We start from the raw sequence: 57,096 nt of genomic DNA on the forward strand, positions 1-57,096 counted from the left end.
ATCACCGCGTCGAAGCGGGTTTGGGCGGCGGAGGCTGCGGCTTCGTGGCTTTCGGCTGCGGACGTCGCGCTGGGGAGGTCGAGGGATTGCGTGTACATGCGGGGCTCCGCCGTCTTTTTGAGATGCGATGGAGCGAGTATATCCATTAACCGACCGTCCGGTTGATTAATTTTGCATGCAACTATGTCGATATAGATAGCGTCGCGTTAACCCGGAACCGAGTTTGACCCAATGAAGTCATCCGCATGCAAAAAAGCCCAGCCGAAAACCGGACTGGGCAAAACCACCGGTGATTCGGTGGCGGAGGTCGCTTCACGTTCACGCAAATCGTGCCGAAAAACGCATTTCGAGTTTTATATGCAATCGACCAGAACCGCTCGCGTCGCGGGGGCTTACCGCCGCTTCCTGACGCTCACTGCCCGAAGAACACGCCTTGCGTATCGACCCGCATGCTCGCACGGCCCGATTGCGCCGCCGCACCCGTCGAAGATCCGTATCCTTCTGCCCGCGCCTGCGCCGCACGCATATCGCCGACGCGCATTTCGGCCGCCTGCAGTTTCGCCGGGTACGACGCGTCTTCCGCGACCGGCGAATAACCTGCCTTCTGAAGTTGAACGAGTTCACCACTAAGTTCTGCACGGCCCACTGCCGCGCTGAACTGGGCGAACGATGCGAGCGGTGCGGACATCACCAGGACTGCGACGACTGCGTTGACCCACGATTTCATGATCCGGCTCTCCCCGTTTTCGATAAATCGGCCGACTCGCGGTTCGAGCCATGCCGAATGGACGACGCAGAGTGTGAGTGCACAGCTGCAAGCAATCATTCGTCGTGACGAAGAAGCATCTTTACGGAACTGGTAAGGATCGATCGGCGCGTGGTGGCGCCAACGATGCAGTGGAGCGAAAAGACCGTCGACCAAGCCAGCCGTCACCGTCATCGCGCGGTCAGTTTCGCGCAATGCAATGAAGACTCGCGCAATTATTCCGATATCGACAAAGATCATTCAACGGAAACGAGAATGATCTTCGGCAAGCGCGTCTTTACACTCCGTTCACAAGCTGCTTAAGACGAAACGGGCAGCACGATCAGAAATCCGAATCGGAGGTAGTCATCATGAAGACGTTCATTTCCGCAGTCGCCGTCGCCGCTGCCCTCGCCGTTCCCGCTCTGTCGTTCGCGCAGCAATCGGATGCGCCGCTGAGCCGCGCTCAGGTACGCGCCGAACTGGTCCAACTCGAAAAGGCAGGCTACAACCCGAACATCAGCGACCCGTCTTATCCGTCGAACATCCAGGCAGCGCAAGCCCGCGTGAGCTCGAAGCAGCTTGCGCAAGTGACACCCCAATCGAGCGCCTACGGTTCGGTCGCCAATGGTTCGTCGCAATCCGGCCGCATCACCGGCGTTCAGCCGCGGGCGCTCGGTACCTACTTCGGCCAGTAAGTTCAGATAGCGTCGACAGACGCATCGCATAAGCAGCAATGCAAAGGGCGACATGGTATCGATGTCGCCCTAAGCGTTTTGCGTGCGAAATACATCATGCATGATGGCGTTTTGCACTTTGCATTATCGCTACCGACCTTGCCTGCTCAGACGCTCGATGTCAGTTCGCCGGAATAGTCACGACCGGCGACTTCGCCGTGTCCGTGACTTCCGCAAGCGCCATCAGATTCTGCACGACCGTGAACGCGTATTTCGAATCGAAGTCGCTGCGATCGATCCAGTAGTTGGCCTTGTCGTAGAGCACGCTCACGTACGCATCCTGCGGCGCCTTCTCGCCAACTTTCACGATGATCGTCGGCCGCGTTTCTCCGCCGATCAACCCGATGCCCGGCTTGGTCGCGCCGCTGCCCACCTGCTCGTCAGGAACGGCGATCTGCGCGCCGAGATCGGTGAGGATGCCGAGCACCGAGCGCGTGACCATCGGGATGCGGTTGTGGTCCGACGACTGCCCATAGACGATTTCGTAAGTCTTCATCTTTGGCGAGAGGTGCAGCAGTTTTCTGACGAGCGTGAGATCGTCGACGACAGCCTTGTTCGAACCGCTGCGCGTCGCGCCGAGCGTGATGAATACGCCGCCCTTGTCGGCGCTGTTGCCCTTCGCGGCCTTGTCGGGCTTGCCGCTCTTGTCGTCATCCGCGTTGCGCGTCTCGATGTTCAATTCGCCCGCTAGCTGCAGCCTGCGAAGCGCCTGCAGAAGCAGGAAGAACTCGGGCGATCCAGATGCGTTCGGCCCGCCCAACGCCGTGCCGTTCTGCAAGCCACTGATCGACTGCGCGGTGATGCGCAACAGCAGATCGATCGGAATGCCGCTTTCGGCGAGCGGCAAGACGAGTGTCGGCGAAAGCGGCCGGATATACGCGCTGGCGTAGGCGTCGCCCGTGGTCGGCGTGAACGTGAAAGTCGGATGATTCGAGTAGGAGACGCTGCCCGTTGCCTGCGCGTAGTTCGGCTGCGCGCCGGAGCCGGCGTTGAGCACGACGCCGCCCGTCGTATCGAACGTGTACGCGGCGATGATGCTGCTCACCGTGAGAAACGACGGCGCATCGGCGAAGCGCAAGCCGACAATCGCGGCAAGAATTTCACGCTTCTTCGCATCGCCGAGCGCCCGGGCGTAATCGACCTGATCGGCCTTCAGGCGACCCGGGCCGATGCCAGCGCATCCCGCTGCGAGAAAGGCGACGGAGAGAATTGCGATCGATACGGCTTTCCTTGTCATGGCTTTATATGAGGGTGATGAGGAGGATCGTCGGCACGCAGCCGCGGAACACCCGGGCGGCGTCCGCAAATTTCATACCTTTGGACACGAACGATCCCATCCGGCGCGTTGCGCGCCGTCTCATCAACGACGTGGCGACCCGACGCCTTCGTCAGGCCCCGAGCAACGTCAGATCACGAAGCGCCGTGGTGCGGCGTGTTCGACTGCGCGTGCTCAGCCGGTGCGGATGGCTGAGCGATGTGCCGGCTCGCTTCCTCGTGTTGCGCGACGAGCGCATCGAGCCGGTCCTGCGCGAAGCGCGGACCGTCGTCGCGTGCGAAAGCTGGTGCGGCGAGCGTCGCCGCCGCAAGGACGATGACCGTGGCGAAAGGCGTTCTTTTCATGATTCACCCCGCGATTGAGCGCGGCAAGCCCCGGGCGTCGCCGCTCGACTAGCATCGCACATCGAGGGAAATGCTGCGCGGCGCGGCGCTTTTGTCGTACAAACGCTGGACGGCATGGTCTCGGAATTATTTAGCAACCCGTATCAATAAGTCGCTTTCATTCGCGCGCATGTGATCATTAGAAAAGATGCGGCGGCGTGCGGTCGGTCATGTCGCGCGGCAAGGTCTCGTCGAACTCGAACTCCACACTCGGATAATCCTGCAGACGGCCGCTCACCTCCGCTGCGCGTTCGCTCGTGAACAGCCCGTCGAGATAATCGAACGTCAGCTTGCCGACGAGCGCCTTCAACGCAAGTTCGGCGCTGCGCTTCGGCTCCGTGGCGATATCGCCCGAATCCATGCAGGCGCAGAACTGGCCGTTCTTCGAATCCATTCCGCCGATGTCGATCACCTTGCCGTCGACGTTCTGCGCGAGCACGCGCTGCTCCACCGCAAAGAGCCTGAACGGGCGTTCGAGACTTGCGGGCGGCTCGGAAGGGATTTCCCTGCTTTCACGATCGGCCATGGTGCGTTCTCCGGTTTGCACATTGATCGAGACGGTGCAGCAAAGGCCGCGCCCGCCATCTGTGCATTGCAGCATCGACGCGCCTTTCTGCGCACGTCGCGCCGTCCTACGATGAACCATCGGCCACGCAATCGAAGGAGCTGTCACCGTGAATGGAACCATGAGCGGCAAAATCGCGGTCATCACCGGCGCGAGCCGCGGACTCGGACGCAACGCCGCATTGAAGCTCGCGCAGGCAGGCGCCGGCGTGATCGGCACCTACAACCGCAACGCGGACGCGGCGCGCTCGCTCGTCGATGAGGTCGCGAAATCCGGCGGCAAGGCGGCCATGCTGCCGCTCGACGTCGCGCATTGCGACACCTTTGCCGCTTTCGGCGACGCGCTGTGCAAGACGCTCGAAGATACGTTCGAGCGCGAGAACTTCGACTTTCTCGTGAACAACGCGGGCATCGGCATTCATGCGCTCTTCGCGGAGACGACGCCCGCGCAGTTCGACGAACTCGTCAATATCCAGCTGAAGGGACCGTTCTTTCTGACGCAGACGCTCCTGCCCTATCTGCATGAGGAAGGCGCGATTCTCAATGTGTCGAGCGGACTCACGCGTTTCGCGTTGCCGGGATTCGCGGCCTATGCCGTGATGAAAGGCGGGATCGAGGTGCTCACGCGCTATCTCGCGAAGGAACTCGGGCCGCACGGCATCACGGTGAACACCATCGCGCCGGGCGCGATCGAGACGGATTTCGGGGGCGGCGTCGTGCGCGACGATCACGACACGAACCGGTTCGTCGCGGACAACACGGCGCTCGGGCGCGCGGGTGTGCCGGACGATATCGGCGGCGCGATCGTGGCGATGCTCTCGGACGGCAATCGCTGGATGACGGCGCAGCGCGTCGAGGTATCGGGCGGGATGTTCATCTGACACGAGGAAATGCGCCGCGCGCGGACAAAAAAAACCGGACGCCGAGGCGTCCGGTTTTTTGCATGCCACATGCGTAATGCCTAATGCATCACGCCGCGAAGCATCGCTTAGAAGCGGTGGATGATACCCACGCCCGCTGCGAACATGCTGCGCGATGCCGACGGCGCGCTTTGGAAGCCATCGCCGATTGTCGCGTTGGCGGCCGTCTGACGGTTCGTCGACGTGTTCGACGGAACAGCCAGCGTGTTGCCGTTCGCGCGCTGGAATGCTTCCAGTGCGTACAGGCCCGTGCGCTTCGACAGCGAGTAGTACTGCGAGAGGTTGAACTGGTGGTACGACGCTGCGTCGTTGATGCCGTTCGCCTTGCTGGCCCACGTGTAGCTGTAGCCCGCTGCGAAATCCCATGCCGACGTCGCCTTCCAGTGCAGCACCGTGCCGGCCGTGTTGAACACGGCTTCGTCGGTGAAGCGCGAGTTCACGCCCGGAATGTACTGAACGTTCGTGTACGTGACCGAGATGTCCCACGCGCTGTTGAACTGGTAGCCGCCTGCAACCGCGAAGCGCTGCTGCGCTTGTGCGCGCTGGTAGCCAGCCGTCACCGCCGACACGCCCGGCTGACCCGAACCATCGGTCGCTGCCGTGCTGTTGATCGTCGTCGAGCTGCTGCTGTAGACGCCGCCGCCTTCCGCCGCGTTGTTGATGCGCGAGAACGCCACCGTGCCGCCGATCGGGCCTTGCTGATACTGCAGCGCAGCCGTCCAGGTCGAGCCTTGGTACACGCTGTCAGGCACGCCAGCGAAGGAGTACGAGCCGCTCACCGTCAGGCCGTAGAACTTCGGCGACGTGTAGACGATCGAGTTGTTCGCGCGGTAGATCGTGTCCAAACCGTCCAGATCGCCCGGGTGCGCGCCGAAGTAGCCGGTCAGCCAGTTCGTCGGGCTGTACGGCGAGAGCAGCGTGTAGTACGAGGTGTACTGGCGACCTGCAGTCAACGTACCGTATGCCGGGTTCGTCAGACCGACCCATGCCTGGCGGCCGAACAGCGCGTTGGTGAACTGCGCTTGTCCGCTGTTGATGTCGAAGCCCGATTCCAACTGGAAGATGGCCTTGTTGCCGCCGCCCAGATCTTCGGCGCCCTTCAAACCGAAGCGGCTACCGGCCCAAATGCCCGATCCGGTCTTGATGTTCGAGCGGCCCGGATTCGTCTTGGCCAGGTTGGTCTGGCTGCTTTGATAGACGATCGAATCGTCGACGATACCGTACAGCGTGACGCTGCTTTGCGCGAACGCCGGTGCCGCGGCGGCGAACGCCGTGGCTGCGACGATTGCTGCCTTGGTCATCGTGAAACCCTTCATTTTTTCTCCTCAAGCGGTGGGCAATTTACTTGCATGCGAGTCTTGGAACCGGTGCCGCCGTGGCGACTTCTTATGTTTCAACTCGTAACTTTTATCGCTGGCAAGTGTATGGCTTACAGTCCGAATCCGAAAGAAAGACGCGGTTTTGTGTCGTTTTTTTTCACTGTCTGGTTAACCAGTATTTTCTGGTTCGCAGATATTGGGCAAACGGTCACGAAACTGACAGAAAGCTGACAGCAATGTGGCGCGATGACGGTCCGAGCGGGGCCGAATCGACGGCGCGGCGGCTAGAGATAACGAGGGATTCGACCGCAGTCAGAAAGGACGCGGCTTGACGGGACAAGGCTTGTCCGCTTTCGGAGATACCAGCCAACTGCCATTCTTTGGGGACGGGAAACGCGATAGCCCGAACAGGCTCGCGGAAAATTCGCGTGCGTCGTGCAGGCGACGGTCGACGGCGCTGCATCGGAATAGATCTGACAGTTACCCGACGATGCGCAGACGCGAAATTGACATCGGGCGAACGCGCTGCAAGCTTGCGTCGCCCGACCGGGTCGGCTAGTGCTCGATCTTCGAGCGCAGTTCGCGCGCCGTTTCAAGCAGGCCTTCGTAGCCCGAACGCGCATGCGAGGGCAGATCGGGATCGCCGACGAGCGTGCCGAGCGTCTCGATGATGCTGTACAGAATGCCCTTCGCCGCGCCCGCCGCCATCTTGCCCGCGGCGTAGGACTCGTCGACGTGCGAGATGGCCGCATCGAAATGCTCGACGTCCGGATGCGCCTCGCCGATACCCGATGCGTCGTCGCGCGGCTTGGTCGGGTCGCTGTTCATGATGATGGTCCTCCGTGTGTGGTTTCCGCTCTCTGCTCTCTGTATAGCGCCGCGGCGCGAAGCGTGCAATCGGGTGCGAGCGAGGCACAGCGCCGCACGCCTCAGGATGCGGGCAGTTCCTGCACCGGCTGGATGACGTGCACGCGCCGGGCGTCCCGCGGGCCCCTGCCTGCGCCGTGAGGCACGCCGCGCTCCATCAAAAGCGCGCGCAGCTCGACGATGACCGGGAACACCTCGTGATTGTGGTCCGCGCCCTGCCGGTCGTGCGCCTCCTGCTCGCGCTCGACGATCCAGCGATCCTCCTTGAAGATGCGCTCGGTGAACCACACGAGCAAGGGCCACGCGGCATCGAGCAGGCCGGGGATTTTCGGGCGGCGAATCGACAACAGGCCGAACGTGCGGTTCGTGCGCTGCTCGGCGTCGAGCGGCACGTAGGCGATCCACAGGTCCATCACCATCGTGTCGTCCTTGGTGCGGATCTTGAGCGTCTGATACGGGTACTCGGTGCGGATCGTCATCACGTCCTTCTGGCCGTCGTCGGGCTTCGAGCCGCGCTTTTGCCCGAAGACGAGCGCTTCGCCGATCGGCTGCTTGCCCGCTTCGCGCGCGAACGTGTAATCGACTTCGATCCAGTCCTCGCCGCGCCGTCTGCCGAGCGAGCGCGCGCGCATGCTGCCCATCTGCCGCCGATGCAGGAACTGATGGTTCATGTCCATCAGATTTTCGTGCATGAACGAGTAGTGGCACTTCACCGCGCGGCCGAAGCGGCGCGTCTTGTATGCGCGATCGGTGGCGGAGCCGAGATCGGGAAACTTGGTGGCATCGGCGAGCGCCGGGTCGCCCGTGAACACGAAAACCAGCCCGCCCGCCTCGCGGCACGGATACGCGCGCACGCCGTTGGGCAGGCGTTCGCGTCCGAGATAAGGGATGTCGGTGCAGCGGCCGGTGCAGTCGTAGGTCCAGCCGTGATAGCAGCAACGGATCGATTCCCCGTCGACGACACCCGCCGACAACGGCACCTGCCGATGCGCGCAGCGGTCTTCCAGCGCGAAGACCTTGCCCGAGGCGGTGCGTACGAGCACGATCGGATCGCCCGCGAAACGCACGCCGTGCGCGCGCCCCGCTTTCACCTCGCGCGACCACGCGAGCGGATACCAGTGATCGGGATGAATGTCGACGCGGCGCAGATCCCGCGGCGGCTTGGCGGGTGTATCGGTTGATCCGGCTTCCTGCTCGCCTTGCGGCAACGCTGCGTGCATGTACGACGCCTCCGGTGAAGGGAGATCGGTTTGAACGCCGCGAGCCGCGCGGCGCAATGAACGACCATTCGCAGTCTACACGGCGTCGCTCATTTCGGCGCGCGCCGGATTCTCGCGCTCACGCTTGCTGCCCGAGATGCGCGTGCAGATGATCGATCAACGCGCGCACCTTCGTCGGCAGAAAGCGATTCGGCGGATAAAGCAGCCACACCGGTCCCTGATACGCGCGCGCCTGCATGTCCCAGTCCGCGAGCACGCCCTGCACGCTGCCCGACGCGAGCGCATCGCGGGCGGCGAATTCCGGCAGCGCCGCGATGCCGAGCCCGTCTTCGGCCGCGTCCAGCCGCGCGCCCGCGTGATTCGCGATATAGCGCCCGCGCACCGCGACTGTCACCGTTTCGCCGTTGTTGCTGAAGCGCCAGCGGTTGTCGTCGGCGGTTTCGCCCAGATGGATGCAATCGTGCAGCGCCAGCTCGCGCGGATGCGCCGGCGCGCCACGCTCCCGCAGATAGCCCGCCGACGCGCACAGCAGCCAGCGCACGCGTCCGAGCGGGCGCGCGGCGAGCCCTTGCGGCGGATGGCTCGTCGCGCGGATGACGAGATCGACGTCGCTGTCGAGCGGATCGATATCGTGATCGCTGAAGACGAGCTGAAGATCGACATCCGGATACGCCGCGAGAAACGCCGGCACGAGCGGATGAATCACGGACTTCGCGTAAGCCGTCGGCGCCGACAGCGCGACGCGGCCCTGCGGCTTGCCCGACACCTGCCCCGCCGCATCGACCGCGCCGGACGCCGCCGCGGCCATGTCGCGGCAATGCCGATACACCTGAAGCCCCGACTCGGTAACGCGGATCTTGCGCGTCGAGCGCTCGAGCAGCCGCGTGGCGAGCGCCTCTTCAAGACGCTTGATCTGGCGGCTGACCGTCGACGGCGTGCTGCCCAGTTGCCGCGCCGCGACCGAGAAGTTGCCCGCATCGACGACGCGCGCGAATACGGCCATGTCCGGCATCAGGTCGAAAAGATCGGCGGGATTCATTTGTGCATTCGTGACAAGAAAGCTATGCGACTGAAGCCGATTATCGCGCTGAACGCATCATTCGACAATGACGGCTACTTTCTCACGGAGCCGCTCCATGACCGTCCGACGCCTGCATCCTCTTTCCGATCTCCTGCTCTTCGCCGTCGCGATGTTGTGGGGCAGCAGCTACGGCATCGTCAAGAGCGCGCTCGCGTTCTATCCGGTGCTGGGGCTGCTCGCGCTGCGCTTCGGCATCACGTTCTGTCTGCTCGCCGTCACCCTGCGGCATCTGCGGCACGCGAGCGCGGCGACCCTTCGCGGCGTGCTCGTTCTCGGCTTGCTGCTGCTTTCGATTTTTCTAGCTGAGACGTTCGGCGTGCTCCATACGCGCGCCGCGAACGCCGCGTTTCTGATCAGCTTGTGCGTCGTGCTGACGCCGCTCGTCGAATGGGCGCTGCTCAGGCGACGCCCCGGCGCGGCCGAGTGGCTGGCGGTCGGCGTGTCGTTCGCGGGCGCGTGGCTGCTCGCGAGCGACGGCGCGCTGTCCTTCGACTTCAATGCCGGCGATGGGCTGATCCTCGCCGCCGCCGTGCTGCGCGCGCTGTCCGTTTGCGTGACGAAGCGCGTGTTGCGCGCGGCTCCCCTGCCCGCGCTTACGGTGACGGCGGTGCAGGCGGGCGTGGTCGCATCGGGCAGCGCGGTCATCGCGTTGGTTTTCGCGCCATCGCAATGGCAGTCGCTGCCCGCTCTCGCCGGTCACGGCATGTTCTGGGGATCGGTGCTGTATCTCGTGTGCGCGTGCACCCTTTTCGCCTTCTTCGCGCAGAACTACGCAATCGGCCACAGCAGCCCGACGCGCGTCTCGCTCCTGATGGGCAGCGAGCCCGCGTTCGGCGCGCTCTTCGCGAGCGCGTGGCTCGGCGAACGTGTGTCGATGGCGGGCTGGATCGGCGGCGGGATGATCGTCGCGGCCTCGCTGATGGCGACCGTGTCCTGGCGCGGCATGCTCGCAGTGCGTCCGGGCGAAGCGTGAACGCGGACGTCGTTACGCGGGTTTTTTGAATACCACGCTGAAGTTATTGGCCGGCATCGCGACCGTCTCGACGAACGCGAGGCCGGCCTTCTCGCCAAGCGCCTCGACTGCTTCCATGTCACGCACGCCCCAGCGCGGATCGCGTGCGCGTAGTTGCTGATCGAAGGCTTCGTTGCTCGGGGCGGTATGCGCTCCATTGCGCCGATACGGCCCGTACAGGTACAGTACGCCCCCCGCATAGAGACGCGCGCCCGCGCCGCGAAAGAGCGCCTCGGCCGCTTCCCACGGCGCGATGTGGATCATGTTGATGCACACGATGGCCGCCACGTTCGCGATGCCCCAGTCGTCGTTGCGCACATCGAGCACGAGCGGCGCATTCAGGTTGGCGAGCCCCGAGTGAGCGCGCCATGCGGCGATGGATTCGCGTGCTTCGACATCGGCATCGCTAGGCTGCCAGACGAGGCCCGGCAGTGCAGCCGCGCAGTGCACGGCGTGCTGACCGGTGCCGCTTGCGATCTCCAGCACGACGCCGCTTTGCGGCAGGACGCGCGTGAGGACCGATAGAATCGCATCGCGATTACGTTCGGCGGCGGGCGCGCGGCGGCGCACGGCAATGTCGGGAGGCGGCGGATCGCCGGAGGCGGATGGGGTCGGATTCATTGCGAGAGCGCGTGCGGGCGCTTAACGGTCGATTCGCGACGAGCCTAATGGGACGCACGAAGACGCGTCAAGCGACATAACGGCGAGCCGCCAATGCTGACCGGCATGGCGCGATTCGTGCTGTCCCGAAGCGCGCGGAAAGCGCGGATTGCAAGCAAACCTGTGTATGCTCCCGGTTGATCCCGCGTCCGCTTTCGCATTTTGCATGCATGCGCCGTGCATTCTGAATGCCAGATTGAATGCATTCCGAACGCGTGCAAACCGCCGGCGCAGCATGACATCGAGCGCGCCGATGCATCCCGACAAACTCTGGCCCGCGCACGCGGCGCGATCGAATTGGAGTGAACCATGCAGCACGATCCGAAAGAGCCCCCGACGAAGCAATCCAGCGATGGCCCCGATGACGACATGATCGCGTTCGCGAGCGAGGTCTTCGATGTCGCTCGCCGCGGCGACGCCGCGATGCTCGACGCGCTCCTGACCAAGGGCCTGCCGCCGAATCTGCGCAACGACAAGGGCGACAGCCTCGTGATGCTCGCGAGCTATCACGGTCACGCCGACGCCGTGCGCGTCCTGCTTCAGCACAACGCCGATGCCAACCTGCGCAACGACAATGGCCAGACGCCGATTGCGGGCGCCGCGTTCAAGGGCTTTCGCGAGGTGATCGAAACGCTGCTCGAACATGGCGCGGATGTGGAAGGCGCATCGCCCGACGGGCGCACCGCGCTCATGATCGCGGCGATGTTCAATCGCGTCGAGATCGTCGACTTGCTGATCGCGCGCGGCGCGAACCCGGATGCGCGCGATGCCGGCGGCTTCAGCGCACGCGATGCCGCCGAGAAGATGGGCGCGCCCGACACCGCGGCACGGCTCGCGAACGCATCGAACGGCCATGCGCGGCCATCCGAAGCGTGAAGCGTCGATTGGCACAATGCACTTTGCATGCATGATTCAATCCGCGAACGAACGACGCCTCGCGCGCGTCGAATCGATCTGACAAGCACCGATCCAACAACGAACCAGACAAGCAGGTGACTCGGAACCATGGAGCTTTTGCGATGACAGGCGGTATCTCGCATCGGGGTGATGCGTCGCCGACAGACCTTCACGCGCTTGGGCGCGCATGCCGGGCGGGCCGCGTCTTCAATGCAGCCGCACGTCTGTCGCCGTGCGTGGCCGCGTTCATCGTCGCCATCGCGAGAACGTTGCGCGCGCTGCGCGTCACCGCGAGCCTTCCGGTCATCGCCGCCTTCGCGCTCTCCGCATGCGGGCTGATGCAGCAACAGGTGCCCGCGCCGATCGTCGAACACTCTTATATTCCGGCGCCGGAAGAAGCCGGCTCTGCCGAGCCCGAAGAACCTTTGCCCGCCGTCCAGGCGCCGGAGCCCGCGTCTGCCGTGAAACCCGCGCCGGCGCCGAAACCGAAGCGCCGCATCGTCAAGCCGAAGCCGCCGGAGCCGGCCGTCACGCCACCGCCTGAACCGCCCGAGCCGCCGCCTCCGCCGCAGATCATCTCGACGCGCATCATGCAGCACGATCAGCTGCACGGCCTGCTCGACGCCGAAGTGCAGCGTCCGGACGGCAAGGTCGTCGGCCGTGCGGTGGACATGTACGTCGATGCATCCGCGAAGCCGAAGCTTCTGATGGTCAATCTCGCGGGCTTCCTCGGCGTCGGCGACCGCAAGGTCAACTTCCCGTGGACGGCCTTCCGCTTCACGCCGAATTCGAAGACCGCGCCGATCACCTTCGTGCCGCCACCACCGCCCGCGAAGGGCAAGCCGGCCGAACCGGTGCCGAAGCCGCAGCCCGTTGCGGAGGCGCCCGCGAACTTCATGCAGCTCGTCGATTCGACGGTGACGCAAAGAAGCGGCGCGCGCATCGGACGCGTGGTCGACGTGCTCGTCGACGCTCAGGCGCAGCCTCAGGCGCTGGTGCTCGATCTATCGAGTTCGCTCGCGGGCGACAAGCGGCATGTCGCGGCCAACTGGGGCGACCTGCATGTGTTTTCGCGCAACAAGCAGTGGCTGCTGCAGATGGATTTCAACGACGCGCAACTGAAGGCCGCGCCCACCTACTCGCCCGAGCAGCCGATCAAGATCGTGTCGCCTGTGGTGCCCGCGCCGGCGACGGCTGCGAGCGCGACATCGACTGGCGCGGCGAGCGCGACGGCTTCAGGCGCGACGCCGGCGCAAGCGCCCGCTTCCGGCGCGCGCCTGACGAGATAGCGGATAACGACATCGATAACAGAATCACAACATGGTAATTGCACGCAGTCTGCGCGCGCTCGACTGGCTGAACTTCTTCGTCGCCAACGTGCAGACCGGCTTCGGCCCTTTCATTGCTTCGTATCTTGCGGCCAACAAGTGGACGCAGGGCGAGATCGGCCTGATGCTTTCCGTCGGCACGATCAGCGCGATGGCGAGCCAGTTGCCGGCAGGCGCGCTCGTCGATGCGATGCGCAACAAGAAGTTCGCTGCTCTCTCGGCGATCATCGCGATCATCGTGAGTGCGCTGTTGCTCGCTGCGAGCCCGACGTTCGTGCCGGTTTTTGCGGCCGAAGTGCTGCACGGTTTCGCGAGCTGCATGCTCGTCCCGGCGATGGCGGCGATCTCGCTCGCCCTCGTCTCGCGCGCCGATCTCGGCGACCGGCTCGGCCGCAATGCGCGCTGGGCGTCGATCGGCAGTGCGCTGACAGCGGCGTTGATGGGCGCGTTCGGCGAGTATCTGTCGCTGCGCTCGGTGTTCTTCCTGACGGCCGCGCTCGCGTTGCCGGCGATCGTCGCGCTGCGCATGATTCACTACGATGCGCCGCCCGTCGTGCCGCGCGCACCGCCGGGCAAACCCAAGCTCACGCCTGAGGGCGAGGAACGCGAATCGTTGCGCGAGTTGCTGAAGGACAGGCGTCTTTTGATTTTCGCGGCGTGCGTGGTGCTCTTTCACCTGTCGAACGCGGCGATGCTGAATCTCGCCGCGGGCGAAGTCACGGCGCACATGGGCGACAACGTTCAACTCGTGATTGCGGCGTGCATCATCGTGCCGCAGTTCATCGTCGCGGCGTTGTCGCCTTGGGTCGGACGGCAGGCGCAGAAGTGGGGACGCCGGCCGGTGCTGATTCTCGGGTTCTGCGCGTTGCCTATACGCGCGATTCTGTTCGCGGGCGTGAGCAGCCCGTATCTGCTCGTGCCGGTGCAGATGCTCGATGGCATCAGCGCAGCCGTGTTCGGTGTGATGCTTCCGCTGATTGCGGCGGATGTCGCCGGCAGGCGCGGGCATTACAACCTGACGATCGGGTTTTTTGGGCTGGCTGCGGGCGTCGGGGCGACGCTGTCGACGGCGGCGGCCGGTTTTGCCGCGGATCGCTTCGGCACTGCGATGAGCTTTTTTGGGCTCGCCGGGGCCGGGGCGCTTGCGGTGTTGATGGTGTGGCTTGCTATGCCGGAGACGCGTATCGCGAATGCGGTGAAGGAGGATGAGGCTGAGCCGTCGGTGAAGGTTTGAGGGCTTCGTTTTCTATTGTCTCTTGCTCATGCTTCGCTGAAATCCTGCGTTCGTGTCGGTTTATTAGCGTTGCCCCGGACAGGGGCAACGCCACTAGACCACTACGAACACGGGATCCGGCGAAAACGAAGAAAAACTCACTCAAAAGGCGTCAACCCCTCAAGCAAAGTAGGAATCAACTCACTCACCGTCGGATGAATATGCATCGCCCGCTGCAACGTCGTATAGGGCGCATCCGCATTCATGATGTCGATGAAGGCATGAATGGCCTCATCCCCTTCGATGCCATAAATCGCCGCCCCTAAGAAGCGCTTCGTCCGCGCATCCACGAGCGCCTTCATGAAGCCATCGGTCTCACCGCGCTCCCGAGCGCGCCCCACCCGCGACATCGGCATCGTCGCGATAAGCGCCTCGCGTCCGTCCCTGCGCACGTCTTCCTCGCTCATCCCCACACGCGCGAACGGCGGATCGACGAAAACCGCATAAGCCATGATGCGCGTATCGACGCTGCGCGATTCGCCGTCGAGCAGATTCGAAGCGATGATCTCGTAATCGTTCCACGACGTATGCGTGAACGCGCCGCGCCCGTTCACATCGCCGAGCGCATACACGCCATCGACTTTGGTGCGCAACTGGCCGTCGACATCGATCATGCCGTGCCGGTTCACCGCAATGCCCGCATGCTCCAGACCGAGATCGTCGGTGTTCGGCGTGCGGCCCGTCGCGAACAGCAGATGCGATGCATCGATGACCTCATCGCCACTGACGATACGCACGCCACCTGCCATCGGCTCCACGCGCGACATCTCCGCGCCGAAGCGAAAGTCGATGCCCTCACGCACGAACACGTCCTGCATCGCGCGGGCGACGTCCTCGTCCTCGCGTGTGAGGATCCGCTCGCCGCGCACGAGCAAGGTCACGCGGCTGCCGAAGCGCCGGAACATCTGCCCGAATTCGAGCGCGATATAACTCGCCCCGACAATCACCAGATGCTCCGGCACTTCGGTCAGTTCGAGAATCGTCGAGTTGGTCAGATACGGGACGCGTTCGAGCCCATCGACCTTCGGCACCACCGCGCGCGTTCCCGTGTTGATGATGATGAGATCGGCGTCGATCTCCTGCGTGGAACCGTCGGCCGCCTCGATGGACAGCGCTCGCGGCCCTGTAAAGCGCCCGTGTCCCTTGAAGACCGTGAGATTGTGCGTGCCGCGCAGCCATTTCTCGATGCCCGTGCGGGAGCCGCCGATCACCTCGTCCTTGCGCGCCTTCACACGCGCCATGTCGATGCGGATGTCGCCGCCGATCATCACGCCGTACTGCGCCGCCGTGCGCGCGACATGCGCGGCCCGCGCGCTCGCGACATAAGTCTTGGTCGGCGTGCAACCGACGTTCACGCAGGTGCCGCCAAAAAGATGCCGCTCGATGATGGCCGTGCGCTTGCCGCTTTCCGCGAGCCGCACGGCAAGCGGCGAACCGCCCTGCCCCGTACCGATCACGACTGCGTCGAAGTGCTGTGACATGCTCGTTCTCCCCTGGTTTTTTGCATTCGTAACGCAAAAGACCGTGCGAATGAAGCGGATGAAGAATGCCCATGCGGGAACCGAATGCATCTTACGCGCAAGTCGGCGAACAGGCAGGCGCGCTGCCCGAAGCGCGTGATTCGGATACGGGCACGGCGCGTGCTGCGTCCGAACAGAACGTCCCGCGCATCGCGGCGCGGTCCGCTCAACCATCAGCATATGAAGTCCGAAGGCATTCATGATCGAGACGATGTGGTTTCTCGTCGTCGGCGGCGTGCTCATTTTCATGGGCCTCGCCAGTTCGACGTTCAAGCACCTGCCGGTCAGCACCGCGATGTGCTACCTGGCGATCGGCTTCGCGATGGGTCCCGCGCTCGCCAATCTGCTGACACTCGACCTCGCGACCGAAGCAACGGTCCTCCGGCGCATCACCGAAGTCGCGATGCTCGTGTCGCTATTCGCGATCGGCCTGCGGCTGCGCGTGCCGCCCACCGATCGCATCTGGCTTCTCCCGGTACGCCTGGGCTTCGTCGCCATGATCCTCACCGTCGCCGCGCTCACGCTGTTCGGCGTCTATGTGCTCGGTCTCAGTTGGGGGCCGTCGCTGCTGCTCGCCGCGATGCTCGCGCCGACCGATCCCGTGCTCGCGCATGACGTTCAGGTCGAGACGCCCGGCGACGTCGACCTGCTGCGCTTTTCGCTGACGGGCGAAGGCGGACTCAACGATGGCATCGCGCTGCCCTTCGCGCTGCTCGGCATCGCGGTGTGCCGCTTCGAGGCGTCGCCAAGCGAAGCGTTGCACTGGAACTTCGCATTGCAGGCGATATGGGGCATCGCGGGCGCGCTCGTGAGCGGCTGGCTGCTCGGCGCGCTGTCGGTGCGGCTTGTCGCGTATCTGCGCACGCGCCACGGGCAGGCGCTCGGACCGGAAGGTTTCTTTGCGCTCGGCCTCATCGCGCTGTCGTACGGCGTCGCCGAATTGCTGCACACGTACGCGTTTCTCGCGGTCTTCGCAGCCGGTCTCTCCATGCGCCGCGTCGAGCAAAAAGAAAGCGGCGACAAGTCCCCGCGCCAGGCGGTCGGCAAGATCGATGCGGACGACGTCGGCGCCGCCGCAGCCGATCCCGAACGCGCGCACGCCTTCATGGCCGAGCGCGTGCACGGCTTCACGATCGAACTGGAGCGCATCGCCGAAGTGGCGATCATGCTGATGGTCGGCGCCGTGCTCGCGACGATGTGGCGCGAACTGCTCTCGTGGCGGACCTGCGCGCTCATCGTCGCGCTCTTTCTTGTGCTGCGGCCGGCGGCGGTCGAGGCGTCGCTCATCGGCTCGCAGGCGACGGGCGCGCAAAGACGTCTCATGAGCTGGTTCGGCATACGCGGCGTCGGCTCGTTCTATTATTTGCTCTTTGCACTCGAGCAAGCGCCGCATGACGTGGCCGCGCCGCTCGTGCCGCTCGTCATCGCGACGATCGCTGCGTCTGTCATCGTGCACGGCATCACCGCGACGCCGCTCATGAAGCGATATCAGCGCGCGCGAACCGATATTTAGCGATGCAACTATCATCCAGGACCGACCCGGCGTGAAGCATCTGATTTTCTTCTGCGGTCATGCCGGCACCGGCAAGACGACGCTCGCGAAGCAACTCTTCGCGCCGCTCATGCATGCGACTGGCGAGCCCTTCTGCCTGCTCGACAAGGACACGCTCTACGGTGCATACAGCGCCGCGGCGATCGGCGCGCTCACCGGCGATCCGCACGATCGCGACAGCCCGCTTTTCATAGAACATTTTCGCGATGCGGAGTATCGCTGTCTCATCGATACCGCCGCCGAAAATCTCGCGCTCGGCGTGAGCGTCGTGATCGTCGCGCCGCTGACGCGCGAGGTGCGCAATGGACGCCTTTTCGATCGCGCGTGGCTCGGCATCGATGACGATGTCGCCATAAGCGTCGTCTGGGTGCATGTCGATGAAGATGTGGCGCGCGAACGGATCGTCGCGCGCGGCGATCCGAACGATGCGTACAAGCTTGCGCATTGGGAGGAATATCGCAAGCGCCTCTTCGTCCCCGATGAAGCGCTCGCGCGGACGCTCGTGATGTTCGACAACACGACGCCATCCGGTGAAGCCGGCGGCGAACTGGTCGCGCGCCTCGTCGCTTAAGCCGCCGCGAGCTGGCGTGCCGTCGCGACCGCGTTGGCGCCTTCGTACAGCTTGCCGAAGCGGTTGTTGAGGAACGCGTCGAGCGGCACCTGCTCCTGACGCACGAAGCCGCTCTGCGGCAGCACGCCTTCGCGGAAGAGATCCAGTTCCGCGCAGATCGCGCCGGCGGTCGTGATCTGGATCGCGCTCATCGGCACGCCGCACACATCCTTCGCGAAGATCTTGCGCGTGAACACGTCCTGCACGAGTTGCCCGCGCCGCATGCCCGTCACCGTGACGAAGATCAATACGACGTCCTGTGCCGTCGAAGGCACCGCGCGCTTGAGCATCGTTTTGAGACCGTCGCGATCGGCGGACATACGCAGATCGTCGAGCAGGAACTTCATCAGATTGCGATGCCCCGGATAGCGCACCGATTTGTAGTCGAGCGTCTCGACCTTGCCGGCAAGCGTTTCGCAGAGCGTGCCGAGCCCGCCCGATGTATTGAACGCCTCGTACTCGATGCCATCGAGCGAAAAATGCTCGACGCCTTCGAGCGGCTGCACCCATTGCGTGCGGCCTTCGCGGATCGCCTCGCACGGCTGGCAATACTCGTTGATGAGCCCGTCGATGCTCCATGTAAGGTTGTACTTCAGCGCATTGGTCGGAAACTCGGGCAGCGCGCCGACGCGCATCTTTACTTCGCGCACGTCGTCGAGACGCTTCGCCAGATCGTGCGCGACGATGCCGATGAAGCCCGGCGCAAGACCGCATTGCGGCATGAACGCGAGCTCGGAGTCGTCGGCGATCGCGCGGATCGCGTGCGTCGCGCGCACGTCTTCGGTGAGGTCGAAGTAATGCACGCCCGCCGCTTTAGCCGCCGATGCGACGTTGATCGCGAGGTAATACGGCAGCGCATTGATGAGCGCGTCGAAACCGATCAGCGCCTGACGAAGCGCGGGCGTATCGGCGGAATCGACGCGGCGCGTCGGGATGCCTTGCGCATCGATGAGCGCGAGCGCGTGTTCGTCGCGATCGAAGGCGACGACGTCGAAATCCCCCGTTTCACGCAGCAAATGCGCAATGCTTTGACCGATCAGTCCGGCGCCGACGAGGGCCACTTTCATATTCGTCTCCTGTATGTGCGAGTTAGGCCGATACACCTCTTCACACAGTTTAGGAGCGCGCGAATATTGATCCTAGACGCAAAACGATGCGCTTCGACGACGGTTTTCGTCGTTTCGACGATCGATCGATCCCATTTGTATCGTCGAGTCTCAACCGGCGCGATCGATCTTGCGCGCGAGGATGATCGACGTCGTCGTCCGTTCGACGCCTTCCAGCACGCCGATCTCGTCCAGCAGGTCGTTCAGGCGGTCCGGCGAATCGGCGCGCAGCCATGCGACGTAATCGAATTCGCCGCTCACCGCGCAGAGCAACTGAATCTCCGGCATGCGTGCGAAGCGCTTCTGCAGGTCGCGGCCGTATTTCGGCGTGAGCTTGATGCCGACGTACGCCTGAATGCTCGCGTCGAGCACATCCTGGCCGAGCCGCACGCCGTAGCCCGCGATCACGTTGTTCTTTTCGAGCCGCGCCATGCGGGCGATCACCGTCGTGCGCGCAACGCCCAGTTGCCGCGCGAGATTCGCGACGCTCTCGCGCGCGTTCATCTGCAGAAGCGCGACGAGATTGCGATCGATGTCGTCGAGCTGATCGAGGCGCGGCGGTCTCATGTGGGCGTCGTCCTGGCGTTTGTGTTTTGGGTTATGCGTTTTGAATGCCATCTGGCATCCGGCATTTTGTGTTTTGCATTATCGCCGAGACGCTGCGATACGAACGCCGGTCAGACACCGAGCTTCGTCACCATGAAATCGACGAAACTCGCGAGCTTGGGCGTCGCGCGCGTATCGCGCGGATAGACGAGATGAACGGGCGAAGGCTTCGGCAGAAAGTCCTGGAGCACCGCGACGAGCGCGCCGCTCTTCAGTTCATCTTCGACGAGCGCATGCGGTTGAAGCACGAGGCCGAAGCCGGCGAGCGCCGCCTTCCTGAGCGCCTGCCCGTTATTCGTGCGAAAGCGCGCGGACTGCGTGCGGCGCGCATGCATCGCCTCGTCCTCGCCTTCGAGCCGCCAGCTCGCCTCGCGGCCGAGATGCAAGAAGCCGAGGCACTCGTGGCTCGCGAGATCGGCGGGGGTCGCGGGCGTGCCCGCGCGCGCAAGATAGGAAGGCGACGCGCATACCGTCATCGCATACGGCTTGAGCGGCCGCGCGACGAAGCTCGAATCGGCGAGCGTGCCGATACGCACGGCGGCGTCGAATCCTTCCTCGACGATATCGGCCATGCGGTTGGTCAGATCGAGCTCGACGCTGATCTGCGCGAACGCCGCGAGAAACTCGGTCACGGCGGGCGTGACGAACTGCACGCCGTAAGTCAGCGGCACGGTGACGCGCAATACACCGCGCGGCGTCGCGCTCATCGATTCGGCGAGGGTGTCGGCAGAATCGACTTCCGCGAGAATGCGGCGGCAGCGTTCGTAATATTCACGGCCGATCTCGGTCAGGCTCTGACGACGCGTCGTGCGGACGATGAGACGCGCATCGAGCCGCGCCTCCAGCGCCTGCAAGTGCTTGCCCGCCATCGGCGCTGAGATCGAAAAGCGCTCGGCCGCGGCGCTCAGACTGCCCGCCTCGACGATCGCGACAAAGACCCGCATGCTCAACAAGGTATCCACTGCGTTTTTTCCAGAGACGTTTCGAATGTAAGCAGTTGTGGCAATGCGGGCGAATCCGCATGCAATCGTGATACTAATATCCGCCGATGGCGTGATCTTCGCTGCTTTGCATGCAGCTTACGAAGCACGCCGCTTCCTATATCGATCGAAGGTACTTTTGAATGAAAAGAACACTCGTTGCATTGGCCGCTTTCTGCGCACTGAGCCCGGTTTTCGCGCAGAGTTCGGCGCCCACGGCCGCATCGGCGCCCGCCGCGCAGGACGCTGCGTCCGCACCGGCCGCCAGCAAGCGCGAGACGCGCGTCGAGGAGCGTATCGCGGAACTGCATTCGAGCCTCAAGATCACGCCGCAGCAGGAAGCGCAGTGGTCGAAGTTCGCCGATGTAATGCGCGACAACGGCCGCACCATGGCCGATCTGTACCGCCAGCGCATCGCCCAGCGCGACACGATGTCCGCGCTCGACGACATGAAGCAATACGAGCAGATCACGCAAGCCAACGCGGACGGCACGAAGCGGCTCGTCGAAGCTTTCGAGCCGCTTTACGCGAGCCTTTCGCCCGAGCAGAAGAAACTCGCCGATACGAGCTTCCGCTCGGAGCACGGCAAGGCGCGCCGCGGCGGCGCGCACCATCGTTCGCGCGCGGCGGGCGCGGATGCGGCATCGACGACGAAGCCCTGAACGAGCGCCGGATCGGAAAGCCCGCATCGCATGATGCGGGCTTTTTTGCGTCCGCCGAGTGCAAAATGACGCGAATGCCGTTACGATCCGCTCCCTCACCATCTTCGCCGATCGCACCATGCTCCATCTTTCGCAACTCGATCTCGCCACCGATCCCGCCGCACGCCGCGTCGTGAAGGACGAAGCCGTCACCGTGGAATTCGCGGCTGCCGCGGGCGAACTCATGAGCCTCGAAGGGCCGAACCGCTATGCAAGCGGCGATGCGATCGTCACCGCTTCCAGCGGCGAGCGCTGGGTCGTGTCGCGCGAACGCTTCGATCCGAAGTACGTGCCGGAAGGCGGCATCGCGCACGGCGAGGCGGGCATCTATCGCAACCGTCCGAGCGTCGTGCTCGCGAAGCAGATGCACGAACCCTTCTCGATCGCGCGATCCGCGGCAGGCGACATCCTCACCGGCGCTGCCGGCGACTGGGTCATGCAATACGCGCCGGGCGATTTCGGCGTCGTGAAGGCAGCGCGCTTCGCGAAGGTCTATCGCGAAGCCTGAGCGCGCTCACGCGAAGTCCTCGCCCATCTCGATGTCCACTTCGCGCGGCACGGTCTGGCCGTCCGCATACATCTCTTCGAGCGATCCGAGCGTCGCTTCCACATAGGCACGCAGCACCGCGTAACTGCGCGCGTGCATGCGTGGCGGCAATGCGCGATAACGCGCGAGCGCGGCCGGATCGAAACGCACGTCGATCGTGATGCGCCGCGCGCTCGAACCGAAGCGCATCGCCACGTAATGAATCACGAGCGATGTGCGGCCTTCATCGTCCTTGCGTTCGGCGAACTGCGTCTGCTCGGGAAAGAGATCGCAGATTACATGCGCGAGCATGTCGATATCCGCGCTCGGGCAGTCGTATTGATAGTCGTCCATTCGATGTCGATATTTGATTCAGGCAGGCGCGGATGCGCTCAACCGCCGCGCGCCGCGGCTCGCCGGTAGTAGCGCACGAGCGCCACCGCGACGATCGCGCCGAGCACGAGATACACCGCATCGGCGGCGATGAGCGGCACGAGCCGCGCCTGAAAAAGCGCGGCTGGCAAGCCGACGAGCGCATGCGCGGCAACGAGGACTGCGAGCGCGTGGCGCGAACGCTCGCGCAGCATTTGCCACATCAGCGCGGAAAAGCCGAGTTGCAGCACGAACGCACTCGCACGCTCGACGAGGAAGATGCCCGCCGACACCGGCGACAGACTCATCAGCACGAGATGAATGCGCGCGATCGCTTCGAGCGGCGCGGTCGCGAAATGCGCGTCGAGCGTGCCGCGATTCGCGAGCACCGCATAGACGATCCATTGCACCTGCACGAGCACGCCGACGATCCACGCCTCCGCCCCGCCGTGCCCGATGCCGTAACCGAGCGCCGGACCGTGCCGGTCGAGCGCGTCAGGCTCGCGCGAGATGAGCCATTTCATCGCGAGAAAGCGTCCGACTTCCTCGCACAGCCCCGCCGCGAGCGCGCCATAAACGACGAACACGGCCGGATTGACGAGCCACGCCGACGTGACGGGATTGCTCAGCATGAAGCCGTGCAGCGCGCGTTCGATGACCATCGCGAAGAGCGCGAACACGGCGATGCCGAGAATCGCGTAGCGCGGCACGATCGCGAAGCGCGGCCGCAGCTTCCTGTACAGCACGATGGGCATGGCCGCGATGATGAGCGTCGCGAGCGCGAGGCTCAGCAACGTCGTAACACTGATCATTCAGATTCCTTGCGAAGCTTGTTGCTCGTCGTTGTGATTCGCGCGTGTCGTCGATGCGCGCACGACGAGTTCGCCCGGCAGCAGACATTCGCGCGCGGGCATCGCGGCGCCGCCGAGACGCTCATGCAGAAATTCGACCGCGCGCCGGCCGATATCGTACGTCGGCTGGCGGACCGCCGTCATGCCGGCGAGCTGCGCCCATTCGGAATCGTCGATCGACATCAGCGCGACGCTCGCCTGCCAGTCCGCGCCGTGGCGTTCCTTCAGATGCACCGCGACGCGCAGCGCGACCGGCCCGTTCGCCGCGAAGAGCGCGACGCGCTTGCCCGCGGCTTTCGCCGCCGTGACGCGCGTGTCGAGTTCCGCGAGCGCGGGCGCCGCATCGGCGAGATCGATCACGAGCGTCGAGCCGCTTGCATGGAGCGCCGCGACGGTTTCGCGAAACGCGGCTTCGCGCAGACGCCGCGAGCTGACATGCGTGACCGGCTGCACGACGAACAGCAGCTCGTCGAAACCTTCGTCGACGAGATGACGCGTCGCGATCTGCACGGCGGCGGGATTGTCGAGCCCGACCATGTCGGTGATGAAACCTTCGACCGAGCGATCGACGAGCACGACCGGAATGCCGCCGCGCGCAAAGCCTTGCAGCAGTTCTTCCTTCACGCCGAGCGCGTTGACGATGACGCCTTCGACGCGATACGTCGTCAGCAATTGCAGATAGCGCCGCTCCATGTCGATCTCGTTGGCCGCGTGACAGATGAGCGGCATATAGCCGAGCGCGTGGCACGCTGCTTCGACGCCTTGCAGCACTTCGACCGAATACGGGTTCGTGAGGTCGGCGAGCAGCATGCCGATCAGACGATTGCGGCCGCGCTTCAGGCCGCGCGCCATCTGATTCGGCCGATAGTCGAGCTTGGCGATGGCCGCCTCGATGCGCTCGCGCAGATCGGGCGACAGCACGCCGAGCTCGCCGTTCAGATAGCGCGAGATGCTGGTCTTGCCGGTGCCTGCTTCGCGGGCGACATCGGTGATGGTCGCGCGGCGCGCGCCGAATGCAGGCGGGCGGTTCGTCAATGTGGGGTCGTCGGACATAGTGGTCGTGGGCGCGCGCTTCGCCGTGAAGCGAGTCGCGATGCCGTCATTATCGTTCTCCTCGCATCGCGCATGTTAGCGCATGACCGGGCGACCCACGGTTTCAGCGCGCGAGCACGTCGGGATTGACGATGTTCTGCGTGAGCGTGCCGTTCAGTGCGCCGATGACATTTTCCGCGGCGTTTCGCGCCATCGCGTGACGCGTTTCGTGCGTGGCCGAGCCGATATGCGGCAGTGCGACGACGTTTTTCATCGCGAGCAGCGGCGAGTCGGCGGGAAGCGGTTCCTGCTCGAACACGTCGAGGCCTGCACCGCGGATCGTGCCGTTTTTTAGCGCATCGATGAGCGCGTTTTCATCGACGGTCGGTCCGCGCGAGGCGTTGATCAGAATCGCACTCCGTTTCATTTTCTGCAATTCGTTCGCCCCGATGAGACCGCGCGTTTCCGGCGTGAGCGGCACTTGCAGGCAGACGAAATCGGATTGCGCGAGCAGTTCGTCGAGCTCGACACGCTTTGCGCCGTATTCCTTTTCGGCCTGCTCGTTCGCGCTGCGATTCGTGTAGAGCACGTTCATGCGAAAGCCGAGCGCCGCGCGCCGTGCGACGGCCCCGCCGATGCGTCCCAGGCCGACGATGCCCAGTGTCTTGCCTTGCACGTCGACGCCGAAACACGCTTCACCGATGCTTGCCTTCCAGTTGCCTTGCTTGACCCATTCGGCGAGTTCGACGACGCGGCGCGCGCTTGCGAGGATCAGCGCGAAGACCGTGTCGGCGGTGGATTCGGTGAGCACGTCCGGCGTGTGCGTAAGCACGATGCCGCGGCGGGTGAGGTCTTGCACGTCGAACTGGTCGAAGCCTACGGAGATCGTCGACAGTGCTTTCAGGCGGTGGGCGCCTTCGATCATGTCGGGGGAGATCTTTATGCTCGCACCGATGGCGCCGTCGGCGGTTGTTAGCGCTTGCACGAATGCGGCGTGGTTTTTCGGATCGATGTTCACCACTTCCGCGTGGGCGCGGAGATAGGCTTCTACGTCGCTTGGCAACGCCTTGTAGGCTACGATTTTTTTGGTCATGGTTTGCTTTGTCTGGGTTGGTTGGCTCGGGCTTCTGTGGAATCCCGTTTTCGTGTCGGTCTATTGGCACTGCCCCTGTGCGGGGCGGCAGTCACTTTCTTTGCCGTCGACCAGAGTTAGCGCTTTAGCGCTTACTCTGGTCCTGTGTAAAGAAAGCAACCAAAGAAAGCAGCTTCCGATACGCCCGCGGTCACACGCAATTTGGGTAGTCCTCTCGTCCATCGTGGGCTGCCTAGAGAGTGCCCTCATAGGCCCCATCGGGCTTGGCTCGCGCACGGTCTGTCACATCGCACCACACAACAATCTGGTTCAGCACCACATAGCTCCGGCCCGCTTCGCGGCCGACCGGTCAATCGGGGATGCATGTGCTTCTCTACTAATGTCTCCGTCTCACTGCACTGGCAGCCCGTCGGTTTCCCTTGCAGACCCGGCGGCAGCGCGTAGCGCTGTGCCGAAGCAGTTTCGTGCTGAACCAGTGTCCTTGGAAAACTAGCTCGTCAGACCGCGCGCGAGCCAAGCCCGATTAGGTGTTTGAGGGCACTCTTTAGGCGAGTGCCACCTAGGACGAGAGTACTACCCAACGTGCGTGTGACCGCGGGCCGTGACGAGCTGCTTTCTTTGGTTGCTTTCTTTGCACAGGACCAGAGTAAGCGCTAAAGCGCTAACTCTGGTCGACGGCAAAGAAAGTGACTGCCGCCCCGCACAGGGGCAGTGCCAATAGACCGACACGACAACGGGATCCGGCGAAACCGAAAGCAAAAGCGAAAAGCGAAAGCAAAAACCTCAAGGCCTCACAACAACCCCAGCCCGAACCGCCGCCTGCGGCTTAACCGCCAGCGTAAGCCAAACAGCCATCAACAACGCGGCGCTCATGAAAACATAAGAGGCAGAGGGCGATCCAGTAGCCCCATTCAAATACCCCACAAAATACGACCCGACGAACGACCCCAACGCCCCCATGCTATTGATGAGCGCCATCGCCCCCCCGGCGACATTCTTCGGCAGCAACTCCGGCACGATCGCAAAGAACGGCCCATAGGGCGCATACATCGCAGCCCCTGCGATCACGAGCAACGCATAAGAAGCCCAGAAGTTCGTCGACCCGAGAAGGTAGGAACCTGCAAACGCCACCGCGCCGATCAGCAGAAACGGCCACACAAAAGCCTTGCGTGCCTGAAGCTTCTGAGGCCCACGAAGCCAGCAGCATCGCGATGGTCGCCGCAAGATACGGCACCGCCGACAGCCAGCCCGTCTCGACCATCCCGAGCGTCGATCCGCTCTTGAGAATCGAAGGCAGCCACAGCACGAACCCATACACGCCGATGCTCCAGCAGAAATACTGCGCACACAGCTTGATCACCGCCGGCGACTTGAACGCCTCGCGATAGTTCTTCACCGGCTTGATCGCGGCCTGCTCGGCGCGCAAGGTCGCATCGAGATCGTTCTTTTCCTGATCCGTGAGCCAGCTCACCTGTGCGGGCTTGTCCTTCACGATGAACCACCAGATCACCGCCCACACCACCGCCGGCAAACCTTCCGCGATGAACATGTGGCGCCAGCCGAACGAGTTCACGAGATAACCGGATACGACCGACATCCACAGCACCGTCACCGGATTGCCGAGAATCAGAAACGTATTCGCACGCGAGCGCTCCGACTTCGTGAACCAGTTCGCGATGAAGACGAGCATCGCCGGCATCACCGCAGCCTCGACGACGCCGAGCACGAAGCGGATCGCCATCAACGAAGGGATATTGCTCACCATGCCCGTGAGCGTCGCGCAGCCGCCCCACAGCACGAGACTCCAGAACACGAGCTTCTTCACGCTGCGCCGTTCGGCATAGATTGCGCCCGGAATCTGGAAGAAGAAATAGCCGAGAAAAAACAGCGCGCCGATCAGCGAGGACAGTCCCTTGCTGATGCCCAAATCCTGATTGATGCCCGCCGCCGCCGCGAAACCGTAGTTGGCGCGGTCGAGATACGCGAGGCTGTACGTGATGAAGACGATCGGCATGATCGCCCACCAGCGGCGCACGGCCAGCGTGGGATTGGAAGAACTTTGCATGGTTGTCTCCGAACGCAATTCGGTTGAGTCTCGGTTGGTGGCTTTCAAGCCAGATCGAACGCGGCTTTGGCCGTCTTGTCGTTGGAATCCTGTGCTTCGAGCAGATCGAGCGCGGCGCGCGTCGGCAGTCCTTCGCTGTCGCCGATCACCTGAATCGCCAGCGCGCCGATGCGATTGCCGCGCGCGATCGCGTGACGCACATCGCGTCCCTCGAGCAGCGCGCTCACGACGCCGACCGCGAAGCCATCGCCCGCGCCGACCGTATCGACGACCTTCTCGACCGGCACGCCCGGCACGATGCCCTGCTCGCCGTCCGCCGTGCGGAAATACGCGCCGTGCGCGCCCAGCTTCACGACGACGCCCTTCGCTCCCCGATCGAGATAAAACGCGGCGATGTCCTCGGGCTTCGCATAGCCCGTCAGCGTCAATCCTTCGGACACCCCCGGCAGCACCCAGTCGGCGAGCGCGGCGAGCGCATTGAGCGATTCGGCCATCGCCTCGCGCGACGGCCACAGCGTCGGACGCAGATTCGGATCGAACGAGATCGTCTTGCCCGCTGCCCGCATTTCGCGGGCCATGTGGAACGCAAGCTCACGCGAGGTCGCCGAGATCGCGGGCGCCACGCCCGTCAGATGCAGATGACGCGCGCCGAGCACGTAATCGGCGGCGTAGTCGTCGAGCGACAAATGGCTCGCGGCCGAACCCTTGCGGAAATACTCGACGGCCGGATCGCTGCCGTCGTCGCACTTGCCTTTGAGCTGAAAGCCCGTCGGATAACGCTCGTCGATCGTCACACGGCGCGCGTCGATGCCTTCGGATGCGAGTACGTCGAGCACATAGCGCCCGAACGAATCGTTGCCGACGCGGCTCATCCAGCCCACCTTGAAGCCAAGGCGCGACAAACCGATCGCGACGTTCAGATCCGCGCCCGCGACGCGCTTCGTGAATTGACCGGCCTTCGCGAGATCGCCGGTAACGGCGGCGACGAACATCGTCATCGCTTCGCCGTAAGTGACGACGTCGAGGGCTTCAGGCTTGGCTTGCATGTCGGGTTCCTTTGCAGATGAATGCTGAATGCAAAATGCGTAATTCAAAGTGGCATTCAAAATGCCGCGATTCGTGCGACCTGGCGCGCCGCGTCGGCGTCGAGAGAAACGTCCGCGCCCGGAATGAACGGATATTCGATGCCGCGCGGCACATCGCCCGGCAACTGCGCGAGCAGCGTCGCGAAACGCGCGTCGCCGTTCGCGGGCGCGGCGGCAAAACGGCGCGCGCCCTCGCCCATCACCGCCTTGCAGTGCACGTACGCGACGTGCGGCGCGAGGCGCTGCGCCGCGTCGAGCGGATCCTGCTCCGCCCAGTGCCAGTTTCCGGTGTCGAAAGTCATCGCGAGGCCGCTTCGCGCGGGCAGCGCGGCGAAGAGCGCATCGAACGCGCCGATCGTGCCGCCTGCCTTCAGTTGTCCGTTTTCGACGACCACGCGCGCTTTCGACGCGGCGATCGCCGACATCAGGCGATCGAGCGTGGCCGGATCGGTCGCGACACCACGCTCCGTGCCGCCCAGTTGCAGCTTGACGATGCGCGCGTCCATCGCCGCTGCCTCGTCGATGGCGAGCCGCAGCGAATCGAGATCGAGCGCGCCGTCGTCGCGGAACAGCGTCGCGGGCGTCGAATGGACGGCCCACAATCCGTGCGCGCGAATCCGTGCGCCGAGCTGCGCGAGTGCATCGGGCTGCGAATCGGCGTCATCGGCGAACAACTCGCGGCGCACTTCGAAGCCATCCGCACCCGCGCGCGCCGCGACCGCCGCCCACGCGGCGTGGCCATCGCGACGGATCGCATCGGCGCCGAACGCGCTCGCCACGATCACAACTTCTGCGCGCTTTTCATCGATGCGGGATTTTTGATTCACTCGCTTCTCACTATGGGTTTTGGCCTCGAAATTCCTCGGTGGAACCGGTTCCATAAACGATTTTCGAAAAGGACGCCGCAGCGCCCCTGTTGAGAACGAATGGTGCGTCAGACCGCCATCGACGCGCCATAGTGGAATTCCCTAGCCGATGAGACCCGGTTCCTCGCACAACTCCAGGAAACGCGCCGCGACGCGTGACGGCGTTGCCGCGTGCGGCAGCAGAATCGAAAAACGCCGCGTGAGCGGTCGCGGCGCGATACGCACGCGACGCAACGCGCTGTCCTCGTGGCGGATCGACATCGCCGATACGAAGCCGATGCCCATGCCCGCGCGCACCGCCTCCTTCACGCCCTCGACGCCCGCGATTTCCAGCGCGACGCGCATGGGCGCATCGCAATCGGCGAACGCGCGCTCGATGATCTGCCGCACGCCCGAGCCGGGCTCGCGCAGCACGAGCGGATGCTCGCTCAACTGATCGAGCGTGGCGGCATCGCGCCCGTCGGCAAGCGGATGACCATTCGGCAGGATCGCGACGATTTCGTCCTCGCGCCACGGTGTGACGGTGGTGCCGAGCGGCAGATCGTGTCCCGGCGCGCCTTCGACCAGCGCAATATCGAGCGAGCCGAGCGCAGCGACGATGTCGGCGGTATTGCCGTCGATGGTCGTCACGACGACTTCCGGAAAGCGCTTGTGAAACGCAGCGATCAGATACGGCAGCAAATAACTCGCGGGCGTCGTGCTCGCGCCGATGCGCAGCGTGCCGCGCTCCAGCCCGCGCAATGCGTCGCGCAGCGCGTGCGCCGCGCGAAATGTCTCGCGCAGGCGTTCCGCATGGCCGAGCAACTGCTCGCCGGCTGCGGTCAGGCGCACGCCGCGGCCATCACGCTGATAAAGCGGCTCGCCGAATTCCTCCTGCAGCAGGCGCAACTGCCCCGACACGGCGGGCTGCGACAAATGCAAGGCCACCGCCGCCCGGCTGATGTTGCCGTGCTCTGCGACCGTTGCGAACGTTATCAGTTGTTCCGGGGTCATCTGTTTCAAATATAAGATGGTCCGATACTTCCCATTCTAAATCACGATTTTTCATATTCATATATCGAGAATAGGATTAGCCCATCGAGTCATCATCATCAAACGGGTTCATCCATGTCCACGGTTCAGTCCGCCCAAACGCTCGCGCCGGCCGCATCATCCAGACGCGGGCAACTCAACGGCATTCTCTTCGTCGCCTTGTTCGCCGCCGCCGTCACGCGCCTCGCTTCGCTGCCCGCTATCGCCGGGCTCGGCATCAGCCCGCTGATCGTCGGCATCGTCGCGGGCGCGATCTACGGCAATGCGCTGCGTCACGGCATGCCGGAAAGCTGGGCGGCCGGCGTCAACTTTTCCGCGCGCAAGCTGCTGCGCATCGCGGTCGCGTTCTTCGGGCTGCGCATCAGCCTTCAGGAAATCGCGCAAGTCGGCGTGTCGGGTTTCACGGTGTCGGTGCTGGTCGTGGTCAGCACGCTCGTCATCGGTACGTGGGCCGGCATGAAGCTGATGAAGCTCGATCGCGATACCGCACTCCTCACGGCAGCCGGCAGCGCGATTTGCGGCGCGGCCGCGGTGCTCGCGTTCGAATCGACGTTGCAATCGAAGCCGCACAAGAGCGCGATGGCGGTGGGCAGCGTCGTGCTGTTCGGCACGCTCTCGATGTTCCTCTACCCGCTCGCGTTGAACGCCGGCTGGCTGCATCTCGATACGCTCGGCGCGGGCCTCTTTTTCGGCGGCACGATTCACGAAGTGGCGCAGGTCGTCGGTGCGGCGAGCAACGTCAGCCCGGAAGCGACGCATATCGCGACCATCGTCAAGATGACGCGCGTGATGCTGCTCGTGCCCGTGCTGCTCGTCATCGGTTTCTGGATCAGCCGCTCGCGCAACACGGCGGACGGCGCGGCGCAAGGCAACGGCAAGATCGCGGTGCCCTGGTTCGCGCTCGGCTTTCTCGCGCTCGTCGTCGTGAATTCGCTGCACGTTCTGCCCGATGCCGCCACGAGCACGATCAACACGCTCGACACCTTCGCGCTCACGATGGCCATGACCGCGCTCGGCATGGAGACGCGCATCGCGCAGATCCGTCAGGCCGGCCCGCGTGCGCTTGCAACCGGCGCGATCCTGTATGCGTGGCTGGTCGGCGGCGGCCTCGCGATCACGCTCGGCGTCGAACGCCTCTTCGGCTGATCGATCGCCGATGCAGTGAAGTACCGAATCGCGCGAACGGTCCCCGTCGCGCGATAACGCTTTAGAAGGAGCACTCATGGAACACGGCGCTCGTACCCAGAACGAGAAGCTCGATGTCAAGACCACGACGTGCTACATGTGCGCGTGCCGTTGCGGCATCCGCGTGCATCTGCGCGACGGCGAAGTCAGATACATCGACGGCAATCCGAACCATCCGCTCAATCAAGGCGTGATCTGCGCGAAAGGCGCGTCGGGCATCATGAAGCAGTATTCGCCCGCACGCCTCACGCAGCCGCTGATGCGAAAACCCGGCGCACTGCGCGGCGAAGCGCAGTTCGAGCCGGTCTCGTGGGAGCTCGCGCTCGATACGCTCGAAAAGCGTCTCGCACACCTGCGCGCCACCGATCCGAAAAAATTCGCGCTCTTCACCGGACGCGACCAGATGCAGGCGCTGACCGGCCTCTTCGCGAAGAACTTCGGCACGCCCAACTACGCGGCCCACGGCGGCTTCTGCTCGGCGAACATGGCCGCGGGCATGATCTATACGATCGGCGGCTCGTTCTGGGAATTCGGCGGCCCGGATCTCGACCGCGCGAAGCTCTTCTTCATGATTGGCACGGCGGAGGATCATCACTCGAATCCGCTCAAGATCGCGATATCGAAATTCAAGCGCGCGGGCGGACGCTTCATCGCGATCAATCCGGTCCGCACGGGCTACGCGGCCATCGCCGACGAATGGGTGCCGATCCGCCCCGGCACAGACGGCGCGCTTTTCATGGCGCTGATCCACGAACTGATCGCCGCCGACGCCTACGATCACGAATTCGTCACGCGCTATACGAACGCGGCCGAACTGCTCGATATGAACGAAGCGAGCGACACGTTCGGCCTTTTCGTGAAGGACGAAAGCGCGGCCGAATCGAATCCGCTCTTTCCGCAGAATCATCTTTGGTGGGACACGAAGACGAATCGCGCCGTCGCGCATCACGCCGACGATGCCGCGCCCGCGCTCGATGGCCGCTACACGCTCGACGACGGCACGAGCGTCGCGCCCTCCTTCGCCTTGCTGCGCGAGCAGGTCGCGACGTGCACGCCGGAATGGGCCGCGGACATCACCGGTATTCCCGCCGCGACGATCGAACGCCTCGCCGCCGAAATGATCCAGACGAGCCGCGATCACAAGATCACGCTGCCGATTCAATGGACCGATTGTTGGGGCAGGAAGCACGACACCGTGACGGGCAACCCGATCGCCTTTCACGCGATGCGCGGTCTCGCCGCGCACTCGAACGGCTTCCAGTCGATCCGCGCGCTCGCCGTGCTGATGTCGCTGCTCGGCACGATTGACCGTCCGGGCGGTTTCCGGCACAAGTCGCCGTTTCCGCGCGCGGTGCCGCCATCGGCGAAACCGCCGAATCACCCCGATCAGGTGAAGCCGAACACGCCGCTCGCGAGCGGGCCGCTCGGCTGGCCCGCCGCGCCGGAGGACCTCTTCATCCACGACGACGGCACGCCGGTTCGCATCGACAAGGCGTTCTCGTGGGAATATCCGCTCGCGGTGCACGGCGTGATGCACAGCGTCATCACGAACGCATGGCGCGGCGATCCGTACCCCATCGACACGCTGATGATCTTCATGGCCAACATGGCATGGAACTCGTCGATGAACACGATGGAAGTGCGCGACATGCTCGCCGACAAGCACGTCAACGGCGAATACAAGATTCCGTTCATCGTCGTGTGCGATGCGTTCCAGTCGGAGATGACCGCATTCGCCGATCTCATCCTGCCCGACACGACCTACCTCGAACGACACGACGCAATGTCGATGCTGGACCGCCCGATCTCCGAGTTCGACGGTCCCGTCGATTCCGTGCGCGTGCCGGTCGTGCCGCGCACCGGCGAATGCCGTCCGTTCCAGGAAGTGCTCGTCGAGCTCGGCAGCCGCCTGAAGCTGCCCGCGTTCACGACGCCCGAAGGCACGCGCAAGTATCGCGACTATCCGGATTTCATCGTCAATCATCAGACGGCGCCGGGGTCGGGCGTGGGCTTTCTGATCGGCTGGCGCGGCAAGGACGGCAAGGACGCGCTCGTCGGCGAGCCGAATCCGAATCAATGGGAAGAGTACGCAAAGCACGATTGCGTCTATCACTACACGCTGCCCCAAGAGCTGCAATACATGCGCGGCCAGAACGGGCCGTACCTGCAATTCGCCGTCGATAAAGGTTTTCGCAAGTTCAACGAGCCGATCCTGATCCAGCTCTATTCCGACGTGATGCAGAAGTTCCGCCTCGCCGCGCAGGGTCGCACGAAAGGCCGGCAGCCGCCGGAACACTTGCGCGCGCGCATCGAGGAATATTTCGATCCGCTGCCCTTTTGGTACGCGCCGCTGGAACTCAATACGACCGATCTCGCGCAGTATCCGCTCGCGGCCGTCACGCAGCGCCCGATGGCGATGTATCACTCGTGGGACTCGCAGAACGCGTGGCTGCGGCAGATTCACGGCGAGAACCTGTTGTACATGAATCCGCGCATGGCGAAGGCGAACGGCATCGAGGACGGCGGCTGGATTTACGTCGAATCGCAATGGGGCAAGGTGCGCTGCATGGCGCGCTATAGCGAAGCCGTCGAGCCCGGAACGGTGTGGACGTGGAACGCGATCGGCAAGGCATCGGGCGCGTGGAGCCTCGGTCCCGACGCGAACGAATCGCAGCGGGGCTTTTTGCTCAATCACCTCATCACGGATGAGCTTCCTGCGTCCGCGCGCGAAGGCCTGCGCTTTTCGAACTCCGATCCGATCACCGGACAAGCCGCGTGGTACGACGTGCGCGTGCGCGTCTATCCCGCCGAAAGCGATGCCGACCACACGCTGCCGCAATTCGCGCCGATGCGTCCATCGCCCGGCATGACGGGATCGATTCAACGCGTCGTGCAGACGTACTTCGCCGGACGCGGAGAGTTCGCGGCGCGCTTGCGCAACGCCATCAAGCGCGACGTCAAAAACTGAAGGAGACCGGCATGACTCAAATGGCCCTGGTGATCGATCTGAACGTCTGCGTCGGCTGCCACGCCTGCGTGACGAGCTGCAAGGAATGGAACACGTCCGGCGAAGCTGGCAGTCTCGCGGATCAGCGCCCGTACGACGCCGATCCGTCCGGCACCTTCTTCAACCGCGTGCAGACGTATGAAGCCGGCGAATTTCCGCTCGCCGATACGATCCACTTTCCGAAGTCGTGCCTGCACTGCGAGGATCCGCCGTGCGTGCCCGTCTGTCCGACCGGCGCGAGCTACAAGCGCAAGGAAGACGGACTCGTGCTCGTGGACTTCGACAAGTGCATCGGCTGCAAGTACTGCGCGTGGGCGTGTCCGTACGGCGCGCGCGAGCTCGACGAAGCGCGCAAGGAGATGACGAAGTGCACGCTGTGCGCCGATCGCATCTACAACGAGGCGCTGCCCGAACGCGATCGCAAGCCGGCGTGCGTGCTCGCGTGTCCGACGTCGGCGCGGCTCTTCGGCGATATCCACGATCCCGAGTCGGTCGTGTCGAAGGCGATCGAGGAGCGCGGCGGCTATCAGTTGATGCCCGAATGGGACACGAAGCCCGCGAATCATTATTTGCCGCGTCGTCCCGTCAATGCGTGCAGCAGCGGCGGCGGCTCGTGCGGCTGTCAGTCTCAAGACGCCGAAGCGCCGGACGCACCCGGAGCGCACGGCGAACTCAATCTCGCGTCGATGGCCGTGCGCGTCTGACTTTCATCGGAGCTCGAACATGAAACCCGCGTTTTCCGTCGTGTTTCTCACGACATTGAGCGGCGCCGCGCAAGGCTTGCTGATTGCGCTCGTCGGTGTCGAAGCGTGCGCGAAGCTCGGTCTGATCGACGCGCCTTCGCAACTGTTCTTCATCCTCGGCGCGGCGTTGTCGGTCGTGCTCGGCGGGCTGGGCCTCGTCGCATCGTTTTTTCATCTCGGGCATCCCGAGCGGGCGTGGCGCGCCATCGCGATGTGGCGTACGTCGTGGCTGTCGCGCGAATGCCTGTGCCTGCCCGCGTTCCTCGGATGCGCCGCGTTGTACGGCTTCGCGCACTGGCTCGGCGCGCCGTGGTCGCTTGCCGTCGGCGTGATCGGCGTGATCGCGTCGGCGGCGCTTTTCGTCTGCACCGCGATGATCTACGCATGCCTGCGCTTCCTGCAGGAATGGGCGACGCCGCTCACGATGGTCAACTTCGTGCTGCTCGGCTGCGCATCGGGATTCACGCTGGCGACCGCGTGCGCCGCGTGGCTCGCGCCGTCGCTGGCAGCGGGTCTCGCCGCTTGTGCTTGCACGTTGACGCTCGCGGGCTGCGCGACGCGCGTCGCCGCGCTCAAGCGCAATGCGAAGCTGCGGCCAAAATCGACCGTGCAGAGCGCGACCGGCATCAAGGGGCCGAACGTCGTGCAGAAGTCGCGGGGCTTCACGGCGGGCGCGTTCAATCTGCGCGAGTTCTTTCACGGACGCTCGGCGCAAGCGATCGCGCGCATCAAGTGGACGTTTCTCGTCGGCGCGTTCGCCGTGCCCTTCGTGCTGATGCTGCTCGGGATCGGTGCGCAATCGGTCGCGCTCTTCTGCCTCGCGTGCGTCACGCAGTATCTCGGGCTCGTCGCCGAGCGATGGTTCTTCTTCGCCGAAGCGCGCCATCCGCAGAACATTTACTACGCGCGCGCCTCGTAGTGCGCGAGGCGCGCACCAAGGTCATGCCGCGAGCTTGAGCGCTTGCTCGAAATCGGCGATCAGATCGTCGATATCTTCGATGCCCGCCGAAAGCCGCAGCATGCCGTCGGAAATGCCCATCGACTTGCGCACTTCGGGGCCGGCTTCGAAGAAGATCGTCGGCGCAACGGGAATGATGAGCGTGCGCGTGTCGCCGAGGCCCGTCGCCTTGACCGGCAACTGCAGCGCGTTGACGACATCGATCATGCGGTCTGCGCGGCGCAACTCGAACGACAGCAGCCACGACGCACCCTTGAACAGCGCCTGAGCGATCTCGTATTGCGGATGACTCTTCAATCCCGGATAAAACACGCGCCCGATGGCCTCGTGCTTCTCCAGATACTGGGCGAGCGCGAGCGCGTTCTCGCTGCACTTCGCGACGCGCAGCGCGAGCGTTTCCGCGCCCATCGCGATGGAATGCGCCTGCTCAGACGACAGCGACGCGCCCATGTCGCGCAGCCCTTTCTTGCGGACTTGCAGCAAGCCCTGCTCTTTGGATGGCGATTTGCGGTAATCATCGGCGATGTTCGGATAGGCGCTCCAGTCGAAGAGACCCGTGTCCGTCACCGCACCGCCGAGCGCCGCGCCATGACCCGCGATGGTCTTCGTCAGCGAATTGACGACGAGGCTCGCGCCGACCGCCTTGGGCCGGAACAGCGCCGGCGACGTGATCGTGTTGTCGACGACATACGCGAGGCCGCGCTCGCGGCACAACGCGCCGATGCCTTCGAGATCGGGAATCTGCGTGCCGGGGTTAGCGATGGTCTCGACGAACACCATGCGCGTATTCGGCTTGATCGCGTTCGCGACGTTCTCGGCGGAAGTTGCATCGACCATCGTCACTTCGATGCCGAGCGTGCGCAGCGTGCCGAACAGGCTGTTGGTGTTGCCGAAGACGTAGCGGCTCGATACGAGATGATCGCCCGCGCGCAGCAAGGTCAGGAAAATGGCGGTGATTCCCGCCATGCCGGTGCCGAAGCAGATCGAGCCGATGCCGTCTTCGAGGCTCGTGATCTTGCGTTCGAGCGCGGCGGTGGTCGGCGTGCCCTGACGCGCGTAGTTGAAACCGCCTTTCTTCGTGCCCTGGAAGACGCCGATCAGATCTTCCACGCGCTCGAATCCGTACTGAACCGATGTGTGGATCGGCTGGCGCACGCCGCCGTGCTCGCCGCCCGCGTTTCTGTCGCCGTGAACGATGCCTGTGGTGAAGCCTTGCTTGTTCATCTCTTCTCCGCTACTCGAAAACGCAAAACATCGATTTTGCACGATTCGCGACGAGTCATGGCATCGCCGCGCGACGGGAACGCGTGTTGCTCGTCCGCCCCTTCGTTCGCGCGTTTCCCGCCGAACGTCAAAAACGCGCACACTCACGCTTCGCCGCCGTTGCGGCATGCCCCGACGAGGAGCCCTTTCTCATGGCTTACGAACTCTACTATTGGGACGGATTGCAGGGCCGAGGCGAATTCGTCCGGCTCGCGCTCGAAGATGCGGGCGCCGAATATATCGACGTCGCGCGCGAATCGAAGAAAAGCGGCTACGGCATGGACGCGATGATGAAAGTCCTGAACAGCAAGACTGAGCCGCATATTCCGTTTGCGCCGCCGTTCCTCAGGGACGGCGAGCTGATCGTCCCGCACGTCGCGAACATTCTTCTTTATCTCGGGCCGAAGCTGAACCTCGCGCCGAAGGACGAGGGCCTGCGCTACGTCGCGCACGGCCTGCAACTGACGATCGCGGATTTCGTCGCCGAAGTGCACGACACGCATCATCCGCTCGCGACCGATCTCTATTACGAAGATCAAAAGGACGCGGCGAAAATCCGTACGCAGAATTTTCTGGACAAGCGCGTGCCGAAGTTCATGAAGTACTTCGAGCGCGTGCTTGCGCAGAACCCGCACGGCGATACGCAGATGATCGGCGATACGGCGACTTACGTGGATCTGTCCATCTTCCAGATCGTCGATGGCCTGCATTACGCCTTTCCGCGCGCGATGAAGGAGTTCGGCGCGCAGTATCCGCGCGTGGCCGCGATTCATGATGCGGTGCTGCAACGGCCGAACATCGCGGCTTACGTCGATTCGGAACGGCGCATCCCGTTCAACGAATCGGGCATTTTCAGGCACTATCCCGAACTCGATCAGGACGCTTGAAACCTCGACACTCACCAGGAGCCAGCATGGTAGAAACGATTCCTTCATTCGGTCTCGGCACGTTTCGCGTCGATGCCGCGAAGACCACGAACGCGGTGAAGAGCGCCTTGCAGCTCGGTTATCGCCATATCGACACCGCGCAGTACTACAACAACGAAGCGGCCGTCGGTCAGGGCGTGCGCGAATCGGGCGTGGCGCGCGACGCTATCTGGGTAACGACGAAAGTCTGGTGGGAACGGCTCTCGCACGACGCGCTCGTCGCGAGCCTCACGGACAGTCACGCGAAGCTCGACATCGGCACGATCGATCTCGCGCTCGTGCACTGGCCGTCGCCCGACGGCGCGGTGCCGATCGCCGAAACGATCGCGGCGATGCAGGAAGCGCAGAAGCTCGGGCTGATCCGCCACTACGGCGTGTCGAATTTCACCGCGCCGTTGCTCGAAGAAGCGCTGAAGGCGCCGGGCGGCGACGCGATCGTCACGAACCAGATTGAAGTGAGCCCGTTTCTCGCGAACCGCGCGCTCGTCGATGCGACGCAAAAGCTCGGCGTGAAAGTGACCGCGTACATGCCGCTCGGCGAAGGGCGCGCGCATACGGACGCGACGCTCAAGGCGATCGCCGGGAAGCATGGCGCGACGCCCGCGCAGGTGACGTTCGCGTGGCTGCTTTCGCGCGATATCGTGGTGCTGTCGGCATCGACGAATCCGGAGCATCAGAAAGCCAACTGGGACGCGCAGAAACTGAAGCTCGACGCCGACGACATCGCGAAAATCGATGCGCTCGACGAAGGCAAGCGCAATGCGAATCCGCCGTTCGCGCCGAAGTGGTGACGCGCGATTGCTCCGACGAAGCCCGGCCAGGCGTGTGCCGGGCTTTTTTTCGACCCTGACGAACGCGTTTCGACGTCCGCAGCGCCGCCCTGCAATGCTATCCTTGCGAGTCCCTTATTCCATTTGCTTCTAAGCATTCCACGATTTCGCAAAAGTGCTCTCCTTTCTGCTCAAGCTCCGTACACGGGCCCAACGGCTTTTCCGTCTGTCGGACTCGCATACGATGCTCGTCTGGGCGGTGGTCGTCGGCGTGGCCGGTGCTTTCGCCACCTCCGTCTTTCGCGAAGGCATTGAGATCCTTCAGCGGCTCCTCGGCAATCATTCGGAAGGTCTCGTCGCGCTCGCGCAAAGCCTGCCCTGGCCCGTGCGCGTGCTGTTGCCCGCCGTGGGGGGTCTCATCGCGGGCGTCTGCCTGCTGATCGCCCGCAAGCGCGCGAGCAAGAATGCGAGCACGGACTACATGGAAGCCGTCACCATCGGCGATGGCGTCGTGCCCGTCTGGCAAAGCGTATGGCGCAGTTTGTCGTCGCTCATCACGATTTCGAGCGGCGGCTCGATCGGTCGCGAAGGGTCGATGGTGCAACTCGCCGCCCTCGTGTCGTCGCTGATCGGGCGCTGGGTGCACTTCGATCCGCCGCGCCTGCGTCTGCTCGTCGCGTGCGGCGCGGCGGCCGGAATCACGTCGGCGTACAACGCGCCTATCGCCGGCGCGTTCTTCGTCACCGAACTCGTGCTCGGCTCGATGGCGATGGAAAGCTTCGGCCCGATCGTCGTCTCGTCGGTCGTCGCCAACATCACGATGCGCGAGTTCGCCGGCTACAGGCCGCCGTACGAGATGCCGGTGTTCCCGACCGTCACCGGCATCGAAGTGCTGCTCTTCGTCGTGCTCGGACTGCTCTGCGGCACGCTCGCGCCGCACTTCCTGCGGCTGCTCGCCGAATCGAAAAAACGCTTCTCGACCTTGCCCCTGCCCTTGCCCGTGCGCCTCGCGCTGGGCGGGCTGATCGTCGGCGTGATATCGATCTGGTGGCCCGAAGTCTGGGGCAACGGTTACGAAGTCGTGAACTCGCTGCTGCACGAACCGTGGACCTGGACCGCGCTGCTCACCGTGCTCGTCTTCAAGATCATCGCGACGGCGGCCACCGCCGGTTCGGGCGCGGTCGGCGGCATCTTCACGCCGACGCTCTTCGTCGGCGCGGTGCTCGGCTGTCTTTACGGCATCGGCGTGCATTCGATCTGGCCGGACTCCACGTCCGCGCCCTTCGCCTACGCGATGGTCGGCATGGGCGCGTTTCTCGCCGCGGCCACGCACGCGCCGCTCATGGCCATCCTGATGATCTTCGAGATGACGCTGTCGTATCAGGTCATGCTGCCGCTAATGGTTTCGTGCGTGATCGCGTACTTCATCGCGCGCACGTCCGAGCAGACATCGATGTACGAAGTCACGCTGCGGCGCACGCGTGAAGAGAAAGAGCGCCTGCGTCTAGCCGCGACGCAGATGCGCGAGCTCGTCAAGCCCGCCGATACCGTCGTGCCGCTGTCCGCGAACATCAAGGACATGACGCGCGTGTTCCTCGAATATCCGGTGAAGTATCTGTACGTCGTCGATGACGCCGGGCGCTTTCAGGGCGTGGTGGCGCTAAAGAACATCACGTCGGATCTGCTCGACGACAAGACCTGCGCATCCAAAACCGCCGCGGATTATCTTCAGCCGGAATTCGACGTGCTCACGCCCGACATGTCGCTCGGCGAAGCACTGCAGCACTTCCTCGCGTTCCAGGGCGAACGCCTGCCGGTCATCGAAAAAAAGACGCAGCCGTTGCTGCTCGGCGTCGTGTACAAAACCTCACTTCTGGACGCATACTTCCGTCTGAACCCGACGTCGCGCTGAAACTGCGCAGCCGTGCAATTTCGCGGCGCGTCACGCTTCGCGTGCGCGCGTTTCGCGCGGGTCGGATCGACTTCACAATTCACTCGAAGTATGTCTGCGCGACGCCCACTCGTCGCGCCCGTGTGCGCGGCGCTGTCATGGTCCGAGCGCACGGCGGGTGGCGGAAATATCCATCGGCATAGGCTTTGCTTGGTCTTTTCTGCTGCCTACGTGAGGAGGGGTTGCCCGATGAAGACCTCAACGTTGTTGTCGATGGCTCTGGTTTCCGTCTCGTGCTATGCCGCGCCGCTGCACACGAGTTCAACCGACGAATCCACCGCCGCCATTGCCGCGACGCGCGCCGCGCTGCGCGTGAACGCCGCGCCGGTATCGCCGCCCGCGCCCGAAGTCGCGGCGCAGGATCTCGATCACGCGCGCTGGCGTCATGTGCCGCTGCCGAAATCGCGCACGCCGAGTCACGGCATGGCGAGCCAGACGATTCAGGTCCAGACCTGACGCGCCTCCTCATTCACTGACTCGACACCGGACCTCGGAATGACCGACACGCACGCAAAGCACGCCTTGAACGACGAGCCGATCGACAACGAGATCGCCCAGGTATTACGTCTCGTGAAGTACCCCGCCAACAAGGACGCGATCGTCGATGCGGCGCGCGAGGCGGGCGTATCCAACGACGTCATCACCGTGTTCGACGGCCTGCCCGAGCAGGACTACACGGACGCGAATTCGGTCGAACAACTGCTGGGCAGCAACGGCGGTCCCGGCATTTCGATCTGAACCTGGCGCGCGGCACGATCGCGATGCACGCGCTCGCCCGTCTCGATCAGGTCGTACAAATCTTTATTCATCAAAGACTTAACGCGTCTACGCGAGGCTTTTCAACACTACTGTCCACAGAAATTGTGGATAAGTCGGGCATCGCATCGATGTCGCGCGCGCGAGCGAAAATGTGGCGCGATGCGCGTCGCGCGGGGATTTCAGCGCGAAATCAAGAAATTAGATGAGTCGCCAAGCGGTTTTCCACAGCCCTTTCCCCGTGCGCTGGGGATAAGTTATACAAAGCCCGATACGCATTGATGCAACCTGAAGCGCGCATGACTTTTCCTTCGGCATCAGTCATTTAGCAGACTTTTAGGCGCGTTTTCAACAGGGTGCTCCCCAATCGATGGGGACAACATGTCCGCGCGCTGATGGCGAAAATTTATGTCCGCTTTGCTTTGTAATACAAAGTAAGCGGGTGGCATAATCCCGCCACTCGGGATTTGCAAATCTTCGTCCTCATGCGCAGTCGCTTCCATCAACGAAAGGGTTCACTGCTGGCATTGCTCGCAATGCTGCTGATCACGTTCGCGCCGATGGTCTCGCAACTGATCGCCGCCAGCGCGCATGCCGACGAACTCACCGCCGAGCTCTGTTCGGCGCATGCGTCGACAGTCGAGCGTTCGGGCGGTCATCATTCGACGCATTCGACAGACACGCTCGCGCATCTCGACGACCAGGCTTGCGGCTACTGTCACTTCTTCGCGCACGCGCCCGCCATCTCCGATGCACGGGCCCCCGCAGCGCTCGACGTTCCTGCGCGCCGCAGCGTCGCGGTCGCGCGGATTCACATCGAGCGTCCCGCGCCTCCTTTCACCACTGCGCAGCCTCGCGCCCCTCCGGTTCTCGTCTGATTCGTCCTAACGGATCGATTGCCTTTCGCGGCATCGAACGGCGCCGCGCGTCCATCGCGCCGCGCTCATTCATCACGAATTCGAAGAAGAACCATGCTCACTTTCAGCAAGGGGCGGCGTCGTGCCGTCCGCACACGCAGAAGCGAGGACGCTGCCATGAAGCGACTCGCCCGACAACGCGCCCTCATGACGGGCCTCACCGCGCTCGCCGCGACCCGCGCATTCGCGCAGGCCGAACCCGCGACGCTTCCCGCCGTCATCGTTCAAGGACAGGCGCAACATTCGCTGACATCGCAAAACGTCGCCGATCAGAAGCGCACGCTCGACGCGACGGTCGGCTCGGTCGGCTTCGTCGATAGCGCCGATTACCAGAACACCTACGCCTTCACGTTGCGCGACGTCCTCAAGAACGTGCCCGGCGTTTTCGTGCAGAACCGCTACGGCCAGGAGTTGCGCCTCTCGATTCGCGGCTCGGGCCTCGCGCGCGGCTATCACACGCGCGGGCTGGAGATACTGCAGGACGGCATCCCGACCAATCTCGCCGATGGCAGCGGCGACTACTATCAGATCGACCCGCTCGCGCTGCAATCCGTCGATGTCTACAAGGGCGGCAACGGCCTCGCGTACGGCTCGTCGATGATGGGCGGCGCGATCGATTTCGTCACGCCTTCCGCCTACACCGCCGATGCGCCGAACATCGTGCGGCTCGAAGGCGGCAGCTTCGGCACGATCCGGGGCAGCGCGCAGTTTTCGCGCGTGATGGGTCCGCTGGATTTCATCGGCACTTTCTCGGTGAATCATGCGGACGGTTATCGCGATCACGAGCGCGGCCAGTACGAGCAGTTCAACGCGAATATCGGCTATCGATTCTCGCCGGATGTGGAGACGCGCTTCTATCTCGGCGCGTATGTCGTCGATCAGCAGCTTCCCGGCACGCTCTCGCTTTCCGACGCGCTCAACAATCCGACGAAGGCATCCGCGAGCGCGCTGGCGGGCGATCAGGCGCGCGATACGCGCACCGAGCGCATCGCCAACAAGACGACCGTCAAGCTCGATGTCGGGCAGCTCGATATCGTCACATGGGCAATCCACAAGAGTCTGTATCACCCGATCTTCCAGGTCATCGATCAGGACGGCTGGACCTACGGCATCGCGCCGCGCTATACCGCGACGTTCAACGTGAGCGGGATGCGCAACGATGTCATCGCGGGCGCGCGTTTCTTCGGCGGCAACACGCAGGCGCGGCAGTACGTGAACGTGTCGGGCAACGAAGGCGCGCAAACGCTCGATTCGACGCAAAGCGCCTACAACTACGAGGCGTACGTCGAAGACCGTCTGTTCTTCCTGCCGACCGTCGCGCTGATGGCCGGCTTCAAGGCGTTGCGCGACGTGCGCAAGTATGTCGATCACGGCGGGCTCGCGGCCGATCCGAACTACAAGTCGGCTAGCGAGACCTTCAGCGGCGTGAATCCGAAGCTCGGGTTGATGTGGCAGCCGAATCGCGACATCCAGGCGTATGTGGACATTACGCGCAGCCAGGACGTGCCGGATTTCGGCGATCTCACGCAGACCTTTTCGAGCACGACGCAATTCACGCCGCTCACGTCGCAGCATGCGTGGACGCTCGAGCTCGGCACGCGCGGCACGCGCGATCGCGTGAGCTGGGACGTCACCGCGTATCGCTCGCTCGTGCGCGACCAGTTGCTTCAGTACACGACGAATCCCGACATACCGGCATCGACGTTCAATGCGAACAAGACGGTGCTGCAGGGCATCGAAGCCGGCGTATCGGTCGATGTGTGGCGCGACGTCACGCACGCGGGCGCGGGCGACAGGATCACGCTGTCGGGCTTGTGGAACCTGAGCGATTTCCGCTTCAAGGACGATCCGCAGTACGGCAACAACCGCATCGCGGGCGTGCCGGTGAACGTGTTGCGCGCCGTGCTCGGCTATGCGCGGCCGAACGGCTTTCACATTTCCGCATCCGTCGACTGGGTGCCGGCGGGCGCGTGGGCCGACGACGCCAACACGTTGCGCGTGCCGGGCTATACGCTCATCGGCGTGCAGGCGGGGATGGATTTTCGCAACGGCCTCTCGGTGTTTCTCGACGCGCGCAATCTGACCAACAAGCGCTACGTGAGCGACATCAGCACGATCGCGGATGCGCGCACCGCGTCGTCGACCGCGATCTTCTATCCGGGCGAAGGCCGCAGCATCTTCGCGGGCGTGCGCTACGCGTTCTGAGCGCGCGGCGGCGACTTAGCTGCCGCGATACTGCGCGGCGCTGGCGGGCGCCGGCGCCGCCGGCTTCTTCGCGTCCTTGTCCTTGGACTTGGCCACGCCGGTCGCCGCCGCATCCGACGACATGTACGCCGGCGCCGCCTTCGCCTTCTGCTTCTGCCCTGCGGGCGGCGCGGTCGGCGCTTTGCCGATATCGGCGAGCATCTGCTGGCAAGGCAGCGGCTTGTTGTTGCTCGGCGCGATGAGCGGAATCAGCGCCGCGAACGGATTGATGAGACCGAGACCCACGGCGGCCGCGCCGCGCAGCGCGAGCACCGGACTTACGCCGACGTGCGGATCCTTGAACGTGCCCTTCACGTACAGCGGCGAGCGCAGGGAGAAAATGCGCAGGCCCTTCGTGTGCGGATGGATGCCGAGATCCATGTCCTCGGTCTTCAGATTGATCGTGCCGTCGACATTGATGACGGCATCGTCGGTATCGAGCGCGAACACGCGCGAATCGAGCACGCCGTCGGTCACGACGAAATCCGCCGCCGCGCAGTTGATGTTCACGTCGCGCTTGCCGAAGAGCTTCTCGTAGACCACGTTCGCCACGTTCAGCCCCGCCGCTTCCATATACAGACGGCTCACGGTGCCTTCCGTGATGAGCGCCTTCACCTCGCCGTTCGATGTCGCCGCGAGCGCCGCGGGCGAATTGCCGGTCGCGGAAAGCGCGGCGTCGCCGTTGACCTCGCCGAGCGCGGATTGCATCGTCTTCACGGTCGGGAACAACTGCTTGAGCTTCAGATGCCGCGCCTGCGCGGACACGCGGCCCTTGAGCGGCGCGGCGCTGCCGTCGAGATGAATGTTCGATGCGAGCGAGCCGCCCGCCACGCCGAACTTGAGCGGCTCGAACGACAGCACGCCGTCGTTCATGATGACGTGCGTGTACAGATCGGTGATCGGCAGATCAGGATCCTTGATGATGCGCTGGCCGGTGAACTTGACGTCGGCATCGATGGCCTTCCAGCGATCGGTCTTGAACTCTTCGGTCGGCAGCGCCTTCGACGACGGCTGCTTCTCCGTCTCGCCGCGCTTCGCCTTGCTCGCGTTCGAATCGGCACCGATGATCGGCGCGAGATCCTTGAACTGCAGCAAATGCGACACGAGCTCGCCCTTCAGGAGCGGACGCGGCTTCTTGCCCGCATAGACGAGCGAACCGTTGATATCGCTGCCGCCGACGCGCCCGGTGAAGTTCTCGTAGTGGAACACGTTGCCGTCCTCGCGGAACTGGCCGGTCAGACGCCCTTCGGTCGCGAACGGCGGCGTTTCGGGCAAGGTCACGCCCGTGAACGGATACAGATGCGCCATGCTCACCGCCTGAACCCACAGGCGCAGATCGAGCGCGGCCAGATGCGCCGGATCGGTCACGGTGCCGACGAACGCGATATGCGTGTCGCCGAGGCGCACGTCCGCCTGAACCGGGAACGGGCGCTTCGCGTCCTGCACGGCGAGCACGCCGCCGAGCTTGCCTTCGCCCGAAACCTTGCCGTTGTTGTACGTGCCCTTCACGGTCCAGCCGAATGCGTACGGCGGAATCGGCGGTTTCGGGCCTTCCTTGGTCGTGATGCTGGTATTGGCCGACGTGCTCGCCGGATTCGGCGCCGATGCGTTCGCCGCAGCCGCCGCCGATGCAGCCGACGCCGCCGACGCTTCCGAGGCCGCGGCCGCATCCGCTTGTTTGTTGAGCTTCGCCGCGCCGCTCTTGCCGACCATTTCCGCCGACGACTTCGCCGACGCCGCTTCCTGCTGCTTCATCACCTCGCCGATCGGCACGGCCTGGCCGAGCGTATCGATGACGACCTGCATCTCGGCCTTCGTGACTTCATCGTGGATATCGACGGTGCCCTTCGCGAGTGAAATATCGCCGAGCTTGAGATTCCAGGTCGACGGCTCGGTCGATTGCTTGAACTTGAACGTCCAGTTATTGCGATTGTCCTTGAGCCGCTCGACATCGATCGACGGATTCACGAGATTGATCGTCGGAATCACGATGTCGTGCGCGAGCAGCGGCAGCACTTCGACCTGGAAGTCGATTTCATCGAGCGTGGCGAAGTGCTGCTGGCGCGCCCAGTCCGGATTCGCGATCGTGATTTTTTCAGCGGAGAAGCGCGGCCACGGCACCCAGCGTTTCCAGCCCGTCTCGTTCGGCGGACGCTGCCAGCCGACTTTCAGATCGCCGGTGATTTCGAAGCGGCGGCCGATTGCTTCCGATACCTTGTCGTCCACCCAGGGCCGCAGCCGGTTCCAGTCGAACGTCAGAAAAATGACCACCAGTATTGCGATCAGAACCGCCAGAACGGCAAAAATCCATGCGACGATCCTTCCGATTTTTTTTCCGGTCGTTCGGGCCTGCGCCATGACGGCTCCATCCTTTTTTGCTGATTATGATTGCGGCAGCACATCGTGTGCCCGCGGCTTATGCGTCCGCTGAATGCCGAATGTCCGTAAGATGCTCATCCAGAGAACGACACACACACCCACGATGCAGGACGCGACATCGACCGAACTGGTCGCCACGCATGGCGTGATGCGCCGGGACGCCGCGCGCGGCACGGTGCTGCTGCATGCCACGGATTTCGCACTCGACAAAAGCCAGCGCGCCGCGATCACCGGACCGTCGGGCTCGGGCAAGAGCGTGTTTATGCGCACGCTCGCGCTGCTCGATGCGTGCGATGCCGGTTTCGTTACGTGGCGCGGCGAGCGCATCGCGCGTGCGCAGATTCCGGCTTACAGGCGGCGCGTCGCGTATATCGCGCAACGGCCCGCGATGCTCGACGGCACCGTCGAAGACAATCTGCGCTATCCGTTTTCGCTGAAGGCTTATCGCGACGCGCATTTCGATCGCGATATCGCGATGCGGCTCGCGCAGGCGGCCGGACGCAGCGCGGACTTCCTCGACAAGTTCGCAAGCGATCTGTCCGGCGGCGAGGCGCAGATCGCCGCGCTCGTGCGCGTGCTGCAACTCGCGCCCGACGTGCTGCTGCTCGACGAACCGACCGCATCGCTCGATCCGGCGTCGGCCCGATCGATCGAAGCGCTCGTGGCCGCGTGGTTCGACGCCGATGAAGCGCGCGCGTGCATCTGGGTATCGCACGATCCGGATCAGGCGCGGCGCGTCGCCACGCGTCATCTGACGATGAACGCAGGCGTACTCGGCGAGGACAAGCGATGAGCGGCTATCAGAACCTCAGTCTCTTCGATATCGGCCTGGCGGCGGCGCTGATTGTCGTCAATGGCGCGCTGTCGGTTGCGCTCGACCTCGGTCTCGAACGCAAGCTCTTCGTCGCCGCGATCCGAACCGTCGTGCAATTGCTGCTGATCGGGTACGTGCTCGGCTGGGTGTTCGCGTTCAATCGCTGGTATGTCGTGCTGCCGCTGATGGCGCTGATGACGGTCATCGCCGGATTCGCCGCCTCCGATCGCGGACGGCGCACTTATCGCGGACAGCGCGCGGACAGCATCCTGTCGATTTGGGGCAGTTCGTGGCTGATCGGCGCGTTCGGGCTGTTCGTCGTGATCCGGATTCATCCGTGGTATGAGCCGCAATACGCGATTCCGATCCTCGGGATGATCCTCGGCAATTGCCTGACGGGCGTGTCGCTCGGCATCGAGCGCATGACGGAAGAACTGACTTCGGGACGCGCGGCGGTCGAGATGTCGCTCGCACTCGGCGCCTCGCGCTGGGAAGCGGCGCAGAGACCCGCGCGCCAGGCCGTGCGCGCGGGCATGATTCCGACGTTGAATCAGATGGCCGTGGTCGGTCTCGTCAGCCTTCCCGGCATGATGACCGGCCAGGTGCTCGCCGGGCAGTCGCCATTGCAGGCGGTGCGGTATCAGATCGTCATCATGTTTCTGATTGCGGCGGGCTCGGGGCTCGGCGTGGTCGGGGCCGTCGTGCTGACGTATCGGCGGCTGTTTTCGCGGGACCATCGGTTCATGGCGTCGAAGCTCGTCGAACGAAAAGCCCGCAAACGCGCCGCGTAGCTCACTCGCCGTTGTACGCCCGCTCGAGCGCCGGGAGATCGAGCTTGATCATCCCTTGCATCGCTTTCATGGTGCGGTCGGCTTTCACCGGGTCCGGGTCCTGCAACATGCCGAGCAGACGCGTCGGCGCAACTTGCCACGTCACGCCGAAGCGGTCCGTGAGCCAGCCGCAGGCCAGCGAACGGCCGCCGTCCATCAGCTTGTCCCAGTAATGGTCGACTTCTTCCTGCGACTCGCACTTGATGAACATAGAAACGGCCGGCGTGAACGCGAACTCCGGATTGCCGTTCAGCGCCAGGAAGTCCTCGCCTTCGAGCTCGAACATCACGGCGATGACGCTGCCGACCGGCTTCGGGCCCGACTCGGTGCTGCGCATGATGTCCTTGATGCGCGCGTTCCTGAACGTGCTGACATAAAAGTTCGCGGCCTCTTCGGCGTTGCCGCCTTGGAACCACAGACAGGGCGAAATCTTGTGCATGTGCGTTGCTCCGTTCTCACTAGCGTGCGTGGTTTCGTTCATTGACCGCAAGGCTGCTGCGCCATCGCCTGCTTCATTTCTTCCGGCGTCATGTCACGCGTATGCGTCGCGACCGACCATTGATGACCGAACGGGTCTTCGAGACGCCCGTAGCGGTCGCCCCAGAACATGTCGGCGACGGGCATCGTGACTTTCGCGCCGGCGCTTTCGGCCTGCTTCACGGTGGCGTCGGCGTCTTCGACATACAGGTGAATCGTGACCGGCGATCCGTTCAGCGCCTTCGGACCGACCGAGCCGAATTGCGGGAACTCATCGACGAGCATCAGCATGGAATCGCCGATTTTGACCATCGCGTGCATGAGCTTGCCGTCGGGCCCGGGCATGCGGCCCAGCTCGATGGCGTTGAACGCGCGCTTGTAGAACTCGATCGCTTCTGCGGCGCCCGCGCACACGAGATGCGGGGTCAGCGAACGCATGCCTTCGGGAATCGGCTTGACGGCGGATTGGGACATGTCGGCTCCGTGTAGTGAGTGAGCGCGCCGGGTTTGGCGCGGTCTCATAGCCTACGACGAACGGGCCGCGCGCGAATCGACACAAGCCCGCAGACGCCTGTCAAATTTCTTCGACCGGCGCGCGCCGATAGCTTATTTCGAATGCTGTTCCGCGAGCGATTGAATCAGCGCTTCGAGCCGCGAGAAATTGACCGGCTTGGTCAGATGATCGCGAAAACCGGCTTCGCGGCAACGGCGGATGTCCTCGTCCATGCCGTAGCCCGTGATCGCCACCGACGGCTTGTCGGGCTGCAGGCTCTGCCACGCGCGCGCGATATCGAGTCCGCTGCCGTCGGGCAGGCCGATATCGCTGACGAGCAGATCGAACGGCCCGCTCTTCGCGCGTTCGAGCGCCTGAGCGACCGTTACGGCAACCGACACTTCGTGGCCGAGCATTTCGAGCACTTCGGCCATCGCCGACGACGTCTGCTCGTTGTCCTCCACGAGCAGCACCTTGAGCGCGCGTCCCTGTTCCCGGCTCGCGGCTTCGATGAGCGGCTCGTCCTCGCGCGCGGGTTGCAGTTTCGCGAGCGGCAGCGTCAGCGTGAAGCGCGCGCCCGCGTCGCGGCCTTCGCTGTAGGCCGAAAGCGTGCCGCCGTGCTTCTGCGCGAGCGTGCTCGCGATCGCGAGACCGAGCCCGAGGCCGCCGAACGAGCGCGTGATGGAATCGTCGGCCTGTTCGAACGCCGAGAATATGCGCGGCAACGCCTCCGCGCTGATGCCGATGCCGCTGTCCGTCACGGAAACGGCGATCGTCGACGGATCCGGATTCCAGGTCCGCACGTCGATGCGCCCGCCCGCCGGCGTGAACTTCACCGCGTTCTTCATCAGATTCCAGATGATCTGCTGAAGGCGCGCCGCGTCGCCGAGCACGACGAACCGGCCCGCGTCGAAATGCGTTTCGAGCGTGAGGCTCTTCGCGCGCAGATCGGCTTCGGACATGTCGAGCGCGCTCGTCAGCAAGGTATCGAGCGCGACGCTCGCGAAATTCAGCGACAGCTTGCCGCGCGCGATGCTCGTGAGATCGAGCAGATCGTCGATGAGGCGCGCTTCCAGCTCGACATTGCGGCGGATGAGATCGAGCGTCGGATGCGCCTCGCGCGGCAGCGAGTGCTTCATTTCGAGCAGGCGCACGGCGGCGAGAATCGGCGTGAGCGGCGTGCGCAGTTCATGCGAGAGCACCGCCAGAAAATGGTCCTTCGCGCGATTCGCCGATTCCGCCTGATCCTTTGCGAGCCGCAGCGCGTCGGCGGCCATGTGGGCGTCGGTCGCGTCGCGCACGATCTTCGAAAAGCCGATCAGTTCGTCGTGCTCGCTGCGGATCGCCGTCGTCACGCCCGAGGCGAAAAACGAATGGCCATCCTTGCGCCAGAGCCAGCGGTCGTCGCTCGCGCTGCCTTCGCGCCGCGCGGTTTCCAGCTCGGCGTCGAACACGCCGCCCTCGCGATCTTCCTGCGCATAGAAGATGTTCGCGGACTGGCCGAGCACGTCCTGCGCGGGAAAGCCCAGAATGCGCTCCGACGCCGCGTTCCATGTGCGGATGCGGCCTTCGGGATCGAGCGTGATGACCGCGTAATCCTTCAGCGCATCGATGAGCAGGCGGAAATGCGTCTCCGTTTCGCGCAACGCCCGCTCGACGGCGATGCGTTGCGCGCGCTCGGCGCTCTCGCGCATCGCGCGGCGCACGACGGCGGGCAGCCGCTGCAGGCGCTGTTTCAGCACGTAATCGGTTGCGCCGCGCTTGAGCATATCGACGGCGTGCTCTTCGCCGAGCAAGCCCGACACGAAGATGAACGGCGTGTCCGGGGAACGCTCGCTCGCGATCGTGAGCGCCTCGATGCCCGAGAAGGTCGGCATCACGAAGTCGGCGAGGATCACGTCGAAGCGCTTTTTCTCCAGCTCGGCGATGAACGCCGCGGAGTCGTACACGATCGACGCCTCGACCGCATAGTCCGCGCGTTCGAGCTGGGCGATCGTCAGCTCCGCATCGAGTGCGTTGTCTTCGACGAGAAGCAGATGCAGAGGCTGCATGATCTAGGCGTCCTCTTGAAAGGACGCTTGCGGGCGCACCGGCCGGGACGGATTCGTGCTCATGGGCGCAGCGGTCATTGCGCGGGCGGCGGGCGACGAAAGCGCGTCGAGCCCGGCGGCGGCTCGTTGAGCACGGCCCAGAACACGCCGAGATCGCTGATCGCCTCGACGAATTCGGCGAATTCCACCGGCTTCACCACATATGCGTTGACGCCGAGTTCATAGCTGCGGATGAGATCCTGCTCCTCGCGCGACGACGTGAGCATGACCACCGGCACGCTCTTCAGCGATGCGTTCGAGCGGATCATGTCGAGCACTTCGAGGCCGTCGATCTTCGGCAGCTTCAGGTCGAGCAGGATCACCGCCGGATTGCCGGGCGCGCGCTCCTTCCACTCGCCTTCGGAGGTGAGATAGTCGATGGCTTCCTGACCGTCGCGCGCCACGATCACCTCGTTGGCGAGCTGACTCTTGTCGAGCGCGACGAGCGTGAGCTCGAGATCGTTCGGATTGTCTTCGACGAGCAATATCGGTTTAAGCATGGTTTTTTCTTGACTTTGTATTTGGCGCGCCTTGCGTCCCGTTCGCGTTGCGGAATGTCACGGGCAGCGAGAAATAGAATACCGCGCCCTCTCCCAGCCGCCCTTCGGCCCACGTGCGCCCGTCATGACGCTCGATGATGCGCCGCACGTTGGCGAGCCCGATGCCCGTGCCCTCGAACTCTTCCGCGCGATGCAGGCGCTGGAACACCCCGAACAGCTTCGCGCCGTACTTCATGTCGAAGCCGACGCCGTTGTCGCGCACGCCGATCACGTATTCGTCGCCGCTTCGGGTCGCGAATATCTCGATTTTCGCCGATTCCCGCGTCCGCGTATATTTCACCGCGTTCGATATCAGGTTGCGCACCGCAAGCTGAAGGAAAGCGGCGTCGCCGGTCACGCGCGGCAGATCGCCGATCACCCATTCGATGCTTCTTCCCGAGCCTTCCACCTCGACTTCCTGCACGACCGACTTCACGAGCAGGCCGAGATCGACCGGCGCGGGCCGGAGCGCGGCGCGGCCCATCTGCGAGAACGTCAGCAGGTCGTCGACGAGCGTGCCCGCGAAACGCGCAGATTCCAGCATGTTGTTGAGAAACCGCCGGCTCTTGTCCGACATGCGCTCGCCTTCCTGCTCGCGCAGAAGATCGCCGTATCCGGCGATATGGCGCAGCGGCGCGCGCAGATCATGCGATACCGAATACGAGAACGCCTCCAGCTCCTTGTTCGCGCGCGTGAGTTCGGTCGCGAGTTCCGCGCGCTCTTCCGCGCGGCGCAGCACGATGTTCAGCAGCGCGCCGCGCAGTTCGGCGGCGATTTCGAGCTCGCTCTGACGCCACAGCGCCGAATGGCCGCGCACCGTTTCGAGCCACGGCGAAAAGCTCGTGCGCGGCGCGCTCGAGCCATCCGCGCTTTCGATCTTGACCGGCTCGCCCGCCCATTCGATCGTCTGCATCAGTTCGGGACGGAACCAAAGCAAATAGTTGCGGAAGATCTGCGAGACCGGCACCGCGAGCACGCCGCACGCCTTGTCTGCGTGCGCCTTGGCGGGCGGCCATTCGCGCGCGAGCGAATCCGTCGCCCACACGCCGGACGTGTTTTCCGCGAGCCAGTGCGTGAGCGCGCGCACGGTGTCCTCGTCGGGCGTCGCGCCGAGCAGCGTGACCTGATCGTCGAAGACGATCGCCGCGCCCGCGGAACGCGCGAAACTCAGTACGTCGCCCGGCACGGCGCGCAAGCCGGCGACGAAGTTCTCGTGCTCGCCCATCGCCGAAATCAGGCGGCTCATCGTGCGGCGCAGCGCGCTCAGATATTCGCCCTCGGCGCGCTCTTCCTTCGCTTCGATCTGCAAGGACAGCATGTGCCCGAGATGCTCGACCGCGACGCGCGTATTGAACGGCACGATGCGCGCGCTGTGATCGTGACACGAGATGAGTCCCCACAACTGTCCCCGCACGACGATCGACACGGACATCGACGCATGCGTGCCCATGTTGCGCATGTACTCCAGATGCACGGGCGAGAAGCTGCGCAGCGTCGCAAACGTGAGATCGGTGGGGCGGCCGGTGACGGGATTCACGCTCGGCACGAGGCGCGCGGGCGTGTAGTCGACATCGGCGACGAGGCGGATACGGTTCTTCAGATACAGCGCGCGCGCCTGACGCGGAATGTCCGACGCCGGGAAGAACTGATGCAGGAACGACGGATAACTCGCGTCGCGGTCCTCCGCGAGCACGTGGCTGCGGCCTTCCTCGTCGAAGCTATAGAGCATCACGCGGCCGAAGCCCGTGATCGCCCGCACTTCGCGCACGGCGAGCTCCGCGAGCGCCTGCACGCTGCCGCCCTCCTGCAGCCCGCGCGCGAACGTGCGGACGAGCGGATACATCGACGCGAACGCATCGCCCGTCGCGGCGGCGGTCTCCATCTCGACGATGAGCGTGCCGTCATGACGATGTATCGTCACATCGAGGCGCAACGCCTTATCGGACGACGACGGCGCGAGATCGATCGGGCCGATGTAAAGCGGCGCGTCGTCGAGCGCGGACGTGGCGGCCGCCTGCCCGATGCGCTGCGCGCCCGCCGCGCCGAGCACGACATCGAGCGGAGCGCCGAGCAGTTCGTCGACACCCGCGTTCGTCAGCGAGACGAGGTTCTCGCTGACCTGCAGGATGTGCAGATCGTCGGACAGCACGAGCAGAAATCCATGCGGCTGGATGCCGCCGGGAATGTGGATCGGCTCGGCATCGCAGTCCTGGCTGGCGACGCCCGAGCTGAGCGTGCGCCGGCGCGCTTCGGCATCGGGCGGTCCTTGCGATGCTTCGCGCACGGCCCTCGCGCCGATGGGCGGCTCGCTCGCGGACTCGCTCATGAACCCGCTCCCGGCGCGGGCTGCGAATACTCGATGCCGATTGCTTCAGGACACAGCCACGCTTGCAGACTTTCGAACGTCGCGATGGCGGCTTTCACCGCATCGTCGTGAAGGCGTTCGGGCACGCTTGCCGCCGCGGTCTCGCGAAACGCGTTCCACATGCTGCCCGTGCGCGGGCCGTAGCCGTCGAAATACGCGTTGCCGATGCCCGGCGCGAGATCGAGACGCGCGGCCACATGCGGCGCGATGAAGCGGCCGCCGAGCGTGCTGCCTTCCATCACGTACATCGAGCCGATGGCATCGCCGATGTTGTCCATACGCGGCAGGTCATCGCGCGCGCCGGCTTGCGGCAGCGATCCGGCGGACGGCGTTTCACCCGTCAGCGCGGCGAGATCGGCGGCGAGGAGCGACGCCTTGCGGCGCGCATCGAAAAAGTCCGCGAGCGACGACGGCAGGCACGCGGCCGCCGCGTCTTCCCACGGCGCGACGTAACCATAGAATCGTTCGAGCAGCGCGATGTATTCGTCGCGCTGAAGGTCGTCCCGCATCAGGTCGAGCGCATTCTCCAGCCGCGCGTGGCACGCAGCGGTTTCGTTCTTCAGACGGGACAGAAGGTCGAGTGGCATGTTCCGTTGTGTTGGCTTCAGTCCGCAAAGCGGTCATGGGATGCAAGCATCGGAAGGGCTTACCGGTTTGCGCGCTTGTTGAAATACGCGCATCGGTAGAAAAAACGCAGCGAACGTTGCGTTCAAGCCCGCTCCCGATCAACGAATCATTCTACGCAAGCGGCCCGCGCGCTGCCATCCGCGAAGGCTTTTCACCGTTCGGTTCAGCGCTCCTTCGACTGCCCTTCACCGCTGTTCGCATTCGCATGTTCGTCGCGCTGCGTGTCGCGCTGATAGTCGCCGCCGCCGCGCCGGTCCGTGTCGACGAGACCGTGTTCGAGGTCCTCGTGCGCCTGCTTGCCAACATCGCGCGCGCCATGTTCGCGTTGCGATTCGACGTTCTGATCCGCCTCGTGAGGCAGCGGCGCGTTCGACGCATCGTCGCGCGCCTGCTTCTCGCGATCCTTGCTCGCCATTTCGCGTCCGCGTTCGGGCACGCTCTCCGGGCCCGCGCTCGCCTGCTTCATGTTCGTCTCCTTGTGAACGCTCACTTGCGCGATGCGTTCATGCCAAGCCGCTTCTTCATCTCCGCCGTGAGCCGCTGACGCGCCTTGTCATAGCCCGCCCACGGATCGCTCTTCAGCGCATCGAGCCGCTCGCGCACGTTGCCGATATGCCATTGGTCGCCGCTCGTGACGGAATCGAGTTCGTCCCAGGCAAGCGGCATCGATGCGCCGAGCCCCGGCCGCGCGCGCAGCGAGAATGCGGCGACCGTGCTGGAGCCGCGGTTGTTGCGCAGATAGTCGATGAAGATCTTGCCCTTGCGATTCTGCATGCCCATTTTCGCGGAGAAGAGCTTGGGCAGCGTGCTCGCCATATGCTGCGCGACGGCCTGCGAGAAATCCTTCATGTCGTCCCAGCTCGCCTGCTTCGCAAGCGGCACGACCACATGAAAGCCCTTGCCGCCGCTCGTCTTGCAGAACGACGTGAGACCGAGCTCGACGAGCAGATCCTTCGTGAGCTTCGCGGCCTCGATCATGCGTTCCCAGCCGACGCCTTCGCCCGGATCGAGATCGAAGATCATGCGATCCGGCTTCTCGATGTTCGACGCCACCGCGTTCCACGTATGCAGCTCGATCGTGCCCATCTGCGAGGTGCCGACGAGCGCCTGCGACGATTCGATCGTGAGCAGCGGCGGATGTCCCGGATCGATATCGGGATGCTGCGTGATATGCGGAATCGCGAGCTTCGCGCTGTGCTTCTGAAAGAACAGCTCGCCGCCGATGTCTTCCGGCGCGCGCACGAGCGACACCGGCCGATCCTTCAGATGCGGCAGCATCCAGTCGGCGACCGACGCGTAATACTCGACGACGTCGAGCTTGGTCAGCCCCGTCGATTTGTCGATCACGCGATCCGGATGGCTGATCTTCACGCCTTCGATTTCAGCCGGACTCGCCTTGGCCTTTTTCGCGGCCGTCGTCTTCTTCGCCGCGATTTTCTTTGCCGCGACTTTCTTCGCGGCCACGGGCTCTTCCTTCACGATC

At 64.1% G+C, this 57,096-nt stretch carries 53 protein-coding genes and 1 pseudogene (1 of these 54 only partly in view); 23 read left to right on the top strand and 31 right to left on the bottom strand.

Going from position 1 to position 57,096, the window contains the following annotated elements:
- Positions 1-412 precede the first annotated feature (412 nt).
- Positions 413-1,006 (bottom strand): DUF4148 domain-containing protein, encoded by a 594-nt coding sequence (locus QCE58_RS08730; RefSeq protein ID WP_250521131.1) that lies wholly within the window; start codon positions 1,004-1,006, stop codon positions 413-415.
- A gap of 110 nt (positions 1,007-1,116) precedes the next feature.
- Between QCE58_RS08730 and QCE58_RS08735 the strand changes: the two genes are divergently transcribed.
- Positions 1,117-1,443 (top strand): DUF4148 domain-containing protein, encoded by a 327-nt coding sequence (locus tag QCE58_RS08735; RefSeq protein WP_250521132.1) that lies wholly within the window; start codon positions 1,117-1,119, stop codon positions 1,441-1,443.
- A 160-nt stretch (positions 1,444-1,603) separates the two neighbouring features.
- Here QCE58_RS08735 and QCE58_RS08740 read toward each other — a convergent pair whose 3' ends face one another.
- The 3 genes from QCE58_RS08740 to QCE58_RS08750 all read right to left on the bottom strand — a co-directional run bounded on the left by QCE58_RS08740 (position 1,604) and on the right by QCE58_RS08750 (position 3,667).
- Positions 1,604-2,719, bottom strand: a complete 1,116-nt coding sequence (locus QCE58_RS08740) for a hypothetical protein (protein ID WP_008349533.1) — start codon at positions 2,717-2,719, stop codon at positions 1,604-1,606.
- Between the two features lie 173 nt (positions 2,720-2,892).
- Positions 2,893-3,102 carry a hypothetical protein gene (locus QCE58_RS08745; RefSeq protein WP_008349530.1) on the bottom strand — a complete coding sequence of 70 codons (210 nt, stop codon included), beginning with the start codon at positions 3,100-3,102 and terminating at the stop codon, positions 2,893-2,895.
- A 178-nt stretch (positions 3,103-3,280) separates the two neighbouring features.
- Positions 3,281-3,667: a hypothetical protein gene (locus QCE58_RS08750; RefSeq protein ID WP_250521133.1), complete on the bottom strand. Its 387-nt coding sequence runs from the start codon at positions 3,665-3,667 to the stop codon at positions 3,281-3,283.
- A gap of 160 nt (positions 3,668-3,827) precedes the next feature.
- Between QCE58_RS08750 and QCE58_RS08755 the strand changes: the two genes are divergently transcribed.
- Positions 3,828-4,586 (top strand): SDR family NAD(P)-dependent oxidoreductase, encoded by a 759-nt coding sequence (locus QCE58_RS08755; protein WP_008349527.1) that lies wholly within the window; start codon positions 3,828-3,830, stop codon positions 4,584-4,586.
- Positions 4,587-4,693: 107 nt separating this feature from the next.
- Here the strand turns inward: QCE58_RS08755 and QCE58_RS08760 are convergent, their stop codons facing one another.
- The 4 genes from QCE58_RS08760 to QCE58_RS08775 form a co-directional block, all read right to left on the bottom strand.
- On the bottom strand, positions 4,694-5,941 hold the full coding sequence (locus QCE58_RS08760; RefSeq protein ID WP_244807382.1) for a porin: 1,248 nt from the start codon (positions 5,939-5,941) through the stop codon (positions 4,694-4,696).
- Positions 5,942-6,499: 558 nt separating this feature from the next.
- Positions 6,500-6,772 (bottom strand): hypothetical protein, encoded by a 273-nt coding sequence (locus tag QCE58_RS08765; RefSeq protein WP_008349524.1) that lies wholly within the window; start codon positions 6,770-6,772, stop codon positions 6,500-6,502.
- 101 nt (positions 6,773-6,873) lie between these two features.
- Positions 6,874-8,031, bottom strand: a complete 1,158-nt coding sequence (locus QCE58_RS08770) for an aromatic ring-hydroxylating dioxygenase subunit alpha (RefSeq protein ID WP_175983243.1) — start codon at positions 8,029-8,031, stop codon at positions 6,874-6,876.
- 118 nt (positions 8,032-8,149) lie between these two features.
- Positions 8,150-9,070: a LysR family transcriptional regulator gene (locus tag QCE58_RS08775; RefSeq protein WP_250521134.1), complete on the bottom strand. Its 921-nt coding sequence runs from the start codon at positions 9,068-9,070 to the stop codon at positions 8,150-8,152.
- Between the two features lie 97 nt (positions 9,071-9,167).
- Here QCE58_RS08775 and QCE58_RS08780 point away from each other — a divergent pair, with 97 nt between their 5' ends.
- Entirely contained in the window at positions 9,168-10,085 is a 918-nt protein-coding gene (locus QCE58_RS08780) for a DMT family transporter (protein ID WP_250521135.1), read from the top strand.
- Positions 10,086-10,097: 12 nt separating this feature from the next.
- Here QCE58_RS08780 and QCE58_RS08785 read toward each other — a convergent pair whose 3' ends face one another.
- On the bottom strand, positions 10,098-10,745 hold the full coding sequence (locus tag QCE58_RS08785; protein WP_250521136.1) for a DUF938 domain-containing protein: 648 nt from the start codon (positions 10,743-10,745) through the stop codon (positions 10,098-10,100).
- Between the two features lie 348 nt (positions 10,746-11,093).
- On the opposite strand from QCE58_RS08785, the gene QCE58_RS08790 reads away from it, so the two are divergent.
- The 3 genes from QCE58_RS08790 (at position 11,094) to QCE58_RS08800 (ending at position 14,243) form a co-directional block, all read left to right on the top strand.
- On the top strand, positions 11,094-11,660 hold the full coding sequence (locus tag QCE58_RS08790) for an ankyrin repeat domain-containing protein (RefSeq protein ID WP_008349512.1): 567 nt from the start codon (positions 11,094-11,096) through the stop codon (positions 11,658-11,660).
- A gap of 143 nt (positions 11,661-11,803) precedes the next feature.
- Positions 11,804-12,970, top strand: a complete 1,167-nt coding sequence (locus tag QCE58_RS08795; protein WP_250521137.1) for a hypothetical protein — start codon at positions 11,804-11,806, stop codon at positions 12,968-12,970.
- Between the two features lie 31 nt (positions 12,971-13,001).
- A complete protein-coding gene (locus tag QCE58_RS08800; RefSeq protein WP_250521138.1) occupies positions 13,002-14,243 on the top strand; it encodes an MFS transporter in 1,242 nt (413 codons plus the stop codon).
- 137 nt (positions 14,244-14,380) lie between these two features.
- On the opposite strand, the gene QCE58_RS08805 is transcribed toward QCE58_RS08800, so the two are convergent.
- A complete protein-coding gene (locus QCE58_RS08805) occupies positions 14,381-15,763 on the bottom strand; it encodes an FAD-containing oxidoreductase (RefSeq protein WP_250460675.1) in 1,383 nt (460 codons plus the stop codon).
- 238 nt (positions 15,764-16,001) lie between these two features.
- Between QCE58_RS08805 and QCE58_RS08810 the strand changes: the two genes are divergently transcribed.
- Complete coding sequence (locus QCE58_RS08810; protein ID WP_034473451.1) at positions 16,002-17,315, top strand: sodium:proton antiporter; 1,314 nt, start codon at positions 16,002-16,004, stop codon at positions 17,313-17,315.
- A gap of 31 nt (positions 17,316-17,346) precedes the next feature.
- A complete protein-coding gene (locus tag QCE58_RS08815; protein ID WP_250434780.1) occupies positions 17,347-17,925 on the top strand; it encodes an ATP-binding protein in 579 nt (192 codons plus the stop codon).
- On the opposite strand, the gene QCE58_RS08820 is transcribed toward QCE58_RS08815, so the two are convergent.
- The 3 genes from QCE58_RS08820 to QCE58_RS08830 form a co-directional block, all read right to left on the bottom strand.
- Entirely contained in the window at positions 17,922-19,031 is a 1,110-nt protein-coding gene (locus QCE58_RS08820) for a saccharopine dehydrogenase family protein (RefSeq protein ID WP_008349500.1), read from the bottom strand. The two genes, QCE58_RS08815 and QCE58_RS08820, sit on opposite strands and share 4 nt — an antisense overlap.
- 150 nt (positions 19,032-19,181) lie before the next feature.
- Positions 19,182-19,637 carry an Lrp/AsnC family transcriptional regulator gene (locus QCE58_RS08825; RefSeq protein ID WP_008349499.1) on the bottom strand — a complete coding sequence of 152 codons (456 nt, stop codon included), beginning with the start codon at positions 19,635-19,637 and terminating at the stop codon, positions 19,182-19,184.
- Between the two features lie 110 nt (positions 19,638-19,747).
- A complete protein-coding gene (locus tag QCE58_RS08830) occupies positions 19,748-20,638 on the bottom strand; it encodes a LysR family transcriptional regulator (RefSeq protein ID WP_250521139.1) in 891 nt (296 codons plus the stop codon).
- Positions 20,639-20,799: 161 nt separating this feature from the next.
- On the opposite strand from QCE58_RS08830, the gene QCE58_RS08835 reads away from it, so the two are divergent.
- Positions 20,800-21,318 carry a Spy/CpxP family protein refolding chaperone gene (locus tag QCE58_RS08835; RefSeq protein WP_250521140.1) on the top strand — a complete coding sequence of 173 codons (519 nt, stop codon included), beginning with the start codon at positions 20,800-20,802 and terminating at the stop codon, positions 21,316-21,318.
- A gap of 118 nt (positions 21,319-21,436) precedes the next feature.
- Complete coding sequence (locus QCE58_RS08840) at positions 21,437-21,865, top strand: PGDYG domain-containing protein (RefSeq protein WP_250460672.1); 429 nt, start codon at positions 21,437-21,439, stop codon at positions 21,863-21,865.
- Positions 21,866-21,871: 6 nt separating this feature from the next.
- Here the strand turns inward: QCE58_RS08840 and QCE58_RS08845 are convergent, their stop codons facing one another.
- From QCE58_RS08845 to QCE58_RS08880, 8 genes and pseudogenes are all read right to left on the bottom strand, one after another.
- Positions 21,872-22,237 (bottom strand): DUF3022 domain-containing protein, encoded by a 366-nt coding sequence (locus tag QCE58_RS08845; protein ID WP_008349491.1) that lies wholly within the window; start codon positions 22,235-22,237, stop codon positions 21,872-21,874.
- A 38-nt stretch (positions 22,238-22,275) separates the two neighbouring features.
- Positions 22,276-23,067, bottom strand: coding sequence for a YhfC family intramembrane metalloprotease (locus tag QCE58_RS08850; protein ID WP_034473443.1), 792 nt, complete (start codon positions 23,065-23,067; stop codon positions 22,276-22,278).
- Positions 23,068-24,159, bottom strand: coding sequence for a LacI family DNA-binding transcriptional regulator (locus QCE58_RS08855; protein ID WP_034473442.1), 1,092 nt, complete (start codon positions 24,157-24,159; stop codon positions 23,068-23,070). It lies immediately after the preceding gene.
- A gap of 103 nt (positions 24,160-24,262) precedes the next feature.
- On the bottom strand, positions 24,263-25,231 hold the full coding sequence (locus QCE58_RS08860) for a D-glycerate dehydrogenase (protein WP_250521141.1): 969 nt from the start codon (positions 25,229-25,231) through the stop codon (positions 24,263-24,265).
- Between the two features lie 783 nt (positions 25,232-26,014).
- Positions 26,015-27,296, bottom strand: a pseudogene (locus QCE58_RS08865) (MFS transporter).
- Positions 27,297-27,340: 44 nt separating this feature from the next.
- Positions 27,341-28,342: a sugar kinase gene (locus QCE58_RS08870; protein WP_034473439.1), complete on the bottom strand. Its 1,002-nt coding sequence runs from the start codon at positions 28,340-28,342 to the stop codon at positions 27,341-27,343.
- A 56-nt stretch (positions 28,343-28,398) separates the two neighbouring features.
- Positions 28,399-29,208, bottom strand: a complete 810-nt coding sequence (locus tag QCE58_RS08875) for a TIM barrel protein (protein ID WP_250521142.1) — start codon at positions 29,206-29,208, stop codon at positions 28,399-28,401.
- A 141-nt stretch (positions 29,209-29,349) separates the two neighbouring features.
- Positions 29,350-30,240 carry a LysR family transcriptional regulator gene (locus QCE58_RS08880; RefSeq protein WP_008349476.1) on the bottom strand — a complete coding sequence of 297 codons (891 nt, stop codon included), beginning with the start codon at positions 30,238-30,240 and terminating at the stop codon, positions 29,350-29,352.
- A gap of 114 nt (positions 30,241-30,354) precedes the next feature.
- Here QCE58_RS08880 and QCE58_RS08885 point away from each other — a divergent pair, with 114 nt between their 5' ends.
- The 4 genes from QCE58_RS08885 (at position 30,355) to QCE58_RS08900 (ending at position 36,133) form a co-directional block, all read left to right on the top strand.
- Positions 30,355-31,425: a YeiH family protein gene (locus QCE58_RS08885; protein WP_250521143.1), complete on the top strand. Its 1,071-nt coding sequence runs from the start codon at positions 30,355-30,357 to the stop codon at positions 31,423-31,425.
- A gap of 76 nt (positions 31,426-31,501) precedes the next feature.
- Entirely contained in the window at positions 31,502-34,432 is a 2,931-nt protein-coding gene (locus QCE58_RS08890; protein ID WP_250521144.1) for a molybdopterin oxidoreductase family protein, read from the top strand.
- Between the two features lie 11 nt (positions 34,433-34,443).
- Positions 34,444-35,175 carry a 4Fe-4S dicluster domain-containing protein gene (locus QCE58_RS08895; protein WP_175982236.1) on the top strand — a complete coding sequence of 244 codons (732 nt, stop codon included), beginning with the start codon at positions 34,444-34,446 and terminating at the stop codon, positions 35,173-35,175.
- A 19-nt stretch (positions 35,176-35,194) separates the two neighbouring features.
- Positions 35,195-36,133 (top strand): DmsC/YnfH family molybdoenzyme membrane anchor subunit, encoded by a 939-nt coding sequence (locus tag QCE58_RS08900; RefSeq protein ID WP_175982237.1) that lies wholly within the window; start codon positions 35,195-35,197, stop codon positions 36,131-36,133.
- A gap of 21 nt (positions 36,134-36,154) precedes the next feature.
- On the opposite strand, the gene QCE58_RS08905 is transcribed toward QCE58_RS08900, so the two are convergent.
- The gene (locus QCE58_RS08905) at positions 36,155-37,396 is read right to left on the bottom strand and encodes a cystathionine gamma-synthase family protein (RefSeq protein WP_008349465.1); all 1,242 of its coding nucleotides are present in this window, start codon (positions 37,394-37,396) and stop codon (positions 36,155-36,157) included.
- A 191-nt stretch (positions 37,397-37,587) separates the two neighbouring features.
- On the opposite strand from QCE58_RS08905, the gene QCE58_RS08910 reads away from it, so the two are divergent.
- The 7 genes from QCE58_RS08910 (at position 37,588) to QCE58_RS08940 (ending at position 44,960) form a co-directional block, all read left to right on the top strand.
- Positions 37,588-38,322, top strand: coding sequence for a glutathione S-transferase (locus QCE58_RS08910; protein WP_008349463.1), 735 nt, complete (start codon positions 37,588-37,590; stop codon positions 38,320-38,322).
- A gap of 26 nt (positions 38,323-38,348) precedes the next feature.
- Positions 38,349-39,152: an aldo/keto reductase gene (locus QCE58_RS08915; protein ID WP_250521145.1), complete on the top strand. Its 804-nt coding sequence runs from the start codon at positions 38,349-38,351 to the stop codon at positions 39,150-39,152.
- A 154-nt stretch (positions 39,153-39,306) separates the two neighbouring features.
- Positions 39,307-41,043 carry a ClcB-like voltage-gated chloride channel protein gene (locus tag QCE58_RS08920; RefSeq protein WP_008349459.1) on the top strand — a complete coding sequence of 579 codons (1,737 nt, stop codon included), beginning with the start codon at positions 39,307-39,309 and terminating at the stop codon, positions 41,041-41,043.
- A gap of 228 nt (positions 41,044-41,271) precedes the next feature.
- Positions 41,272-41,538: a hypothetical protein gene (locus tag QCE58_RS08925; protein ID WP_008349457.1), complete on the top strand. Its 267-nt coding sequence runs from the start codon at positions 41,272-41,274 to the stop codon at positions 41,536-41,538.
- A gap of 39 nt (positions 41,539-41,577) precedes the next feature.
- Positions 41,578-41,820 (top strand): DUF2795 domain-containing protein, encoded by a 243-nt coding sequence (locus tag QCE58_RS08930; protein ID WP_034473428.1) that lies wholly within the window; start codon positions 41,578-41,580, stop codon positions 41,818-41,820.
- 503 nt (positions 41,821-42,323) lie between these two features.
- Positions 42,324-42,716 carry a DUF2946 domain-containing protein gene (locus QCE58_RS08935; RefSeq protein ID WP_284502391.1) on the top strand — a complete coding sequence of 131 codons (393 nt, stop codon included), beginning with the start codon at positions 42,324-42,326 and terminating at the stop codon, positions 42,714-42,716.
- A gap of 156 nt (positions 42,717-42,872) precedes the next feature.
- Positions 42,873-44,960, top strand: a complete 2,088-nt coding sequence (locus QCE58_RS08940; RefSeq protein WP_033537159.1) for a TonB-dependent receptor — start codon at positions 42,873-42,875, stop codon at positions 44,958-44,960.
- A 15-nt stretch (positions 44,961-44,975) separates the two neighbouring features.
- On the opposite strand, the gene QCE58_RS08945 is transcribed toward QCE58_RS08940, so the two are convergent.
- A complete protein-coding gene (locus QCE58_RS08945; protein WP_034473425.1) occupies positions 44,976-47,357 on the bottom strand; it encodes an AsmA family protein in 2,382 nt (793 codons plus the stop codon).
- A 124-nt stretch (positions 47,358-47,481) separates the two neighbouring features.
- On the opposite strand from QCE58_RS08945, the gene QCE58_RS08950 reads away from it, so the two are divergent.
- Both QCE58_RS08950 and QCE58_RS08955 read left to right on the top strand, forming a co-directional pair.
- Positions 47,482-48,171: an ATP-binding cassette domain-containing protein gene (locus tag QCE58_RS08950; RefSeq protein ID WP_250521151.1), complete on the top strand. Its 690-nt coding sequence runs from the start codon at positions 47,482-47,484 to the stop codon at positions 48,169-48,171.
- Positions 48,168-48,983: an ABC transporter permease gene (locus QCE58_RS08955; RefSeq protein WP_008349446.1), complete on the top strand. Its 816-nt coding sequence runs from the start codon at positions 48,168-48,170 to the stop codon at positions 48,981-48,983. Before QCE58_RS08950 ends, QCE58_RS08955 begins: the two co-directional genes overlap by 4 nt.
- A 1-nt stretch (position 48,984) precedes the next feature.
- Here QCE58_RS08955 and QCE58_RS08960 read toward each other — a convergent pair whose 3' ends face one another.
- The 8 genes from QCE58_RS08960 to ligD all read right to left on the bottom strand — a co-directional run.
- Complete coding sequence (locus tag QCE58_RS08960; protein ID WP_008349443.1) at positions 48,985-49,461, bottom strand: VOC family protein; 477 nt, start codon at positions 49,459-49,461, stop codon at positions 48,985-48,987.
- 38 nt (positions 49,462-49,499) lie between these two features.
- Positions 49,500-49,973: a VOC family protein gene (locus tag QCE58_RS08965; protein WP_008349441.1), complete on the bottom strand. Its 474-nt coding sequence runs from the start codon at positions 49,971-49,973 to the stop codon at positions 49,500-49,502.
- Between the two features lie 132 nt (positions 49,974-50,105).
- Complete coding sequence (locus QCE58_RS08970; RefSeq protein WP_250439809.1) at positions 50,106-52,043, bottom strand: response regulator; 1,938 nt, start codon at positions 52,041-52,043, stop codon at positions 50,106-50,108.
- Between the two features lie 74 nt (positions 52,044-52,117).
- Positions 52,118-52,582 (bottom strand): response regulator, encoded by a 465-nt coding sequence (locus QCE58_RS08975; protein ID WP_008349436.1) that lies wholly within the window; start codon positions 52,580-52,582, stop codon positions 52,118-52,120.
- Positions 52,575-54,947 (bottom strand): ATP-binding protein, encoded by a 2,373-nt coding sequence (locus QCE58_RS08980; protein WP_244807386.1) that lies wholly within the window; start codon positions 54,945-54,947, stop codon positions 52,575-52,577. The genes QCE58_RS08975 and QCE58_RS08980 overlap by 8 nt, the downstream gene beginning before the upstream one ends.
- Positions 54,944-55,573 carry a biliverdin-producing heme oxygenase gene (locus tag QCE58_RS08985; protein WP_008349429.1) on the bottom strand — a complete coding sequence of 210 codons (630 nt, stop codon included), beginning with the start codon at positions 55,571-55,573 and terminating at the stop codon, positions 54,944-54,946. Before QCE58_RS08985 ends, QCE58_RS08980 begins: the two co-directional genes overlap by 4 nt.
- A gap of 203 nt (positions 55,574-55,776) precedes the next feature.
- On the bottom strand, positions 55,777-56,079 hold the full coding sequence (locus tag QCE58_RS08990) for a hypothetical protein (RefSeq protein WP_008349427.1): 303 nt from the start codon (positions 56,077-56,079) through the stop codon (positions 55,777-55,779).
- A 20-nt stretch (positions 56,080-56,099) separates the two neighbouring features.
- Positions 56,100-57,096 carry the end of a DNA ligase D gene (ligD, locus tag QCE58_RS08995; RefSeq protein WP_250521146.1) on the bottom strand. Its footprint extends 1,718 nt past the window's final position, so only the last 997 of its 2,715 coding nucleotides appear in the window; its start codon lies beyond the right edge, outside the window — the gene reads right to left on this strand; it ends in the stop codon at positions 56,100-56,102.

The organism is Caballeronia sp. LZ028, assembly GCF_031451415.1.
Taxonomy (GTDB): domain Bacteria; phylum Pseudomonadota; class Gammaproteobacteria; order Burkholderiales; family Burkholderiaceae; genus Caballeronia; species Caballeronia zhejiangensis.

Coding starts and splice junctions, on each gene's coding strand:
- QCE58_RS08975 (WP_008349436.1), bottom strand. CDS start 52,582: ATGCTTAAACCGATATTGCTCGTCGAAGACAATCCGAACGATCTCGAG.
- QCE58_RS08765 (WP_008349524.1), bottom strand. CDS start 6,772: ATGAACAGCGACCCGACCAAGCCGCGCGACGACGCATCGGGTATCGGC.
- QCE58_RS08775 (WP_250521134.1), bottom strand. CDS start 9,070: ATGAATCCCGCCGATCTTTTCGACCTGATGCCGGACATGGCCGTATTC.
- QCE58_RS08905 (WP_008349465.1), bottom strand. CDS start 37,396: ATGAACAAGCAAGGCTTCACCACAGGCATCGTTCACGGCGACAGAAAC.
- QCE58_RS08965 (WP_008349441.1), bottom strand. CDS start 49,973: ATGTCCCAATCCGCCGTCAAGCCGATTCCCGAAGGCATGCGTTCGCTG.
- QCE58_RS08900 (WP_175982237.1), top strand. CDS start 35,195: ATGAAACCCGCGTTTTCCGTCGTGTTTCTCACGACATTGAGCGGCGCC.
- QCE58_RS08770 (WP_175983243.1), bottom strand. CDS start 8,031: ATGCACGCAGCGTTGCCGCAAGGCGAGCAGGAAGCCGGATCAACCGAT.
- QCE58_RS08955 (WP_008349446.1), top strand. CDS start 48,168: ATGAGCGGCTATCAGAACCTCAGTCTCTTCGATATCGGCCTGGCGGCG.
- QCE58_RS08980 (WP_244807386.1), bottom strand. CDS start 54,947: ATGAGCGAGTCCGCGAGCGAGCCGCCCATCGGCGCGAGGGCCGTGCGC.
- QCE58_RS08730 (WP_250521131.1), bottom strand. CDS start 1,006: ATGATCTTTGTCGATATCGGAATAATTGCGCGAGTCTTCATTGCATTG.
- QCE58_RS08790 (WP_008349512.1), top strand. CDS start 11,094: ATGCAGCACGATCCGAAAGAGCCCCCGACGAAGCAATCCAGCGATGGC.
- QCE58_RS08895 (WP_175982236.1), top strand. CDS start 34,444: ATGACTCAAATGGCCCTGGTGATCGATCTGAACGTCTGCGTCGGCTGC.
- QCE58_RS08860 (WP_250521141.1), bottom strand. CDS start 25,231: ATGACCAAAAAAATCGTAGCCTACAAGGCGTTGCCAAGCGACGTAGAA.
- QCE58_RS08850 (WP_034473443.1), bottom strand. CDS start 23,067: ATGATCAGTGTTACGACGTTGCTGAGCCTCGCGCTCGCGACGCTCATC.
- QCE58_RS08935 (WP_284502391.1), top strand. CDS start 42,324: ATGCGCAGTCGCTTCCATCAACGAAAGGGTTCACTGCTGGCATTGCTC.
- QCE58_RS08945 (WP_034473425.1), bottom strand. CDS start 47,357: ATGGCGCAGGCCCGAACGACCGGAAAAAAAATCGGAAGGATCGTCGCA.
- QCE58_RS08825 (WP_008349499.1), bottom strand. CDS start 19,637: ATGAGACCGCCGCGCCTCGATCAGCTCGACGACATCGATCGCAATCTC.
- QCE58_RS08840 (WP_250460672.1), top strand. CDS start 21,437: ATGCTCCATCTTTCGCAACTCGATCTCGCCACCGATCCCGCCGCACGC.
- QCE58_RS08985 (WP_008349429.1), bottom strand. CDS start 55,573: ATGCCACTCGACCTTCTGTCCCGTCTGAAGAACGAAACCGCTGCGTGC.
- QCE58_RS08855 (WP_034473442.1), bottom strand. CDS start 24,159: ATGTCCGACGACCCCACATTGACGAACCGCCCGCCTGCATTCGGCGCG.
- QCE58_RS08880 (WP_008349476.1), bottom strand. CDS start 30,240: ATGACCCCGGAACAACTGATAACGTTCGCAACGGTCGCAGAGCACGGC.
- QCE58_RS08845 (WP_008349491.1), bottom strand. CDS start 22,237: ATGGACGACTATCAATACGACTGCCCGAGCGCGGATATCGACATGCTC.
- QCE58_RS08885 (WP_250521143.1), top strand. CDS start 30,355: ATGTCCACGGTTCAGTCCGCCCAAACGCTCGCGCCGGCCGCATCATCC.
- QCE58_RS08785 (WP_250521136.1), bottom strand. CDS start 10,745: ATGAATCCGACCCCATCCGCCTCCGGCGATCCGCCGCCTCCCGACATT.
- QCE58_RS08740 (WP_008349533.1), bottom strand. CDS start 2,719: ATGACAAGGAAAGCCGTATCGATCGCAATTCTCTCCGTCGCCTTTCTC.
- QCE58_RS08990 (WP_008349427.1), bottom strand. CDS start 56,079: ATGAAGCAGGCGAGCGCGGGCCCGGAGAGCGTGCCCGAACGCGGACGC.
- QCE58_RS08835 (WP_250521140.1), top strand. CDS start 20,800: ATGAAAAGAACACTCGTTGCATTGGCCGCTTTCTGCGCACTGAGCCCG.
- QCE58_RS08800 (WP_250521138.1), top strand. CDS start 13,002: ATGGTAATTGCACGCAGTCTGCGCGCGCTCGACTGGCTGAACTTCTTC.
- QCE58_RS08820 (WP_008349500.1), bottom strand. CDS start 19,031: ATGAAAGTGGCCCTCGTCGGCGCCGGACTGATCGGTCAAAGCATTGCG.
- QCE58_RS08915 (WP_250521145.1), top strand. CDS start 38,349: ATGGTAGAAACGATTCCTTCATTCGGTCTCGGCACGTTTCGCGTCGAT.
- QCE58_RS08810 (WP_034473451.1), top strand. CDS start 16,002: ATGATCGAGACGATGTGGTTTCTCGTCGTCGGCGGCGTGCTCATTTTC.
- QCE58_RS08805 (WP_250460675.1), bottom strand. CDS start 15,763: ATGTCACAGCACTTCGACGCAGTCGTGATCGGTACGGGGCAGGGCGGT.
- QCE58_RS08930 (WP_034473428.1), top strand. CDS start 41,578: ATGACCGACACGCACGCAAAGCACGCCTTGAACGACGAGCCGATCGAC.
- QCE58_RS08745 (WP_008349530.1), bottom strand. CDS start 3,102: ATGAAAAGAACGCCTTTCGCCACGGTCATCGTCCTTGCGGCGGCGACG.
- QCE58_RS08755 (WP_008349527.1), top strand. CDS start 3,828: ATGAGCGGCAAAATCGCGGTCATCACCGGCGCGAGCCGCGGACTCGGA.
- QCE58_RS08970 (WP_250439809.1), bottom strand. CDS start 52,043: ATGCAGCCTCTGCATCTGCTTCTCGTCGAAGACAACGCACTCGATGCG.
- QCE58_RS08780 (WP_250521135.1), top strand. CDS start 9,168: ATGACCGTCCGACGCCTGCATCCTCTTTCCGATCTCCTGCTCTTCGCC.
- QCE58_RS08795 (WP_250521137.1), top strand. CDS start 11,804: ATGACAGGCGGTATCTCGCATCGGGGTGATGCGTCGCCGACAGACCTT.
- QCE58_RS08910 (WP_008349463.1), top strand. CDS start 37,588: ATGGCTTACGAACTCTACTATTGGGACGGATTGCAGGGCCGAGGCGAA.
- QCE58_RS08960 (WP_008349443.1), bottom strand. CDS start 49,461: ATGCACAAGATTTCGCCCTGTCTGTGGTTCCAAGGCGGCAACGCCGAA.
- QCE58_RS08925 (WP_008349457.1), top strand. CDS start 41,272: ATGAAGACCTCAACGTTGTTGTCGATGGCTCTGGTTTCCGTCTCGTGC.
- QCE58_RS08760 (WP_244807382.1), bottom strand. CDS start 5,941: ATGAAGGGTTTCACGATGACCAAGGCAGCAATCGTCGCAGCCACGGCG.
- QCE58_RS08750 (WP_250521133.1), bottom strand. CDS start 3,667: ATGGCCGATCGTGAAAGCAGGGAAATCCCTTCCGAGCCGCCCGCAAGT.
- QCE58_RS08735 (WP_250521132.1), top strand. CDS start 1,117: ATGAAGACGTTCATTTCCGCAGTCGCCGTCGCCGCTGCCCTCGCCGTT.
- QCE58_RS08950 (WP_250521151.1), top strand. CDS start 47,482: ATGCAGGACGCGACATCGACCGAACTGGTCGCCACGCATGGCGTGATG.
- QCE58_RS08870 (WP_034473439.1), bottom strand. CDS start 28,342: ATGCAAGCCAAGCCTGAAGCCCTCGACGTCGTCACTTACGGCGAAGCG.
- QCE58_RS08890 (WP_250521144.1), top strand. CDS start 31,502: ATGGAACACGGCGCTCGTACCCAGAACGAGAAGCTCGATGTCAAGACC.
- QCE58_RS08940 (WP_033537159.1), top strand. CDS start 42,873: ATGAAGCGACTCGCCCGACAACGCGCCCTCATGACGGGCCTCACCGCG.